The following is a 57,671-nucleotide window of genomic DNA, read 5'->3' as shown; positions in this document are numbered from 1 at the left end:
ATCTGTCAGCTCTCTTGGTTAGCCGCCCTTATCAGGCGTGCTCTGCATCCATCGAAGCCTCGCGGCTCACCAGCAAAGCCTGCATGACCGTTGCCGCGACGTGATCGGGATTGAACGGTTTGGCGATGACGTAGGCCGGTTCAGGACGTTCGCCGGTCAGCAGCTTTTCCGGGAAAGCCGTGATGAAGATGACAGGCACGTCGATTTTCTGCAGGATCTCGTCGACCGCATCGATCCCGCTCGACCCGTCAGCCAGGTTGATGTCGGCAAGGATCAGTTCGGGTTGGACTTGGTCAGCGGCTTCGACCGCCTCGCTCGCCGTGCGGGCGACCGCGGCGACGTCATTGCCCATGTCGACAAGCAGTTGTTTGAGGTGCAGCGCGATCAGCGCCTCGTCCTCGATCACCAGCACGCGTGAAGAAAGCATCGCACTGATCGCTTCTCGCGCTTCGGCAGTAAGGGCGCGCACTTCGCTTTCCTCGATGGCGAGAATGAATGCTGCGTCGTCCGCTTCGAAACCCTCGATCGTGGTCAGCAGCAATGCCTTGCGGGCCTTGTGCGGCAATGCGCCGATTACTGCGCTCGACAGGTCGATAGAACGCAGGGACGCGTCGGTCCAGAGCTTGTGAAACACGCGGTACAGTTCATTTCGCACCGGAAACTCGGTGCGAAACTCGTCGGGCGCGGCAATCATCGCCTGCAGCGTTTCGCGGACAGCGGCATCGCCAGCGGCCTGCGATCCGGTAAGCATTCGTGCGTAGCGGCGGAGGAACGGCAGCTCGCGCGCGACTTCATTCTCAAAGGTCATAATCAGTAAACTCCCTGATGGACCAAGATTGCCCGGTCGGATTTGTTCCCGCTTTTTATGGAACATTTTGCGTCGCGACCCACTTGCATGGGTATGACTATCGAGCAGCTTCATCAAAATGCTGCTCATCCAACCTGATTTTTGCGGTGCTCAAGGCACCGATCTGGAAAGACAAATGAGCTATGCAAGCACGATGACAAACGAGCGCAAACAACGGTCTACGTCATTTGACCCAATTGACGCGGCACTGCGTCAGATGTTCAACGAAGTGGAAAAAGAAGAGGTGCCGGATGAATTTTGCGACCTGATCGCAGAGTTCGCCAGCAAACAAACCCGGTCGAGGGAGAGCTGATGGCAGGCACCCTGGAACGATCTTCGCGACCCGACGGCTTCTCTCAGTTCCAAGAGGATATGGTCGCGCTGGTTCCTTCGTTGCGTGCCTTTGCGCGTGGCCTTTGTCGCAACCGCGATCTTGCGGACGATCTCGCGCAAGAAGCCATGGCTCGCGCATGGTCCGCGCGTGAAACCTATATTCCGGGGTCCAACTTCCGGGCATGGATGTTCACGATCCTGCGCAACGAATTCTACAATTCGCTCCGCAAGACAAAGCGCGAAATAGATCTCGAACCCGAACAGGCCGAGCGCTTACTCATTCAGCAGGCAACGCAAGAAAACGGCATCCACGTCGATGACGTCGAGCGCACCATGGCGCGCCTGCCAGCACATCAGGCAGAGGCCCTGTGGCTCGTTGCCGGGGCTGGAATGTCTTACGATGAGGCAGCGAGTATCATGGACACTAATGTCGGCACGGTCAAAAGCCGCGTCAGCCGAGCACGCGAGACGATGCGGGTGTTCATGGGCGATGTCGAAATGACTTCAGCGACCCAGAAGGCGCTGGCCCCCTGAGCGCAGAGTTCATTGAGTAGATCCCTGCAGCCATGCGATCGAAGACTTCAGCATAGCTGTGGTTCCCGCAAGGGTCCGAGTAAGTCGCGGAAGAGCGAGCGGCTTATCGAGCAACAAGCCAATTGCAGGCGCGACAGATCATATCGCCAAGGGCTTCGCCAGCATCCAAACCGCCATGCCGATCATGAACAGGTTTTCGGTCAGTGAGACGAACCCCAGCGGCACGTTGCTGTCGCCGCCGACACAGGCGCACTTAAGCTCGCGTTTATCGATATAGACTGCCTTGAACACGCTCACCGCACCGATTGTACCGATGAAAAGCGCGACGGGGATCGATACGAAGTTGAGGACCTGCGCGGTCATCAGCACTCCTGCTAATCCCTCAGCAAACGGATAGATATATCCGTATGGCACCCAGCGCTTTGCCAGGAGGTCATAGTTCAGGAACATGGTCGAGAAGCTCTCGACATCGCGCAGCTTCAGATAGGCAAGCGCACACATGGAAAAGCTGACGAACCATTCAGCTGACAGGATCGAGAGCGGCTCACTCGTCGCGACCCACGCAGCGCCGAGCGCCATCAACGCCATCATACCGAACAGCGCCGCGACCGGCTGGTAGGACGTTCCCTCATTCTGAACCGGGTTGCCGAAATGCGCTGCGAGGTCGGTGTAGCCGCCAATGCGCTCATCACCGATCCATGTCTGGGGGGTGGTCTTGACCCCGTGCTTGTCCTTGAAAGCGGCGGTTTCTTCACGCGTGGTGAGGTGGTGGTCGTCAACCTGGTAGCCGCGGCTCTCGAGCAACCACTTCGATTTGATACCGTAGGGGCACACATGGTCTTCCATGACCATGCGATAGAGCTTGGCTGTATTTGGCTGTTTCATATCCAGAAAAACGCTTACTTGCGCGTGCGTTCCAAAAGCTCGACCAGTTCCTCGAACTTCTCGCGCTGTTCGACTTCGTCACCGCTTGCGATGGCCTCGGCTACGCAGCACGCGGCGTGGTCCTTGAGCACCTGGCTTTCCACCTTGGCCAAGGCTGACTTGATCGCTGCGATCTGGTGCAGGATGTCCATGCAATAGCGGTCATCCTCGATCATCTGGGCCACACCGCGCACCTGTCCTGCGATGCGGTTCAACCTCTTGATCTTGTCCGTTCCGCTCATCGGATGAAATCCCGTTTGCATACCATAGGGGGGTATAGTATCCCGATCTCGAGATTGCAGCAACCCAAAAGCCAGAATGCCATTCAACACCTCACGCCGCGCGTTCATTTCGAGCACTGCCGCCCTTGCCGCGGCAACCTCACTCCCGATGCCTGCATGGGCGCGAGGCGGTGGTTTCGCGCACGCGAAAAACGGGTTCGGCGAACTTTCGGGAGAGGACATCAATCTCTCGATTGGCGATGCGCATTTCATGACGGGCGGGCGTTCGGGACATGCCTTTGCGGTCAATGGCACGGTTCCTGGCCCGCTCATCCGCTTGCGCGAAGGGCAGGACATTCGCCTCCACGTCACCAATAACCTTGCAGAGGATTCCTCGATCCACTGGCACGGCCTGCTGCTGCCCTTCCAGTTCGATGGCGTTCCCGGTGTCAGCTTTCCAGGCATCAAGCCGGGTGAGACATTCACCTATGAATTTCCTGTTAGGCAGAACGGCACATATTGGTGGCACTCGCATTCCGGGCTTCAGGAACAGGCTGGGCACTATGGCCCGATCATCATCGAAAGCGCCGATCCCGACCCGCGCTATGACCGCGATTATGTCGTGTTGCTGAGCGAGTTCACGCCGATCCACCCGCATGAGATCATGCGCAAGCTCAAGGTCGGCGAGCACTACTTCAACCGCCAGATGCAGACCGCGAGCGAGGGCGACATGTCTGGCGAAATGCGCCGCATGTGGAGCCAGATGCGCATGAACCCGCGCGACATCTCGGATGTGACAGGCTCGACCTATACCTATCTCATCAACGGCCACGGTCCGGCAGACGACCTTCAGCTCGAGTTTCGACCGGGCGAGAAAGTGCGACTGCGCGTTATCAATGGCAGCGCGATGAGTTTCTTCAATGTCCGTATCCCCGGCGTGCCGATGACGGTCATCCAGGCCGACGGGAAGGACGTCGACGAGGTCGAGGTGGACGAGTTCCAGATTGGTGTCGCGGAAACCTACGACGTGATCGTCGCGCCTTCGGACGGGAGCCACGCGATCGTGGCCGAGGCCATGGATCGAAGCGGCATGGGCGTTGCCAGCCTCACGAGCCACAAGGGCCACATCGCGACGCCTCCGGCCCTGCGCGAGACACCCACGCTGACCATGACCGATATGGGCATGATGGACCATTCCGCCCATGCCGCGATGGGTCACGATATGGGCGGTATGGATCACGACATGCGCGACACGTCAAAACTGCCCGATGACGTGAAGGTTGGCCCCGGTATCGACATGGTCGCACCCATGCCAACCGATCGCATGGACTTCCCCGGCCTTGGGCTCGACGACGTGCCGCACCGCGTGCTGCGTTACACCGATCTCAAGGCAAAGCGCATGAACCCGCACCGCGAGGTCGACCGCGAGATGGAAATCCATCTTACCGGGAACATGGAGCGCTACATGTGGAGCTTCGACGGCAAGAAGTTCACCAGCGTTACCGATGACCCGATCCGCTTTGGCTATGACGAACGCGTGCGCGTGAAGTTGGTCAACCAGACCATGATGGCGCACCCGATCCACCTTCACGGTCATTTCTTCGAAATGGTGAATGGCGCGGATCACATGCACCAGCCGCTCAAGCACACGATGGTCGTTCAGCCGGGCGGCACGGCGACCTTCGACCTCACCGCGAACGAGCCGGGCGACTGGGCCTTTCACTGCCACCTACTCTATCACATGCACGCTGGCATGATGCAGGTCGTGACCGTGCGCCCGTTTCCCGAAGGCACGCCGTCCTGATGCGTTTTGTTTTGCTTGCAAGCGCGGCGCTCTTCGCTGCTCCTGTTGCCGCGCAGGATCACTCCGCGCACGGGTCCCATGGGACTCATGAGCACGCAGCGCAGCCTGAGCCGACGACCGAAGTCGATCATTGCGCCATGGGGCATCTGCCGCCCGAGCAATGCCCTCCCGAGAAGAGCGAGGCGCAGCATGGCCACATCGACCATTCGCAGATGGACCACAGCCAGCACCAGCAAGAAACCGGTGCTGATGAAGGTGCGGCCGATCATTCCGATATGGACCACAGCGATATGGGACACGGAAGCATGGACCACGCTCAGATGGACCATTCCGCGATGGATCATTCGCAAATGGGGCACGGCCAGCACGGCGGCGCTTCGGTCGATAAAACCGCACCCGGCGCAGCGCCCGAAAGCGCCGTCCCCGAGCGCGCCTTCGACGGCCCGCGCCACGCCGCCGACGCGATTTGGGGAACCGATGCGATGGCTTCCAGCCGTCGCAACCTCGCCCGAGAAAATGGCGGCATGCGCACCGGCAGCGTGCTGATCGAGCGGCTCGAAGCGCGCATTGCTGCCGATGGCGGCGAGGATGGCTATGTCTGGGACGCGCAGGCATTCTATGGCGGCGATATCAACCGCTTTGTCCTTAAGACCGAGGGCGAAGGCGAATTTGGCGGCGAGCTCGAAGATGCGGAAATCCAGGCGCTCTACAGCCGCGCCATCGGCCCATTTTTCGACCTTCAGGCCGGTGTGCGCTTTGACCCAGAGCCCGATACGCGCGGCCATTTGGTCGTCGGCATTCAGGGCCTTGCGCCTTACATGTTTCACGTCGACGGGGCGCTGTTCCTTTCAGATCGCGGAGACCTGACAGCGCGCCTTGAGGGCGAATACGACCAGCGCATCACGCAGCGACTGATTATTCAGCCAAGACTCGAGGTAGAGCTTGCTGCTCAGGACAACCCCGAGCGCGGCATCGGCGCAGGGCTGACCAAGGTCGAGCCGGGCCTGCGGCTGCGCTACGAGATCGAGCGCGAGTTCGCGCCATATATCGGTGTCGAATACGAGGCGAAACTGGGCGAAACCGCTGACATTGCTCGCGCAGCCGGTGACGATCCTGACGGCTTCAAGGTGCTGATCGGCGTACGGGCCTGGTTTTAGAGCTCAGCTCCAGTCTGCTTCGCGCCCCATCAACCTCTATTCGCGGTATTTCACTTCGAAACCTGCATCGAAGAGCGGCTCGAGCCGATCCGAGGCCACGAAGGGGCCCGTCAAATCCCGCGATCAGGAAAAATTTTCGTTACAATGCAACCTTTTGGCGCGCTGTGCATATTTCTCTTTGCATCGTTCAATGACCCGCGGTGCCCCCGAACTTAGCCCCCGCCATCCTTAGAGATTGCGGGGGCATTTTTCGTCCTGGCTTCAGGTATCGTCCTGTGACCAACCCTGCCGGCTCGATCGCGCAATTGCGCGCAGCAAATACCTGTCTTTAAGCCCTTCGAATTATAAGCTAGCTTTACGAGACAGTTACCTTGGGGTCGGGGAATGGAAGTATCAGCGCAGGAGCGTTCGCTCGCGCCTTTTCGATATCATGATGACGTGATCGCGCATCTCAAGCGCGAAGAATCGCATGCATGGGAATGGTCCGCCTCAGAGGCCCAGACGAAGGAATTTGGCGAAATTCGCGACACCATGCTGCGCGATACATACCGGTTGGAGCCTGCGGGCCATCCGGAGGTGTTCGAGGCATGTCGCACGGCAATGGAACGGCTCGGGATCGAGGCGCCGGTCACGCTCTACCAGGCGAATGACGGCACTATGAATGCAAGCCTCGTCTATACGCCCGGCGAGATCCACATGATCTTCTTCGGCCCGATCCTTGAAAAGCTTAACGAGGCCGAACTGCTCGCGCTGCTTGGCCACGAATTGTCGCATTACCTGCTGTGGTCGATTGGTGAAGGCGAGCATTATCGCGCGAACCGCGTGTTCGAACACGCGCTGGCCTATCCGGACGCTAAGCCGTCGCACCGCGAGACGGCACGACTGCTCAGCCTTCACACCGAACTTTTCGCCGATCGCGGCGCAGCGATTGCGGCGGGTGCTTTCGAGCCATCGGTTGCGGTGCTGGTCAAGGTCATGACCGGTCTCACCAATGTCGATCCCGACGCCTACCTGCGTCAGGCGCAAGAGGTCGAAACGCGCGGCGGCAAGTCGCAAGGGCTCTCGCACCCAGAGGCGTATGTGCGCGCGCGCGCGCTTCAGTTGTGGTGGTCAGGCGATCCGGAGATGGAGCCATGGCTTGAAAAGCAGCTCCAGGGCCCGCTTTCGATCGAGGCGCTCGACCTGCTCGGCCAGAGCAAATTGACGGAAATGACCCGCGCATTCCTTGCCCGATTGATGGTCGATATCGAGGATGCGGGTGAGGAGATCACGACCCAGCTGCGCGCGTATTTTCCTGACTTCGGCAAGCGCGAAGAGACGCCGCTGGATCTCGCTGAAATCGGCGTCGAGCGGATCGATGACGCGACGCGCGACTACTTCGTCGCGCTCACTTTCGATATTGCGATGGCCGATCCCGACGCGACCGACGCGGTGATGTTGGCGGGGGCCAAGATCGCTTCAGAAATCGGGGCGAGCGAGCGCATGACCGGCGCGCTGCGGCGCGACCTTAAATGGACCAAGGCGCGCAGTGACAAGCTGGTTGCGCAGGCGGCGAAGACAGCATGAGCGAGACATTGGAACAGGCAGCACCGACCCGGCTTCTGGGCGCGGTTCTCGAGGATGCGCGCATGCTCTCGCAGGACGATGTCGTTCACGCGATGCTCGGCCTCATGCGGCAGGTCGCGCAGCTTCATGAACAGGGGCTAGTCGCAAGGATCGCGCTCGACAGCGTGGTGGAGCTCGAAGACGGCCAACTGGCACTCGCTGATACGACGGGCGAGGCTCCGAGCAGCAATCTGAAAGCCATCCACGACATCCAGCCGCAGGTCTCCAGCGCGCTCAAACTGGTCGGCAATTACCGCGTCACGCAGGACGAGGAACGCGGCACCAAGATCGATGATCTCTCGGTACTCGAGGGCGACGAAATCGATCTAAAGGCCCCGTCCTACATGACCGGGCTGCGAAGCTGGGAAATCGAGCTTGGCCATCACGACGAGATCACCGACGTCTTCCAGCTCGGCATGATCATGGCTTCGCTCGCCTGCGGGATCGACCCGAGGGAGTTTGAGGATCTCAAGCAGTTTTCGCTCAATCGCGACAACCTGTTTGCCATCGCGCCGCGCCTGCACCCGGTCATTGCCTCGCTGATCCTCGAAGCCACCGAACTGAACCGGCATTCGCGCGCGACCGATGTGGCCGAGCTTGCACGACGGCTCGACACGTGGCGCGACCAGCCCACGGGCATCGAGGTCGAGCGCGTCATGGCCGAGGCGCAAGGCGTGCCCGGACGCCGCGCGGCGGTGCTTTCGCATTTGCGCGATCGGCTGTTCGACCTCTCGCGCCGCAACCGCCTGATCCACTTCCGCGCCACGCAAAGCTCGATCAACCTGACCGAAGCCAGCATGCCGATGGTGATGCGGATCGAGAGCGTGCGGGCCGATTCGCTGTGCACGTGGAAGGGCAAGTTCACGCAGGACGTGCTGGGCGGGAAATCCGTGCCGCTCAATCGCTGGCTGCGTTTCGAAGACCAGCCGCAGATCCCCTCGCAGCTTGACCGGATCATGCAGGAAAACCGGCGCAACCGGAATGAATACGGCTTCTCCAGCCTGCGCCTGACGGTCGCGTTCCTGCACTGGCACAACCTCAAGGAAGCGCCCGAGGACCGCATCAGCTCGCCGCTTCTGTGGCTTCCGGTTGAAGTTAAAAAGCGCAAGGGCGTGCGCGATCAGTACGTGATGACCTGCCAGGACAGCATCGCGGAATTCAACCCGGCGCTGCGCCACATGCTGCGTCAGCTTTACGACATCGAACTGCCTGAAAGCGTCGATCTTTCCGAAACACCGATTGAGGCAGTGCACGAGGCGATCCGCACGCAGATCCATGAGAGTGAGCCCGGCGTGCGGCTGGAATTGCAGGAACGGCCCGAAATCCGCCTCATCATGCAGCGCGCCGTTGCGCGGGTGAACAAGTTCAACCGCCGCCGCTCGGGCCGCAAGGAGAGGATCAGCGCCAAAGCCGACTTCAACTATTCGCGCGACGATTATCGCCCGCTCGGCCTTGCCCTGTTTGAGAAGTTCGTGAAGCCCGATGCTCTCCCGCAGCGCATGGCGGCAGGCGGTGGCTATAAGGCCAAGCGCGAGTTGATGGTCGCCGAAACCGAAGCGCTGTCATACGGAAAGGCGAGCGGCGAGGGGCACAAGTTCTCGTGGTCGATCGACCTCACCGGCGTGACGCTTGCAAACTTCAACTACAAGAAGATGTCGCTGGTGCGCGATTACAACGCGCTGATCGAAGACCCTGAAACGCAGCCGGGCTTCGACCAGGTCTTCTCGATCGAACCGCGCCCCTTCGTCGAGGATGCGCCGCCGCCGATCCCGCCTGAGGAGCAGTGGAGTGTCGTGCCGAGCGATGCGACGCAGGAACAGGCGGTCGCCTTCGCGCGCACGGGGCGCAGCTACATAATCCAGGGGCCGCCGGGCACCGGCAAGTCGCAGACGATCACCAACCTGATCGCTGACTATGCGGGGCAGGGCAAACGGGTACTGTTCGTGTGCGAGAAGCGCGCGGCGCTCGACGTGGTGTATCACCGGCTGGGGCAGGCTGGCCTCGATGGGCTCGCCACGATCATCCACGATGCGCAGGACGACAAAAAGGACTTCATCGCCGATCTGCGCGACCATTACGAGCGCTGGGGGCGGACTTCGGATCAGCTCGAAGACGCGCGCGCTGCGCGTTCGCAAACAGTTGCTGCGTTGAAGGAGCATTTGCAGCAAATCGCTGCATTCGAGGCGGTCGTCGGGGCTGCGGATGAAGGCAATGGCGCTTCGCTGCGCGATCTTGTGCGCCGCGCTGCGATGCTGCCTGCGCCCGATGGATCGGTAGGGGCGGCGACGCGAGAGATGTTGCCCGACCTGTCGCAATGGGATGCCAGCCGAGCGATGATCGAGCGCGTGACCCGCGCGATGCACGAACTGGTTGGCGTCTCGCAGATCGCGGTGCATCCCTTTGCACGGCTGCGCGCCGACATCCTTCGTCAGGATCGCCCCTACGCCACGATCGAAGCCGCCATCGATAATGCCGAAAACCAGCTCCAGCGGCTCGACCCCCTGTTCGAGGATGCAGACATTCCGGTTTCCGGCGGCAGCGCCTTTGCCGAGGCGAGCGAGATTGTCGCGCTTGCCGAGAAGATGGCGGCGACCGGCCTTGCGAATTCGCCCGGCCTGCTCGACCCGCTTTCGGACGATACCAAGGCGCTGAAAGCCGATGTCAGCCGCATCGCCTCGCTCGAAGAGGCAGAGAGGGAGGCCGCTAAACAGTCAAGCGGGTGGAGCGATCCGCTCGATCCCGCCGATACCGCCGCCGCGCTTGATCTGGCGCGCTCGAAAGAAGGTTCCCTTTTCGCGTTCTTCAGCGGCGAGTGGCGCACGCTCAAGGCGACTGTCGCCTCGCGGTACGACTTCGCGTCGCACGCAGTGAAGCCCAAGATCACCGCCGTGCTAGAAACGCTGTCGCAGCTTCACGGCGCGCGTGAGGAGTTGGCGAGCGGACGCAAGGCGATTGAGGAGCGTCTCGGCACCGATGATCTTGCCGGCCTGCTCGCATTTCGAAACACGATCCTCGAAGGCACGCCTTCGAAGGCGACCGAGAAATTGCTCGCGCTTTCCTCGTCTCCCAACGGCGCATCGATACTTGCCCGCATGGCGCAGGCTGCCTCCGCCATGCGCTCGCTCAGCGAGACCGTCGAGAGCACGCTTGGTACTCTGGGTGACATTACGCTTGATGAGCTTGCCGAATTGCTGCGCGATCTGCGCGAAAATCTCGACGAGCTTCCCGACTGCCTCCCGCACCTGACAGAGCTGCACAGCGCGCCCGAAGCGGTGGCGCGAGCTCTCACCCAGCTGCCCCTGCCGCTTGGCGGGATCGAGGCGCTGATTGTCGATGAAGCGATTGCACAGAAAGAGCGCGGCAATCCGGAGATCCGCCGCTTTGACATCGACCGCATGATCGCTATCTCGCGCCGGGCCTCTGCCGCGCGCGAGGTGGTGCGCGACCAGAACTCGGCGGCGATCCGCGCGACGCTTCACCGCCAGTTCCGCGACAATGTGAAGATCTCCGAGACCTCGGTGACGCAGCTCGACAATGACGGGCGCGCGTTCAAGAAGGTCTACGCCAATGGCAGGCGCGAGCTCGAGCACGAGTTCGGCAAGACCATGCGCTACAAGTCGATCCGCGAACTGGCGAGCGGCGACACGGGCCGCGTGGTCAATGACCTGAAACCCGTCTGGCTGATGAGTCCGCTTTCGGTCTCTGACACACTCCCGCTCGAACCCGATTTGTTCGATGTCGTAATCTTCGACGAGGCGAGCCAGGTCCCGACCGAAGATGCCGTGCCCGCACTGTGCCGGTCGCAGCAGGTGGTGATTGTGGGCGACGAAATGCAGCTGCCGCCAACCAGCTTCTTCGCAACCTCGCAGAACGACGAGGACATGGAGATCGTCGCCGAAGAGGGCGGGGAACGCATTGCGATCGTTCTCGACGCCGACAGCTTGCTCAGCCAGGCGGCGCGGAACCTGCCAGCGACCTTGCTCGCATGGCATTATCGCAGCCGCTTCGAGGCGCTGATCAGCTTTTCGAACGCCGCGTTCTACGCAGGCGAACTCGTCACCATCCCCGACCGTTCATTGCGCAAGCGCGATGCGGCTGGCGCTCCGGTCAATTCCGAGGATGAGGGCGCGTGGAGCACAGGCGTCGACCGCCTGCTCGCCGCGCCGATCAGCGCGCACCGGATCGAGGATGGCGTCTACGACCGCCGCGCCAACCTGCCCGAAGCGCGCTATATCGCAGGGATCGTGCGCGAGCTTCTTATGCGCGAGACAGGGCAAACCATCGGCATCGTCGCCTTCTCCGAAGCGCAGCAATCGGAGATCGAGGACGCGCTCGAGAAGCTGGCGGCAGAGGACGAACCCTTCGCCGCCGCGCTCACCCGCGAAGTCGAGCGCGAGGATGACGGGCAATATACCGGCCTCTTCGTCAAGAACCTCGAAAACGTGCAAGGGGACGAGCGCGACATCATCCTGATGAGCGTGTGCTATGCGCCCGGTCCGAACGGGCGGATGGTGATGAATTTCGGACCCATCAACCAGCGCGGCGGGGAAAAGCGCCTCAACGTGATCTTCAGCCGCGCGAAACGGCACATGGCAATCGTCTCCACCATCGCGCCCGAGGCGATCACCAACATCCACAATGACGGCGCACGCGCGCTTCGCAGCTTCCTCGCCTTTGCCGAGGCGCAATCGGACGGCGCGCATGACAACGCGCAGGCCGTGCTTGCAACGCTCAACCCGGATGCGGCGCAAACCTTTGATGCCGAATTGCCCAATGATCCGGTGCGAAGCGCCATCGCGGCAGCTTTGCGCGCCAAGGGACACGAGGTTCACGAGCATGTCGGCGGGGCAAGCTTCCGCTGCGACCTCGCCATCGTCGATCCTGAGGGCGGGGGCTATGCGCTTGGCGTGTTGCTCGACCGCGAGACGACGTCGCCTGAGGCTATCGAGGAGCGATACGTTTTCCGGCCCGGCATCCTGCGCGCTTTTGGCTGGCGGGTGGTCGATGTGCCGGTGACCAGCTGGCTGCGCAATCGCGGCGCGGTGGTAGAGCGGATCGAGCGCGAGCTTGCCCGTTCAAGCTGGGAGCTTGCGGACCCCGATCCAATCGCGGGCACGACCATTACCCCGATAGCCACGCCCGAACCTGCTCCCGCCGAGGCCGCGCCCGAACAAGGCGAGGCTCAGCAGGACGAGGCTCAAGGCCAGGCAACCGGCATGACCGAATACCGCCTCGTCGCGGGCGCTTCGAACAAGTTCTGGCGCGTGGGCGTCGATGGGGCCGACCTGATCGTCGAATTCGGGCGGGTGGGGACCAAGGGCCAGCGCGTGATCAAGTCCTTCGCGGACGAAGACCGTGCGCGGCGCGAGGCGAACAAGCTCACGCTTGAGAAGACCCGCAAGGGCTACGAGGAGTTCGGCTGAACGCCTCGCCTTGCCCCGCCTCAGCTTTCGGCGTTGAGGTGCTTGAGCAGCGGTGCTTGAACGGTGCGGTGCTCGACCAGTTTCGAGAGGCGCAGCACCGGTGCATCGACATCGTCGCCCCCCATCGCGATCAGCGTCGCGATGGCGGCGTTGGCGATGATCTTCGAACGCATCGCGTCCTCGCCGGTCCAAAGATAAGTCGCTGCGCTCAGTGCGGTGAGTTCCAGCGCCTCGATCGCGCGCGCCCGGTTGGGCATCAGCGCCACCAGCCACAACGCTCCGCGCACGAATTCCTCGTTCTCGACGCTCAGCCGCATGAAGCTGGAAAGCGACTTGTAGGCGGTGCGGCCGTCGGCATGCTTGTAGCTTGGCTTGGGCATGTGAAGCACGCCGGTCGTCGCGGTCTTGTTCTTGTAGCTGTGATCGTCGGTCAGCACGAGATTGGTGCTCAGCGCGTAGTTGATCCCGTCCCTGCTGCCGCTGGCGACGCAGATCGCGATGGCCTTGCCAAGCGCTGCGACCTCGTCAGCGTGGCCTTGTGGCCAGTCGCCATGCGCTTCTTCGAGCAGGTCGATCGTGTAGGCAAAGCGGTCGCCATTGATGACCGAGGTGTAGTTCGCGCGGCCAAGCGCGGGCGAATGGAACAGCGCAAGCCAATCGTGCAGCTTCTCCTCCACCGTTTCGAGGCCGAGCGGCTTGCACAGCTCAAGCGCTTCCTTGAGCCAGGTTTTCGTCGCCTTGGTTGCGCGGCGCTGGGTGATAAGATGCTCGACCAAAGCGGTCCAGGCGGGGTTCTCAAGGTCGGCCAGCACATCGAGGCCGGGAATCTGGCCCATGCTCCAGTCATATCGCGAATGCGCAACCGCGCCCGCGATTGCGCCGGGGAGCGTGCGGTAGGCTTCCGTATCGGCCCAGCCATTGCGTCGGCCATTGTTGGCCTTGAGCTCTGCGACCGGTTGGGCGGAACTTTTCCAGTCGGTATAGCTCGGGCGCACGTCGCCGCAGGCGGGCCATTGCTCGTTGAAGGCCGCTTCGGTGCTCGCCCAATTGGCGCGTTTCGAGCCCTTGGTGGCGAGACGGATATCGTTCAGATTGGTCGCGACCTCAGCCAGCAGGTCGGCCCAGAACTGCGCGTTCGGACGGTCCTTGTCGGGGATCGCAAACTCGTTTTCCGCGCCCTCACAGCGCTCCATCAGGAACTCGGTCGCGCTCACCTCGACACCGGCGAGCTTCTCTAGCTTCTCGGCGCGCAGGATCATCTTCTTGGTGTCGGACTTGCGATAGGTCGAGCGCGCTTGCCGGATCTCGCTCGCCATCTCGGCGAGCGCCTCGCAATCGCCTGAGGACAGGTAAGCGCCCTGCTTGATCGCGCTGTTGATCAGTTTGAGCAGCTTGGAGACCTGCGTCTCGTAATAGTAGCGCTGGCGATAATCCTTGTTGCGGAGCAGGATCGTGAGCAGCGCGGCAAGATGCTCCTTGCGGACCTCGACTTCCTTGTTCCAGAGGCTTGAAAGGCCATGCTGCGCGATCAGCTGCGCTTCTGACGCGTCGCGCTGATATTCGCCGTAATGGCCTTGGCCCATGACGATATCGGCGAGCAGATCGCCGCGTTCTTCCGGGGTGAGGAGCTCAAGCGCCTGGTTGCAGCCGGATGCGGGATAGGATGGGTTGGTGACCAGCTCGCGCGCGTCGGCATAGAAGCGATCGAATGGCGAGCCACCACCACCGCCGCGCGATGGGCGATTGCCGAAAATCCGGCCGGACTTGGGCTTCTCCGGTTGAAGCGGGGCGAGACCCTTGCGACCAAAGGTCTTGCGACCGAACCCCATGAAACCCATTACAACCCCCTTCAAACCATCCATTCCAGTTCGAACCTCGCTGTAATTTGGTAGTGTTTACAAACGCTAAACCATGAAAGCCGGCGGTCTTGCCGCAGCATTGGACCGGCTCTCGAAATATCGCTAGCTCTTGGACCGTACTCGAACCGGACGGAGCCACACGTTGCACGAAAAACAGTATCTGGACGCGAACGAACTTCTCGAATTGTCGTTTGCACTCGCGAACCAGATCATCGCTTCGGGCTTCGTGCCAAGCCATATCGTCGGCATCTGGCGCGGCGGCGCGCCGATCGGGATCGCGGTGCAGGAATTGCTCGAAGCGCGCGGGTTCGAATGCGACCACATCGCGATCCGCACCTCGTCCTACACCGGCATCGGTGAGCAATCGCGCCACGTCAAAGTCTATGCGCTCGGCTACCTGATCGACACGCTCAATGCCGAGGATTCGCTCCTCATCGTCGACGACGTGTTCGACACCGGCCGCTCGGTCGAGGCATTCATCGAGGAGCTGGGCAAACGCTGCCGCCGCAACACGCCCGAGACGATCAAGATCGCGACCGTCTTTTACAAGCCGTCGAAAAACCAGACCGCCCTGACGCCCGATTACTATATGCGCGAGACCGAGGACTGGCTGATCTTCCCGCATGAGCTTAACGGGCTTTCGGACGAGGAAATCCGCGCAAACAAACCGTGCGCGAACGAGATACTCAAACTGAAAGGACAAGCCTGATGGACCGGGCCGCAACCAAGACCCGCGAGGCATTCATCGCCGCGGTGCCCAAGGCCGAACTGCATCTACATATCGAAGGCTCGCTTGAGCCGGAAATGATGTTCGAACTGGCGAAGCGCAACGGCGTCGATCTGCCTTATGCCAGCGTCGAGGAAGTGCGCGCCGCTTATCAGTTTTCGAACCTGCAGGAGTTTCTCGACCTCTATTACCTCGGCATGCAGGCACTGGTGGAGGAGCAGGATTTCTACGACCTCACCATCGCTTATCTCGAGCGTGTCCATCGCGACAATGTGCGCCATGTCGAGATCTTCTTCGACCCGCAGGGCCATACCGAGCGCGGCATTGCGTTCGAGACGGTCATCACCGGCATCCTTCGCGCACTCGACGAAGGCAAGGCACGGCTTGGCATCAGCTACAAGCTCATCATGTGCTTCCTGCGCCATTTGTCGGAGGAAGAGGCCTTTGCCACCTTGGAAGAGGCGATGCCGTGGCTTGAGCGGATCGAGGGTGTTGGGCTGGATTCGTCCGAAGTAGGCCATCCGCCGGAGAAATTCGCACGCGTCTTCGCCAAGTGCCGCGAGCTTGGTCTCAAGCTAGTCGCACATGCGGGCGAAGAAGGGCCGCCCGAATATGTCTGGCAGGCACTGGACGTGCTTGAAGTCGACCGGATCGACCATGGCAACCGCGCGCTGGAAGATACGGCATTGGTCGAGAGGATCGTGCGCGAAGGCCACACGCTGACCGTTTGCCCGCTCTCAAACCTCAAGCTCTGCGTAATCGACGACATCGCCAAGAGCCCGGTTCGCACCATGCTCGAAAGCCGGGTGAAAGCGACGGTAAACTCGGACGACCCGTCCTATTTCGGCGGCTACATCAACGACAATTACCGTGCGGTCGCCGAAGCTCTCGACCTTTCGATCGAGGACATCACGACGCTGGCGGCAAACTCGTTCGAGGGTTCGTTTCTGGAGGAATCGGAAAAGGCCGCGTTCGTCGAGCAGGTCCACCGCGCCGCGGCTGAGGCCGGCTGAAAGGCACACGTCTCAATTCTTAAATCCTTTGCGAGCTTGAGCGCGCTTCGCATGATTTGAGACGACCAGCGGCGTGAGGGATGTAGGGGGCGAGGGGCATGAACATTCCTGAACAGACAGCCGCCTGATGGAAGGCGCAGATCAACTGACCCTCAACTGGCGCAGCGTTGCGCTCGCCTGCGTGCTGGCGAGCATTCTCGTTGCGCAGTTTTACATCCTGTCACGCGGAATCGAACGGCGCGCCTCCGCCTGGTTCACCGCTTTCGCCGTCGCGATTGCGATCACGACGATCCCGATGATCATTGGCTTTGCGGGTGCTTATGACATCTGGCCGGGGCTCACCTTCCTGCCGACTGACCTCACCTTGCTGTTCGGTCCGTTGCTCCTGTTCCATGCGCGCCAGCTGCTCGATGGCGCTGCGCCGCGAGGGCAATATTGGCTGCTCGCACCCGGCGCGATCTATTGGCTTTACCAACTCTGGGCCTTCACCATGCTCGGCGATTACCGCGCCAAGTGGGCGTTCAACGATGCGGTGCATGAGCCTTTCGTCGTGCCGCTCGTGATGGTCACGGCAATCGCTCTTAGCGCATGGTCGCTGTGGGAGATCTTGCGTATGCGGCGCGGCTACAAGGCGTGGCTGGATGCGAACCGCTCGGACGGGGACGATTTCGAGCCGACATGGATAGGGCATTTCATCGTTCTCGGCGTGGTGGCTGCGGCGATCTGGGCCTTGGAAACCGCGCTCTACCTGTCGCTGGGCCTCTCCTATGTCGATGCATTCTGGTGGGACCTCGCCGTGCTCGCCGCGATTATGCTGCTCTCCCTTGAAGCGCTTACCCGGCTAACTCAGCCCTATCCCAAGATGCTCGCGCCCGATGCGGTTTCTATCGAGCAATTGGTGGAGAGCGCTAATACCGAAAGGGAACGTGACTGGCAGGCGGAGGGCGAGCGGCTGCGCGATCAGGTGATCGCCAATGGGTGGCACCTTGAATCCTCGCTCTCGCTGCAGACGCTTTCGCGGCGCTTCGGCATGAACCAGGCCTATGTCTCGCGCGCGCTCAATCAGGGGCTGGGGACGAGCTTCAGTCACTTCGTCAACGCGCTCAGGGTCGAGCATGCGCGCTCAATGATCCTTCGCGAAGAGGTCAACCTGCTCGATGTGGCGCTGTCCTCCGGCTTTGGGTCGAAGGCGAGCTTCAACCGCGCGTTCAAGGCGCATGCCGGGGTGACGCCGTCCGAATACAAGCGTCTCAATTCGTAAAAAGCTCAAGCAATGTGGTCTCTTGCAGCGCATCGCCTGCCAGCATGGCTAGGTGAAGGGGCGAAGGAGACTTGAATATGAAAACCCTCGCTTACCTGCCCCTGACTGCCCCCCTGACTGCCCCCCTGACTGTGATGGCCTCGCTCACTTTTGCGAGCCCGCTCGCCGCCAATGATGATCCTGCAAAGGAGTGGCTTACCACCGAGCAGATCGCGGCCGACCTCGCCATTGCCGAGGATGCCTATTCGCGTATCCATCCCGGCTACACCCGCTATGCGAGCGAAGCGGAGATGCGCGCACAGTGGCAGACGATCCTGGACGAAGCGCGCGGAAGTGGCGGCATGACTTCGGGCGATTTCTACCTCTCCGTGACGCTCGCGCTCACCAACATCCGCTGCGACCACACCAAGGCCGAATTGCCCGATGCCATGCGAGAGGGCCGCGCAGGACAGCCGCTCTACATGCCGTTTCGCTGGGAGCTCGTCGAAGCGCGCGGGGTGATCGAGATCGCTGGCGAGGGCACGGGCCTCGCGCGCGGCGATGAAATCCTCTCGATCGACGGCCGCGCTCTCGCCGATGTGGTCGATCAGGTCGCCAAGTACATTCCGGTCGATGGCTTCACCGAATGGGCCCGGCGCGGAGAGATCGCAGCGAGCACCGAGGTGATGGGCGGCGGGGTCGACCATTTCGGCGCGCTTCTATGGGACGTGCCCGCGACCGCGACGCTCGAAGTGCGCCGGGTGGATGGCACGCTTGAAACGGTCGAGGCACCGCGCATTGACTACGCCCAATGGCTCGCGATTGGCCGCGAGGCTGGGCGGGCGCGAAACTTCAAGGACGCGGTGCGGTTCGAGCGGGTGGGCGAAAACGCCGCGATCCTCTCGGTCGACACCTTCGTCAATTACCGCACGCCGGTCGACCCGCAGGAGCTTTACCAACCGCTGTTCAACGCGCTGCGCGATGAGGGGCGCGACACGCTGATCCTGGACCTGAGGCGCAATGGCGGGGGTTCGACCGATGCCTCGATCGGGCTCGTCGCGAACCTCGTGCCCGACGAGCGGCGCTTCATGCGTGAGTTTCGCGTGGCTACCATCGACCACTCGCCGTGGGAGGGGATGATCGGGACGTGGGACCAGACGGCGCTCAACCCCGACCCACGCGGCTTCATCGCGAATGCCGACGGCAGCTACACTTTGCGTGACGGGATCATGGAGGACACCGGGACGGTCAGCCCGACCGACATAGCGTTCGACGGCAAGCTCATCATCCTCACCAGCAGCAACAATTCTTCTGGAAGCACCAACATTCTGGCGCACCTCGCAGACCGCCCCAACACCGTGACGGTAGGCGAGAAAACGGGCGGCAGTGCGGAAGGACCGACGGCGGGCGTGATCTTCTTCCTGACCCTGCCAGAAAGCGACATGCGGTTGCGCATCCCGATGTTCCGCCAGTGGAACAACACCGCCAGTTTTGAGGAGGGCATGGGCGTCACCCCGCAGGTGAATGTCGCCATGACCTTCGATGCCTATCTCGAAGGCCGCGATCCGGCGCTTGAGAAGGCAATCGAGCTTGCAGGCTCAAGCCAGCGCACCGCGATGCGCTGATCTCAGGCGGAGGCGAATTCCGGCTGGTCGCTGCCTTGCGACTTGGCCGGGTTCTCCGCCACCCACTTGAGGTCGCCGACATAGCGCTGTGCGAGCTCGCCATCCTCGCCAATGGCGAACAGGTGAAGCCAGCGATTGTCGAACAGCGCGCGCACTTGCGGATGCGCTTTAAGGATGTCGTTCATGGCGCTGGTCGGCGCTTCGATGCAGACCGAGAGGCGCAGCGGTTCGTGGACGAGCTTCTCGCCGTCATGGACCGACTGCCACGCAAGACCGGCGCGCATGTTGCCGCCATTGCCTTCGAACACGCCGATGCCGCCGACGACATTGTGCAGGAGCTTGTTGCCCGCACCGAATGCCTGCGGAGCGACGGTCGAGCCGTAATATTGCAGGCTGATCCAGCTCGCGACCACGACCGGTGCGGTCATGATGAGTTCGAGCACCGAATAGCCGTTTTCCTTGTCATGGCGCCAATCGTAGTCGTGCAGGAAGGCGCGACCATCCAGCGCCTTGCCGCTGGTGCGATGGCGCGGGGCAGCGATGAAGGCCTTGCACCCGGCGAGCGCCCATTCCGGGCGAACCTCTGACCAGTCGCGTGCGCGCCGGGCAATGTCGCGCTGGCTTGAAGCGCCGGGGAGGCGGCGGCTGCGCTCGGTGCGCGAGAGCTCGCCCGCCATTGCCAGCCAGGTGCGCGCCTGCCGGATCGCTTCATCGGGCGCTGCGCCACCAAGGTCGCCGTCATAGATCGTGACTTCGTCCTTGGTCGTATCATGCAGGGCGGCAACGAAAATCGTATCTGCGGGCACTTCGATCCCGCGCTGCGCGAGGCCATCGCGCACAGCTCCGGTATTGAGCAGGCCAGCGAGCAATCGCGCATTGACCTCGCCCGAATAGCCGCCGCACGCCCCGCAATGAAGCGCGCTTGCATGCGGGTTGTTGGTGACGCTGGCACCGTGTCCCGCGATCAGCACGAGCGGCGCGAAATTGCCTGTCAGCGACATCGCCTTGAGGATCGTCTCGGCCGCATCGACCTGCTCGCTCAGCTCCATGCGCGTCGTCAGGCGCGGTGCGGGTTCGGGTGATTTGCCAGAAGTCTGAAGCCCGAACGTGTCGCGCAGCAGCTTTGCAGCGTAGAGCGGACCCGTCGCCTCGACGAAGGCGAAGGACGAAACCGCGGCCAGCTTGAAACGGCCCCATGCGCGTTTGGCGCGGGCGGTGAAGCGGGTGGAGCGGTCGCGGGTTTTGTCGCCCTCGCTGCCTGAGACGGACTGAACCGACGGGTTGAGCAGCACCGGCAGGCGGCGCTCGGCGACGTCGGAGGCAAAGCTGCGGTGCTCTGCGGCAAGCCCGAAGAAGCCGGCAAAACCCAATGTCTGGATCGCCGGATCGACGCTTTCGAGCGCGCGGCGGAAGACTTCGGAACGAACGTCGATGCAGAACGCAGCTTGCATGGCGGGGCGCTCCGTTGTGGGCGTGCGGCCTTCGCTTGCGAGCACTGCGCCAAGGTCGCGCTGGGCAGCACGCTCGGCGGCTTCCTGAAGGATCTCATCGACAATGTCGGCCCGGTCGGCGCGCGTGTCGCGGGCGTGGGCAGCGCGGGTCTCACGCCATTCGTCAGCGACCATACCGGCATATTGCAGGTAGAGCGTCTCTTCCCAGAGCAGACGGATCGCGAGCAGGTCCGAGATCACCTCGTCCGTCTTGCCTGCAAGTTCGGCCTGCCACAGCTTGTATCGCGCATATTGCGACCAGCCGCCCAGCGAGAACAGCAGCTGGTGGAAATAGGTCGCCATCTCCTCGTCCCTGAGGCCCAATGTCTCGACCGCGCGCGCGATCAGAACTTTGGGGTTCTGCGGCGCTTCGGCGACGATCCGGCCAAAGCCCGAAAGCCCCATGATCTCAGGCGTCAGATCATGTGTCGCATAGGTGCGCCACGCCGCCCAGGCCGAGCGGCCCGGAATGGCGGGCCAAAGCGCCTGGCCTTCATCGAAATAGCTCGACAGCCACGACCCGGTGCGATCCGCGCACACGCCCGCCCAGTCGGTGCCGCTCGCATCGGAAGCAAGGTCTGCGATGGTGGGGAGGGCTGTGGGCTTGTTGCTCTCGGTCTGCACTTCGAACTTGAGCGCTTCCATTGACGACGGCTTTGGCGAGTGCGGCGAAGCGGCGAGCGCGGCGGCGAGGTCGTCGCTGGTGATCTCACCCTCGGCGATCCTCTCTCGATACCAGGAACGCGGCATGGTGACCGGCACGCCGCCCACGCGGCGAAGGCGCGCGGCGGTCGCGGCGAGCGTCTCTTCGGTCTGGCCGAGGAACGGATTGACCGCGACGGTCGCCGACAGCGGCCATGCTGGCGGGATCTGGCGAACGGCATGCTCGATCGCGCCTTCGATGGCGACCGCGATCGCTGTGACTTCGAACTGGGTGGTTGGGAACTGGGTGTTCATGGTTATTATCCTTGTTCGAAGTCGCTCAGCGGGCCTTGCGGGTCGACCAGTTGCCGACGAGGCGGTCGAAGACGGCGTTGGCGTAAAGCCCGTTGGAAAGGTGGACGCGAAGGCCCGATGCCGCTGGGTGCAGCGCCCAGAGCGGGAACAGCGCCTGTGCAACCGCGACCACGCCGAAACTTGCCACTGCCAGCACGATCAGCGCCCATTCGAGCGGGCCGGGGGCGGGCGTTGCAGGGAGAGTGCCTTGCGTCAGCCATTCCGACACGCGTTGCAGCGTGAAATATCCCAGCGACGCGGCGAGCGAATAGATCACCGTCTTGCGGGTCAGCTCGCGCGGTGCCTTGTCGGCAAGACCCTGCGCGAACAGGTAAGCGACGCCGAAGACGAGGATCGCTCCCAGCGCGATGGCCTGCGGCGACTTGTCGCTGAGGCCGAACAGCGCGCCGATCGCGGCATAGATGCCGAGCGCCAGCGCGAAAGCGGTCATCACGTTGCGCATGCTGGGAACGGCGATGGGGCCGGGCTTGCGGATCGCGGCGACATTCTCGACCGCGCTTCCCGAGGAAAGGAAGGCGTGCGCCTTGTAGTAGGAGTGCGCGACGATGTGCAGCAGGGCGAGCGGGAATAGCGCGAGGCCGCATTGCATGATCATGAAGCCCATCTGCGCGATGGTCGACCATGCGAGCGAGTTCTTGACCGCCGGCTGGCCGAGCATCGCCAGACTGCCCAGCAAAGCGCTGAACCCGCCGATGACTACAAGGACCGCAAGCACATTGGGCGCAAGCAGCATGACGTCAGCAAAACGGATCAGCAGCACGCCTCCGCCATTGACGACGCCTGCGTGTAGCAGCGCGGAGACGGGAGTGGGCGTGTCGACCACTTCGGTCAGCCAGCCATGCGTGGGGAACTGCACCGATTTGAGGATCGCCGCGAGCGCCAGCAGGCTGGCCGCGACGAGCGTTGCCGTGGTCGCGCTGCCCGCGCGTGCTTCAGCGAGGATGGTGGCGATGTCGGTGGTGGCGTAGCCCTGCCAAAGCGCGAAGGCGGCTCCGATCAGCGCCGCGTCGCCAAGGCGAGCGACTATGAAGCGCTTGCGCGCGCCGCGCACCGCCTGAATGCGGTCGGGATAGAAAAGGAGCAGGCGCTGGAGCGTAAGGCTGATCGCGATGAAGGCGACCACCAGCTGGACGAGATTGCCCGCCAGCACGAACAGCAGAACCGCACAGAGCGTTGCTGCCATCCAGCCGATGAAAACACCCTGCCGCTCTTCCCCGTCGAGATAGTTCGCCGAATAGCGCAGAAGCACCCAGCCGATCGAACAGATCATGGCGAGCATCGTGACACTCACCGCATCAAGCCGCGCCGAAATGCCAAACCCTCCCGAACCGATAATCGCCGAGGTTGATGGGCCTGCCACAACGAGCTGAACGATCGAGGCAAGCGAGATCGCGATGGTGCCGAGCGCCGCGATCTCTGCGATGCGCAGGAGCGCTTTCGGACGGCGGCTTGGGCTCGCCCATGCGATCAGCGCGACAATCGCGAAAATGAGCGGCGCAGCCAGAGGAAGGAAGGGGTGGATCATTCGAGAGGCTCCGGGGGGTTAGGGCGAGCGAGAATTGCGACGAACTAGCGGGAACCCGGATTTAAGAAAAATACATTGTTTGTTACGAAACGTTCTGATTTAAAGAACGATAGATGAGCGACTTCAACTTCCACCACCTGCGCTATTTCCAGACCGTCGCGGTCATGGGGAACCTCACGCGCGCGGCGCAGAGCCTCAATGTCTCGCAAAGCGCGGTCTCGACGCAGATCAAGCTGCTGGAGGAACGCCTCGGTCAGCAATTGTTTGAGCGGCGCGGGCGATCCCTGCAATTGACCGAGGCAGGGCACATCGCACTCGACTATGCCAATTCGATCTTTGCGAGCGGCGATGAACTGGTGGCGACTTTGCAAGCCGCGGGGCGGCAGCGCCGTGCGCTTAGGGTCGGATCGCTCGCCACGCTCTCGCGCAATTTCCAGCTGGGCTTTCTTCGCCCGATCCTTGGCCGCAGCGATGTCGAGGTGATCCTGCGCTCGGGCAGTGCGGGCGAACTCTTCAACGCGCTCGCCGATCTGCAGCTCGATATCGTACTCACCAACCAGCCGCCCGACACGGACGCGCTCAGTCACTTTGTCGTCACCCGCATTGATGAGCAGCCGGTAGGCCTGATTGCGGTGCCGGAGTTGGTCGAGGAAGACCTCTCCATCGAAGAGCGACTGTCCAAAGCCCCCCTCATCCTGCCCACACCCGGAACCGCGCTTCGCATGGGGTTCGATTCCATGGCCGACCGTCTCGGTATCCGTCCCCAGATCGCTGCCGAAGTCGACGACATGGCCATGATGCGCCTGCTCGCGCGCGAGGGGGTCGGGATAGCGGTGATCCCGCCCATCGTCGTGCGCGATGAGCTTGCAAACGACATCCTTGTCGAATGTGCCGAGCTCCCCGGCTTCATGGAAAGCTTCTACGGCGTCACGGTCGAGCGCAAGTTCCCCAACCCGCTGCTCGAAGTTCTTCTTTAGGTCGGCCTTCCTCTAATCGCTTGAGCGAAGCCGCGTCATGCCATAGCGCTTGGCCTCGATGACCGATTTCCTCGTCCTTGCCACCATCCTGCTCGGCGTCGGCGTCATTGCCGTTCCGATCGCGACCCGGCTGGGGCTGGGTTCGGTGCTCGGCTACCTGATTGCAGGCATGGCGATCAGCCCGGTGCTCGGCGCGCTGGGAGTGGACGTCATCCAGCTTCAGCATTTCGCCGAATTCGGCGTGGTCATGATGCTGTTCCTGATCGGGCTTGAGCTTGAACCGCGCAAATTGTGGGAGATGCGCAGCCGCCTGATCGGCCTTGGCGGGGGACAGGTTCTGGTGACCACGCTGTTGATCGCCTCGACCGCGATCTTCATCGTCGGCGATCCGTGGCAGACGGGGCTTGCGATCGGCATGATCCTGGCGCTGTCTTCGACCGCGATCATCCTGCAGACGCTCGACGAGAAAGGTCTGATGAAGTCCGAAGGCGGCCAGTCGGCGTTCTCGGTCCTGCTGTTTCAGGACATCGCCGTTATCCCGATGCTGGCGATCCTGCCCCTGCTGGCGCTGCCCGATTTGGGCGGAGCAGAGCTGGCTGCCGATGTCGCCCATGCGGGCGGTGGCCATGCCGGTGAAGCGGGCGACCACGGTGGCGGCGCGGGTAGCTTGATGGACGGTATGCCCGCGTGGCAATCGGGCCTGATCACGCTTGGAGCCATCGCCTTCGTCGCGCTGGCGGGCAATTACCTGACGCGGCCCGTCTTCCGCTTCATCGCCTCTGCTGGCCTGCGCGAACTGTTCACCGCAACCGCGCTGCTCTTCGTGACCGGCATTGCGCTGTTGATGACCGTCGTGGGCCTTTCGCCTGCGCTCGGGACGTTCCTTGCCGGGGTTGTGCTGGCGAACAGCGAATACCGCCACGAGCTTGAAAGCGATATCGACCCGTTCAAGGGATTGCTGCTCGGCCTGTTCTTCATCACCGTGGGCGCAGGTATCAACTTCAGCCTGCTCGCGACCCAGTGGGGCGAAGTGCTGATGTGGACGGCGGTGCTGGTCGTGACCAAGCTCGCGGTGCTCTGGGTGCTCGGTGGCATCTTCAAGATCAGTGGCACGGCGCGCTGGCTGTTTGCTCTCTCGCTCGCGCAGGCGGGCGAGTTCGGGTTCGTCCTTTTGAGCTTTGCGGTCGGCAATTCGGTCATCCCTCAGGACACCGCAGACCTGCTCCTCTTGGTCGTCGCCATGTCGATGCTGATCACGCCGCTGCTTTTCATCCTTTACGACAAGGTGATCCTGCCGCGCTTCGACCGCGAGCGCGAGTTCGACGCGATCGAGGAGAGCCGCGACATCATCGTCGCAGGGCGCGGGCGCGTTGGCGGGATCGTCGACCGGATGCTGGAAACCGCCGGCTATCGTACCACCGTGATCGACTATTCCTCAAGCCAGATCGAACGGCTCGGCCGCTTCGGAATGCGCGTCTATTACGGGGATGCGACGCGGCCCGATCTGCTTGCCTCTGCGGGTATCGACAGCGCCAAGCTGCTCGTCGTTGCCATCGACGACAAGGAGGCGACCAACCGCCTCGTCTCCTACGTCCACAAGGCCTATCCCCACGTCCACATCATCGCGCGCGCTTATGACCGCAACCACGTCTTCGAACTCTGGTCGCTGGGCTGCCGGGACATTATCCGCGAAACCTATGACAGCTCGCTACGGATGGGCCGCTCTGCATACGAAGCACTCGGTCTGACGCGCGAAAAGGCGGAGGATCTGGTCCGCGTTTTCGAGGATATGGACCGCGAGATGATGGTCCCGATGGCCAATGTCTGGGACGCCGACACGCCTCCGTGGGAAAACGAGGAGATGATCGCGCTGGTCAAGAAGCTGCGCAGCGAGTGGGACCCGCTGCTGCGCGACCAGATGGACCAGATCATGGGCCGCGACGACCTGGACGAAGCTGCCGAATGAGCCCTGCCAAATGAAGGGCGCCAGATGAGGGTGGCGGTCGCCGGGGCGAGCGGGACGATTGGCCTCGCTGTGGTGCGTGAATGCATGGCGCGCGGGTATGCGGTTACGGCTCTGGTGCGCACCGAGGCGGCGGAAAAACTGCCTGAGCTTGAGGGTGCAGAGACCCGCGTGGTCGACCTGTCCGATCCTGCGGCGGTGGTGCTCGCCTTGGGCGAAGCCAAGCCTGCGAGCGTCATCTCCTGCATCGCCTCGCGCAGCGGATCGCCCAAGGATGCAAAGGCGGTCGATCTCGACGCCAATCTCAACCTGCTAGCGGCGGCTGGTGCCTGCGACGCTGAGCATTTCATCCTGCTCTCCGCCATCTGCGTGCAGCGCCCGCGTCTTGCTTTCCAACGCGCCAAGCTCGCCTTTGAGGCTGCGCTGGCCAAGGCCGATATCGCGCACACAATCATCCGCCCGACTGCGTTTTTCAAGTCGTTGTCCGGGCAGGTCGCGCGGGTGCGTGATGGCAAGCCGTTCCTGTTGTTCGGCGACGGAAAGCTCACTCGCTGCAAGCCGATTTCGGACGCCGATCTTGCGCGCTTCATCGTCGACAGCGTCGGCAATGCGGAGCGCTACGGCAAGGTGCTGCCCATCGGCGGTCCCGGCCCGGCGATCTCGCTGCGCGAACAGGGAGAGATGCTGTTCGAACTCGCGGGCAAGCCACCTCGCTTCCGCTCGATCTCGCCGCGCCTGTTCATGGCCGCGTCGCGGGTGCTATCGCTCGGTGCGCCGTTCTCGAAATGGTTCGCTGAGAAGGCCGAGTACGCCCGGATCGCCCATTACTACGCGACCCAGAGCATGCTGGTCCTCGACGAGGAAACGGGTGAGTACGATGCGGATGCCACGCCCGAATACGGTGAGGACACCTTGCGCGATCATTACCGCGCCATGCTGGCCACAGGTTCGTGAGTGCCCGCGTTTTCCTACTCGCACGCGGCTTGGTAAGCACCGGCGCGATGAAGACCTGTGCTCACCTCAAAACTGGAAAGTCACACCTCCTACAGGCGTTTTCGCGGCAACGCGCTGAAATCGCTATTATTTCGGGGGTGTGGCATTTTTCCAGAAGCGGCCTTTTGTGTAACATCCACCCCGCAAATCAGGTCGCAGCATGAGCGGAGCGAACATCGCCTTCACGCTCGCCAGTTGCATCGCCTTCATGGGGCTGGTCGGCTGGATCAGTTGGCTGAAAACGCGCGGCACGGCAGAGACGAAAGACGGCTACTTCCTCGCCGGTCGCGGGCTGGGCGCGACCTTCATCGCGGGCTCGTTGCTGCTCACCAATCTCTCGGCAGAACAGCTGATCGGGCTCAACGGTTCGGCTTATGGCTACAATATGTCGAGCATGGGCTGGGAGGTGACGGCAGCGGTCGCGACCATCGCGATGGCGCTCATCTTCCTGCCCAAGTACCTCGCAGGTGCCTTCACCACCTTGCCCCAGTTCCTAGGTGACCGCTTTGACCCGATGGTGAGGCGCATGTCGGTGGTGCTGTTCATGCTCGGCTATGGCCTCGTGACGATCCCCAGCGTGCTCTATTCAGGCAGCCTTGCGGTGATTGCCTTCTTTGACGTTCCCGCACTGACGGGCCTTGGCGACTTCGAGGCGCTGGTGGTCACGGTCATCGCCATCGGAGGCATCGGGGCGGTCTACGCAATCTTCGGCGGGCTTCGCGCGGTGGCGGTGTCGGATACGCTCAACGGCGTGGGATTGCTCATCATCGGGATCGCGGTGCCGGTCTTCGGCCTGATTGCGCTCGGCAATGGCGACTTTGGCGCAGGGCTGGCGACGCTCGGCAGCGAGCATACCGAAAAGCTCAACGCCATCGGAGATGCCGACGCGCCGACGCCGTTCGGCACGCTCTTCACCGGCATGATCTTCGCCAACCTGTTCTACTGGTGCACCAACCAATACGTCATCCAGCGCACGCTCGGAGCGCAGTCGCTGGCCGAGGGGCAGAAGGGGGTGCTGCTATCGGGCTTCTTCAAGATCATGGTGCCGTTCCTGATGATGATCCCCGGCGTCATCGCCTTCCACATGTATGGCCCCGGCCTGGGCACGATCGACGAGGCATACCCGCGCCTCATCCGCGACGTGCTGCCATTGTGGATGTCGGGCTTCTTCCTCGCCGTGCTGCTGGGCGCGGTGTTCTCGTCCTTCAACTCGCTGCTCAACAGCGCGGCAACGCTGTTCAGCCTCGACGTCTATGGCCCTGCGAGGGAAAGCGTGAACGGCGCGCCGCCGAGCGATGCCGAACTGGTGCAGGTCGCCAAGATCGCGAGCGTGGTGATCGCGCTCTTCAGCTTCGTGGTCGCGCCGCTCCTGTGGTTCTCGCCAGAAGGGCTCTGGCAGATCATTCGCATCTTCACCGGCTTCTACAACATCCCGACCGTGGTGATCGTCATAGTTGGCCTCTTCACCGCCCGCGTACCTGCGCTGGGGGCCAAGATCGTGATCGTGTTCCATGTCATCGCGTACGGCCTGCTGCGGTTCGCGCTGGACGACGTGGTGACGATCCACTTCCTCCACCAATATGCGATCCTGTTCGTGATCGAGGTCGGCATCATGCTCTCCTGCGGCTGGCTCGCGCCTCGCAAGAACGCGTGGAAGTTCACCCGTAACGAGCAGGTCGACCTCACCCCATGGCCTCATGCAAAGCCGCTTGCGGTGACGCTGTTCAGCTGCGTGGTCGCGACCTACCTGCTGTTCTCACCGCTCGGAGCGGCCACGCCGGGAGGGCCGGGCTTAACCTTCGTGATGCTGCTGGGAGCGCTGATTGCGGGCAATCTCGCGTTATGGGCGTTAAGCTTACGACGGCCCGGTAGCAAAGCGGGACAGGGTGCCTGATCGGGCGTGCGGCCTGATTGCGGGCACGTGGGGTACAGGTAGACTGATGGCGGGGGCGAGACTCGGACTGGAGTTCGTCAATGACATCAACAGCAAAGCGGCTGCGCAAGCATCGCTACACAGCACCTGTGCTTGCCCGCTTCGGGACCGTGCGAAACCTGACGGGGGGAAGCTTTACCCGCGCAAGGGACGGGGCGATCCAGCGCTCGCGCTTCTAGCGCGGCGATCAGGCGACGCACTCAAGCAACAAGGCTTGCGAGCACCCGGCGCTTGCCCTCGAACGGGCGGCGTCCGTGCATGACGAGGAAGTTGTCGACCAGCGCGACGTCGCCCGCCTGCCACGCAAGGTCGTGTGTCAGCTCATCGGCAATGGCGATGGCCGGGGCCATGTCCTCGCTCGTGATCGGCGATCCATCGCCGAACGTGATCGTACGGTTCGGATCGTTGCGGCTGTCGGCCCAGCCCCGGAAGGCGGCGATCAGCTGGTTGAAGAACGTCCTGCGCCCATCGGCAAGCTCGCGCACCGCCTCGAGGCGCGGCGTGGTCGCGCGAAGGCTCCCGTCGTCGCGCCACTGCCAATCATAGCCAAGTTGCCTGAGCCGCGCTTCGGCTCCGTCGCGGTCAGCAACGCTCAACGTGCTGCGCCAGCTGCGTCCCTGACCGGAACCCGCATCGTCGTCGCCCGGCATGACATTGGTGTAGCGCACGCCCTCGGCCTCGACCCGCGCGACGAACGCCGGCGCGTCGCTGGCAAGCCGTTCGAGCACCCAGTCCGAGCGGCAAAGCGGCGTCGCGCCGCCTGCTTGCGGAGCGATCTCGCAGTAGAAGAAGAGCTTTGCCGGATAGAGCGGGGTCTGCGCCATCTCGTGATGGAGGAAGATCTCGGTCGTCGGCGGCGCTTCGTTGGCGGTGAAGACGCGCGGCGTCACATTGGTACGCACAGCGTTGGAGAGCGAGTCCTCGTAGGTGAAGCCCAGCTCGCCATAGCCCTCGACCACGGCATCGAAGGCCTGTGGATCGGGCACGTCGAAGCCGCGGAACAGCAACGCTCCCGCATCCGCAAGTGCTGCATCCACCGCGCCCTTGTTCGCCGAAATGAAGGCGGCCAAGTCGCCGCCGCCCGGAATAATGCCGGGAAACTCGCTGGTCTGGTTCTCAGTCATAGATCGGGTGAAACGTGTTGAAGGCGGCTTCTGTGAAGACGCCGGGGTCGTTGAAACGGCGATCCTGGTTGAGCGCGCTGATCGCGGCCATCTCGACGGACGAAAGCTCGAAGTCGAAGATGTCGAGATTCTCGCGCATCCGTTCGGGCTTGGAGGTCTTGGGTATCACCGCGGTGCCGCGCTGGACGCCCCAGCGCAGCAGCACTTGCGCGGGCGTCTTACCGTGAGCCTGGGCTGCCACCATCACCGGCGCTGCGCCAAGCAGGCTCTCGCCCTCATCCGCCATGCCGAGCTCGAAATAGCTCTGCGCGCCAAGCGGAGAGAAGGCGGTGACATCGATTCCGTAGCCCTTCGCGCAGCGGATGAGCTTCTCCTGCGTCAGATAGGGATGCGCCTCGATCTGGAGCATCGCGGGTTTGATGCGGGCATAGGTCATCAGGTCGTGCACCAGCGCGGAGTTGTAGTTGCAAACCCCGATCTGCTTCACGAGCCCCTTGTCAACGAGCGCTTCCATCGCGGCCCACGTCTCGTGGAGCGGAACCTTGGCAGGCATCATGACGGGTTCGGCAGCGTCAGGATCGTGGAGCCACTCAGGCGGGTAGCGGGTCTCGATCGGCACGTACTCAAGCGCGATCGGGAAGTGGATGAGGTAGAGGTCGAGCGTATCGAGCTTAAGGTCGGCAAGCGTCTTGCGACACGCTTCCTCGACATGCTCGGGCGCGTGGAAGGTGTTCCAGAGCTTCGACGTGATCCAGAGCTCGTCGCGGGCGACGAGACCGTCCGTCATCGCCTGGGCCAGACCTTGGCCTGTCTCGGCCTCGTTGGCGTAATCGGCGGCGCTGTCGAAGTGGCGGTAGCCTGCCTTTACGGCTTCGACGACGCTTGCTGCAGTGTCTTCGCGGGGGATCTTCCAGAGGCCGAAGCCAACCGGAGGCATGGATTGGGGCATGTCCTAACTCTCGTCTTCGAAATGGATCTCGACCGGAAGGCCGGTGGCAATGCTCTGCTGCGCGGCGGCTCCCATCACGACAGAGCGATAGCCGTCGCGTGCGGAGACAAGCGGCGCGCTACCGCTCACCAAAGCCTCGTGAAAGTCGCGCTGCTGGTAGTAGGTCGCACCGTGGTGATCGCCAGCGGCAAGCGCATCGGGCGGGGTGGCGATGTGCTGGGAGAAAGGCCCCGACTTGTCGCGCGGAGACCAGGTGACAAAGCCGCCGGGAAGCTTGACCTCGAGCTTACCCGTCGGGCCGACTGCGCTGATCTGCTCCTGCTCCTCAGACCCCTCGGCAAACATGCACAGGTCGAGCACTGCGCGCGCTCCGCCTGCGAAGTCGACCAGCACGAAGGCGTTATCGATGATGTCGGGCACTTCACCGTCATAGCGCTCGTCCAGATGGTTCACGTCCTGCGCGCCGCTCGCATAGATGCGTACCGGCTCGTCGCGAAGGATATGGCGCATGAGGTCGAAGAAGTGGCAGCACTTCTCGACCAGCGTGCCGCCGGTGTTGCGGTTAAAGCGGTTCCAGTCGCCGACCTTGACGAGGAAGGGAAAGCGGTGCTCGCGGATCGCGAGCATCTTGATGTCGCCTGCTTGCCCTTCATGGACGCGGCGGATGAAATCGGTGACCGGCGGCATGTAGCGGTATTCAAGCCCGACCCAGAACAGGTTGGGATAATCGCGCGCCTTCTCGAAGAGGACCAGCGCCTCGTCGATGGCGGTGCACATTGGCTTTTCCATGAGCACCGCAAGCCCCGCGTCCATCACAGGGCGAACTACGTCAAAGTGCGTGAAGTTGGGCGAGGCGATGATGACGGCATCTGGCCTCGCCTCGGCAAGCATGGTCGCAGTGTCGCTGAACAGCGAAACATCCTGACCAAGCGTCTTCGCATGGGAAAGCGCGGCATTGCGCGACCCTTCGTCAGGATCGGCGATCGCGACCAGATCGGCGCCCGGCACCAGAGCAAGGTTCGCCATATGCTCGCGGCCCATCATGCCGCAGCCAATGATCGCGTATCGTCTGCTCTCACCCATGGCCGGTGCTCTTGTGCGCGTCGCAAAGGATTGGCAAGCTAGGAAATGCAGGCCGAAGAAGGATTTGACGCAATCACACGGCGCGCGCAATGACTGCATTTACACATATCTAAATATCTTTATATGATAGTCGGGTCATGGCGATCGATACCATCTTCAAGGCCCTTGCCGATCCGACGCGGCTGCGCATTGCGCGGCTGTTGTCGACTATGGAGCTTGCCGTCGGTGAGTTGGCGCAGGTGCTGGGGCAAAGCCAGCCGCGCGTTTCGCGCCATGTTGGCATCCTTTGCGATGCTGGTCTTGCCGAGAGACGTCGTGAGGGCAGCTGGGTGTTCCTGCGATCGACCGGCAGCGGTGACGATGCGGATGCGACCCTAGCTGCGCTGGACCGATTGCTCGCTACGGCAGAGCAGGAGAACCCTGAATTCGCCGCGCAGTGCGATGATGACAGGCGCAAGCTGGCCGCCATCCGCAAGTCGCGCGAAAGCAATGCCGAGGACTACTTCGCGCGCCATGCTGGCGAGTGGGATGAATTGCGCGCGCTTCATACGCCCGATGCGCAGGTCGAGCAGCAGCTTTCGGCGGCCCTTGGCGATGTGCCGCTCGGCGTTGTTCTTGATATTGGAACGGGCACCGGGCGCATGGCGGAGCTGTTCTCAGACGATGCCGAGAGGGTTGTGGCCCTCGACAAGAATGTTGAGATGCTGCGCGTTGCAAGAGCAAAGCTTCAACATCTCCCGGCGGCGCAAATCGAACTCGTGCAAGGCGACTTCACCGCACTCGATTTTGGAGCACAGAGTTTTGATACGGTGCTGCTCCACCAGGTGCTGCACTTTGCGCAGGACCCTGCCTTGCCGCTCGCCGAAGCAGCACGGGTGACCCGGCCCGGCGGACGGATTGCGATTGTCGACTTTGCAGCGCACGATCACGAAGAGCTGCGAAGCCGCTACCAACATGCGCGTCTTGGCTTCAGTGACCGGCAGATGGCAAGGTTGCTTCGCGATGCGGGTTTCTCGCCCAAGGCACCGATCGCGCTCGAAGGTGGCGAACTCGTGGTTAAAATCTGGATCGGCACCCGCCGCAAGCTTCCCGCCGTAACTCACGATCAAAAGACCGATCCTTCCCTCAAAGAAGCAAACTCATGACCCCGACACTCAATCAGCTTCACGAGGCCAAGACAGCGCTTGATGCGCCGCTCTTTTCCGACCTCCCCGGCGATATCGACATCAGCTTCGAATTCTTCCCACCCAAGACCGAGAAGATGGGCGAGACGTTGTGGAGCTCGGTGGCGACCCTCTCGCCGCTTGGTCCGCGTTTTGTGTCGGTCACGTACGGCGCGGGTGGATCGACGCGTGAGCGCACGCACGAACAGGTGGTGCGCATCCAGAACGAAGCGGGCATTCCCGCAGCCGCGCACCTCACCTGCGTCAACGCGACCAAGGAAGAGGTGAACGAAGTCGCCCGCCACTACTGGGAAGAGGGCATCCGCCACATCGTCGCGCTGCGCGGCGATCCACCTGACGGTGCGTCCGCTTACACCCCGCATCCCGGTGGGTATGAGAACGCCGCTGACCTCATCGCCGGGCTAAAGAAGGTCGCCGACTTCGAAATCTCGGTCGCTGCTTACCCGGAAGTCCACCCGGATTCGCCCGATGCGCAGGCCGATATCGAGAACCTCAAAGCCAAATTTGGCGCAGGCGCTGACCGTGCGATCACTCAGTTCTTCTTCGATCCCGAATGCTTCTTCCGCTTCCGCGATGAAGTTGCCGCCGCCGGCATCGAAGCCGAGGTGGTCCCGGGCATTATGCCGGTCATGAGCTTCGCTGCGGTCCAGCGGATGAGCGCGATGTGCGGGACGGCTATCCCCTCGTGGATGGAAGGATTGTTCGACGGGCTCGACGAACGCCCGGCGGCTCGCCAGCTGGTCAGCGCAACCATCGCAGCTGAACTCTGCCGCAAGCTTTATGCAGGCGGCGTTCGACAGTTTCACTTCTACACGCTCAACCGGGCAGAGCTTAGCTACGCGATCTGCCACATGCTCGGAAAGCGTCCTGCAGGAGAAGCCGCATGAACGCGCGCGATAGGCTGAATGAAGCCGCGAAAGAGCGGGTGCTGATCTTCGATGGCGCGTTCGGAACGCAGATACAGGAGCGCAAGCTCACCGAAGAAGACTACGCAGGCGACCTTGGCCTGAAAGCCGATCAGAAGGGTAACAACGATATCCTCGCCCTGACGCGGCCTGACGTGATCAAAGACATCACGCGCAGCTACCTTGATGCAGGCTCGGACGTGGTTTCCACCAACACCTTCTCCGCAAACAGCATCAGCCAGGCCGATTATGCTGCCGAAGACCAGGTCGCTGCGATCAACATTGCAAGCGGCAAGATCGCCCGCGAGCTTGCCGATGAGTATGAGGCCAAGGATGGACGGCCCCGCTTTGTCGCAGGCGCAATAGGCCCGACCAACAAGACCCTCTCGCTCAGCCCCGACGTCGAAGATCCCGGCTTTCGCGAGATTGACTTCGACGAATTGACCGCCGTCTATAAGGAGCAGGCCGCTGCTCTCGTCGAGGGCGGGGTGGACTTTATCTTGATCGAGACGGTGTTCGACACGCTCAACGCCAAGGCAGGGATCATGGCGGTCAAGCAGCTCGAGCAGGAACTCGGCCGCGAAGTGCCGCTGATGATTTCGATGACGCTTACCGATCTGTCTGGCCGCAATCTCTCAGGCCACACTGTCGAGGCGTTCTGGTACGCGGTGCGGCATGCCAAGCCGGTAACGATCGGCCTTAATTGCAGCTTTGGCGCAGACCAGCTGCGTCCGCACATTCAGGCACTTTCCGGCATCGCCGATACCTTGCTGATGGCCTATCCCAATGCCGGCCTTCCCAATGAACTTGGCGAATATGACGAGATCCCTGATACGACAGCGGGGCTGGTGAAGCTTTGGGCGCAGAACGGGCAGGCCAACATCCTTGGCGGATGCTGCGGTTCTTCGCCTGCCCATATCAAGGCGATTGCCGAGGCGGTCGAAGGCCTGCCCCCGCGCGCGGTCCCCACTCCGGAAACCGCCATGCGCCTCTCCGGCCTCGAAGCATTCGTGGTGGCTGCCTGACAATGACCAACCCAAATTCCAGCGCCCGCTTCATCAATATCGGCGAGCGCACCAATGTCACCGGCTCGGCGCGCTTCAAAAAGCTAATCATGGCGGACGATTACGCCACCGCCGTCGAGGTCGCTCGCCAGCAGGTCGAGAACGGCGCGCAGGTGATCGACGTCAACATGGACGAAGGCCTGCTCGACGCCGAAAAGGCGATGACGACCTTCCTCAAGCTGATCGCCGCCGAACCTGACATCGCCCGCGTACCGGTCATGATCGATAGTTCGAAGTGGGATGTGATCGAGGCCGGGCTCAAATGCGTTTCGGGCAAACCGATCGTGAACTCGATCAGCATGAAGGAAGGCGAGGAGCCGTTCCTCGATCAGGCACGCAAATGCATGGCCTATGGCGCGGCAGTCGTGGTCATGGCCTTCGACGAGGTCGGACAGGCCGATACCAAGAACCGCAAGGTCGAGATTTGCAAGCGTGCTTACGACCTTCTGACCGGGATCGGCTTCCCGCCCGAAGACATCATCTTCGACCCCAATATTTTCGCGGTGGCGACCGGCATCGAGGAGCACGACCGCTACGGACTCGACTTCATTGAGGCGGTGCGTGAGATCAAGGCGCAGTGCCCGCATGCGAAGACCAGCGGCGGGCTCTCTAACCTCTCCTTCAGCTTCCGCGGCAACGAGACCGTGCGGCGCGCGATGCACTCGGTGTTTCTTTACCATGCGATCCCGGCAGGGCTCGACATGGCGATCGTCAATGCGGGCCAGCTTGACGTCTACGACACGATCGACCCGGCGCTACGCGATGCTTGCGAGGACGTAATCCTGATGCGCCGCGAGGATGCGACCGAACGTCTCATCGACCTCGCAGAAAGCTACAAGGGCAAGAGCGTAGCCGATGAAAAGGCGGCGGAAGAATGGCGCGGCTGGGAAGTGGAACGCCGTCTAGAACACGCTCTCGTCAAGGGCATCGATGCCTACGTGGTCGAAGACACCGAGGAGGCCCGCGCCGCGCTCGAGGCATCAGGTGGCCGCCCGATCGAGGTGATCGAAGGCCCGCTGATGGACGGGATGAACGTCGTTGGCGACCTTTTCGGTTCAGGCAAGATGTTCCTGCCTCAGGTGGTCAAGTCCGCGCGTGTGATGAAGAAGGCCGTGGCTCACCTCATCCCCTTCATCGAGGCGGAGAAGGAGGAGGGCTCGAAGGCCAAGGGCACTATCATCATGGCGACCGTAAAGGGCGACGTGCACGATATCGGCAAGAACATCGTCGGCGTGGTTCTTCAATGCAACGGCTACGAGGTGGTCGATCTCGGGGTGATGGTGCCTTGGCAGGACATCCTCAAATCAGCGAACGACAACAATGCCGACATGATTGGGCTGTCGGGGCTGATCACGCCTTCGCTCGACGAAATGGTGACCGTTGCCGAGGAAATGCAGCGCGCCGAAATGACCATGCCGCTGCTGATCGGTGGGGCGACCACGAGTAAGGTGCACACCGCGCTCAAGATCGACCCGAACTACGAAGGTCCCGTGATCCACGTCCTCGATGCAAGCCGCGCGGTCGGGGTTGCATCGAAGCTGCTCTCCGACACCCTGCGCGATGATTACGTCACCGAGGTAGCGGACGAGTATACGCATGTGCGCGATGCGCGCGAGGGCAAGGCGGAGAAGCAGCTGCTCCCTCTCGCAGAGGCGCGCGCAAACTATTACGATGCCTACCTGTCGGACAAGCCTGCGCCGCCGCTCAAACCGGGCGTTCATGTCTTCGACGACTGGTCGCTCGAACATTTGCGCGATTACATCGACTGGACGCCGTTCTTCCGCGCATGGGAGTTGCATGGAACCTATCCCAGGATCCTCGACGACGAAGTGGTCGGCGAAAGCGCTCGCAGCCTCAAGGCCGACGCGGATGCCATGCTCGACCGTATCATCGAGGAGAAATGGCTGACCGCGCGCGGTGTATGCGGTTTTTGGCCTTGCGCGCGCGACGGGGACGATGTGACCATCCATCGCGTTCAGCGCGAAGAGCATGTGCGTCTCCCGTTCCTGCGCCAGCAGATCAAGAAGAGCCGCGACCGCGCCAATATGTGCCTTGCCGATTTCATAGACCCGGACGGCGACTGGATCGGCGGCTTTGCGGTCGGCATTCACGGCATCGAGCCGCATTCTGCGCGCTTTCAGGCAGACAAGGACGACTACTCCGACATCCTTCTCAAGGCTTTGGCCGATCGGTTTGCCGAAGCCTTTGCCGAGGCGCTGCACGAGCATGTCCGCAAGGATCTGTGGGGCTATGCACCCGATGAGCAATTCACGAACGAAGCGCTCATCAAGGAGCAGTATCGCGGAATTCGCCCGGCACCGGGTTATCCCGCTTGTCCGGACCATTCGCTCAAGCCGACCCTTTTCGATCTGCTCGAGGCGGAGAAAAATGTCGGCCTCTCACTTACTGAGAGTTTCGCCATGTGGCCCACGGCCGCGGTCAGTGGATTCTACTTTGGCCATCCTGAAGCCCAGTACTTCGGCGTCGCTAAGATAGGCCGCGATCAACTGACGGAATATGCCGAGCGCAGAGGCGTCGACCTTGCCACCGCAGAGCGCTGGCTTCGCCCCAATCTTTAACGGGATCGGGTGCGCGCCACGCGCTCAACAGGTCACGCGTTAACTATTTCACGTCTTTGCAAGGCGTTACGAATTCTCGTGCCAATTAGGTACAGAACCCTAACTGAGCGGTCGGCAAACCGCTGGTTTGCTGGCCATTTCAGCACGATAATGTATTAAACGCCTCGACTTTGGGGGCGACTCACCGTACTAACCCGTACGAGAGTCTTAATTTTTGGTTAGGGCTGTCCGTTAGGACAGAGGGGAAAGACAATGCTACGCATAGTAGCGGTGACACTGGCGCTAGCCGGTTCCGCGATTGCAAGTCCGGCATTTGCGCAGGATCTTGTGCATCAGCCGATCAGCCCGACTTTCGGGGGTAACCCATTCAACTCAGCACACATTCTGGGCACCGCGAACGCTCAGAATGACACGACCAACCCTGATGCGGTTGATCGCAATGACCAGTCGAGCATCTTTGCCCGCCAGCTTGAATCGCGGCTGCTTTCGGCGCTTTCTTCGCAGATTGTCGACGCGATTTTCGGTGACAATCCGCAAGAGCAGGGCACGATCACCTTTGGCGGTCAGACCATCGAATTCTTCCGCGGCCTCGACGAGGTGACGCTGATTATCCGCAACGACGATACGGGCGAAGAGACCCGCATCGTGATCCCTCTGTTTATTGAGGTGAATTGATGCGTTCGTTTGCGAAAATCGGCGTGCTCGCAGCGCTGGCGCTTGGTCTTGGTGGATGTATGTCCATCGGTGAAGACGGGCGCGATTTCCTTCCTGAGACCACAAGTCTCGCTTACTTCCCAAAGAAAACCCAGACGCAAGGTTTGCTGAACCAACTGCCTGCGCCGCAGCGCCAGGTGGCTATCGCTGTTTACGGGTTTACCGACCAGACTGGCCAGTTCCGACCGACCACAACCGGGCAAACGCTATCCCGTGCGGTGACTCAAGGCGCGGGCTCGATCCTGGTCAAGGCGCTTCAGGACGCTGGCAACCGTCAATGGTTCACGGTGGTCGAGCGTGAGCGTCTCGATAACCTTCTTAAAGAGCGCCAGATCATCGGCGAGATGCGTCGCCGCTATCTTGGCGAAGAGCAGGTCGATCCGAGCGCGCTTCCGGCGCTTCTGTTTGCGGGCGTGCTGCTCGAAGGCGGGATTATTGGTTACGACACCAACACCGTCACCGGCGGTGCTGGCGCGGCGTTCCTGGGCATAGGTGCGCGCACCGAATATCGCCAGGACACCGTAACCGTTTACCTGCGCGCCGTGTCGGTGCGCACCGGCGAAGTGCTCACCAACGTTCAGGCCTCCAAGACGATCGCCAGCCAGGCAATCGGTGCGAGCGCCTATCGCTTTGTCGCCTTCCGCGAACTGCTGGAAGCCGAAGCGGGCATCACTTCGAACGAGCCTGACCAGGTCGCCTTGCAGCAGGCGATCGAGAAGGCGGTCTATGGCCTCGTTCTCGAAGGCGTTGATCTGGGACTGTGGCGCTTTGCCGACATGGCAAGCGCCGAAGCCCTGATGAGCACCTATCGCGCTGAGCGCGACGGGATTTACGACGCGGGCGACGTGCAGGACGCCGTCGAACGCGCCGGTTCGCTGACCGCTCTGACGGTCGTGGACAGTGGAGAGGATGACGAAGAAGGCTCGTGATTTAAGCGGGCAACGAAGTCGAGGCGTGCGCAGTCAGTGATTTGAGTGGCGCGCCAACTGGGTCGCATTTGAAAGGAGCCGGGGTGAACCCTCCAGCTCCGTTGAATGAAGCATGAGGTTCTCGCGTTTCGGTGGCAATGGCCGGAGCGCGGGCAAGCAATGACCTCAGACCCAAAACCGGGGGGAATGAAATGAAGAAAACTATTCTTGGCAGCGCGTCTATCTTTGCGCTTGCCCTAACAGCGCCGGCCATGGCGCAAAGCGATCCGCTGGACCGGCCCACGCCGCCATCGTCGCCGACACCCGCACCAGCAACGACTGATTGTCCTCCGGGGGCAAACAACTGTTCGCTCGTCGAGCAGGATGGGACGGGCCTCGTGGTTGAGGTCGATCAGACGGGTAGTGACAACGTTTCGGATATCGACCAGATCAACGGATCATTCGGTGACGGAACGATTGTCGGTGTTGACGTCGATCAGACCGGCACGAACGCTCAATCTTATGTCCTTCAGGATGGGACTGGCCTATCGCCTAACCGCGTATCACGTGCAAATGTCAGCCAAGCGGGTGACGGAGCAGAATCTACCATCCTTCAAGACGGTACGACGAATTTCACCGCAAACGTCACGCAGGATGGTGAAAACGACTCATTCGTTCTGCAGACCGACGGTTTTCTTGCCGGTGGTACTCAGGCGACCATCGATCAGGGCGGCGGCGATCTGAATACTGCTGTCACGGTTCAACTGGGCGGCAACTCGGGACGTGCGACGACCACCCAGACGGGCAATCGCAACAACGCCGAGACTTTTCAGGGCGACACGACCAACAGGTTTGGTTTGCGCTCGACCATCAATCAGACCGGTGACGATAACGATGCATTCGTGAGTCAGAACACGGACGCAGGCGCTTCCGTTTTTCCTAACATTTCGAATGTTCGGATCGACCAGTCGGGTAACGATAATGCTGCATCGATTGTGCAAACCGGCGATCGCGGCGGCCAGGCCAACAACACCTACAATGTCGACCTGGACCAGAACGGCAATGACAACGTCTCAAGGGTGGTGCAGGTGAACGGCTCGAGCGCCACGCCCAGCACGATCCTCGTCACTCAGAATGATGATGGCAACGACAGCTTCGTTGACCAGAGTTCTGGAGAAGGGACAGTAAACGTAACTCAGAACTCGACCGACACATCTGGAATGGTCAGCGGCACTGATCGCTTCAACGTGCTCGACAGTGCGCCAGACGGTTCGAATGATGTCTTTGACTCGGTACGAGCTAACTTCTCTAACGTCGTTCAGTCGGGCGACGGGATCACCGATGCGACCGTGTCTCAGACAGGGTTCGGCAATCGTTCGGACCTGAGGCAGGACAATCCGACTGCCGCAACAACAGCTATTGCAACCGCAACTCAGGAAGCGACGCTGCAAAACTCGGATATTCAGCAGCTTAGCTTTGGATTTATTCAGGTAAGGCAGGGCATCACCGATCCGACCAGCAGCAACAACGACTCGCTGGTCATTCAGGCCGATGACGCCAGCACTGTCTTTGTCGAGCAGCTGAACTCGAACAACATTTCTCAGGTCGAGCAAGCCCTCGGCGGCGGCGGCAATTTTGCCAGTGTGTTCCAGCGCGGTCTCGGCGGTTTCTCAGGCGTCGAGCAAACGGGGAACGGCAACTTTGCCGAGCTGACCCAAGGTGATCTGAGCGAGGACTCGGTGTCGCTCATCGTCCAGAACGGCGACACGAACATCGCGGATGTTGATCAAACCGGTGTCGGCGATTTCTCGTCGGTCTCACAGACCGGAATTGGAAACACCGCTACCGTCAATCAGGGACCTTGATGAAGACATTTGAAAGCCGCGCTCGCACGAGCGCGGCTTTCGCAGTTTGAATTACGGGCCGCGAGGTCCGGGACAACTAGATGGAGCGAAAAGCTCCGCACGTCGCGTCCAAAAAGCTGAAGTAAGAACAAAGGACATAAACGATGAAGAAGCTAGCAATGACGGGGGCATCAATCCTTGCCCTGAGCATGGCCGGAACTGCGATGGCGCAGTCCGTCTCGGCACCTGCCGATCCGCGTACGCCCGATCCGGCGCCGGTTATCGAGGACTGCCCTCCGGGTGCCAATAACTGCTCGATCATCGAGCAGAGCGGCGCGAACAACACCGCGACGCTGACCCAGACCGGTGACGGCAACACGTCGAATATCGAGCAAGATGGTAGCGGGGCCACCGGCAACGCAGCCACCGTGACCCAGTCGGGCAACAATAACGACTCCGACATCGACCAGATCAATGGCTCAGCACGCGGCATCGCTACCGTCACTCAGTCGGGTGACAATGCAGCGTCCACCATCGTCCAAGACAGCGTGGTGCTTGATAACTTCCCGACCCGTGCGACGGTTCAGCAGACCGGTGACGGTGCATCGTCGGTAATCTTCCAGCTCGGCACTCGCAATTCGAGCGTCAGCGTCGTCCAGGACGGCGACAACGACTCCTATGTCGAACAGAGCGTCAACGGCTTCGAGCCGACCGCGACGGTCCGTCAATCGGGTGGCACCGGAAACAATGCGTTCGCAATCCAGGAAGGTGACCGCGTAGATCTTGGTAACGGCAACACCAACGGCAACGGCATCACCCAGAACGGCAACGACAACTTCTCGGATGTCTTCCAACTTGCTGGCAGCCGTTTCGTGACGGCTCAGACCGATCAGGAAGGTGATCGCAACGACTCGATCATCATCCAGAGCAATAACGGCAATGTTGATGCGCGCGTCGACCAGCTTGGCGACGACAACATTTCGTCGATCGTCCAGACCGGTGTCGCTGGCAACGGCATTTTCAACGGCGTGAATGTCGACATCATCCAGAGCGGGAGCGACAACCTCTCGCGCGTCGAACAGAACAACGTGACCACTGGCGCGGATGCGAGCGGCATTCTCGTTGAGCAAAACGAAGACGGCAACGACAGCTTCATCTCGCAATCGTCGGGAACGGGTCGTGCGCAGGTGACGCAAACCTCGACCGACACCTCGGGAATGGTCCTCGGCACTGATGGTCTCGCCATTCTCGACACGACTGATCCACTGAACCCGGTGTTCAACTCGGTTCGTGCGAACTATTCGAACATTGTCCAGGATGGCGCTGAGCGTACCGAAATCACCGTCGATCAGACCGGCTTTGGCAACCGTTCGGATGCACGTCAGACCAACAACAACGCTGGCGGGGACGCGATTGCGTTCGTCACGCAGAACGGTACTGGCAACAATTCCGACATCGACCAGGACGACGCTTCGATGGCGACAGTCCGTCAGGGCGTTACTGGCACAAGTACGGACAACATCTCGTATGTGTTCCAACTGGGCGCTGGCGACATCGCTTTTGTTGACCAGATCGGTGAGAGTAACTTCTCGCAGATCAACCAGAATGGTGCAGGCGGCGGCAACGACGCCAATGTCAATCAGGACGGTGTGTTCAGCGAATCCGGTATCGAACAGACCGGTACGCTCAACGATGCAAACGTGTTCCAGCAGGCGACTTCTGACACGAGCATCTCGGTGATCTTCCAGGATGGCACGTCGAACACCGCTACCGTGACACAGGCGGGCACGGGCGACTTCTCGACCGTCAGCCAGACCGGCACCAGCAACACCGCTACCGTCAATCAGGGCCCTGTGGTCCCTTAATTGGCATGAACATTCTGATGGGGGCGCCTCGGCGTCCCCTTCGGAAAAAAGCTCAGAGCCCCGCGCTCAAAAAGACCGAACGAATTTGGTTTCAACCTGACTCCGTGAGGAAATAGTATGAAAAAGGTAATTCTCGCAGGTGCATCGATCGCCGCACTGACATTCGCCGCCCCGGCCATGGCTCAGAATGCGGGCAATGGTCCTGTTCCGGCGGCTGACGTTCCGGCCGGTTGCCCGGCTGGCGTCAACAATTGCTCGCTCGTAGAGCAGACCGGTGAAGAGAACGATGCAACGGTTGATCAGACCGGCACCGGCAATGTTGCGGATGTAAGCCAGACGGGCACATTCGCTGCTCCCGGCAATCTTGTGACGGTCGATCAAACCGGGACCGAAAACTTCGCTTTCGTTACCCAGGACACGAGCGCGACCAACACTGCTCGAGTTGCGGCAATTGTGGTGCAGGACGGGGTCAATTCACTTGCTGACATCGATCAGGTTGGCAACGAAGCCGGTGGAAGTGCCACCATCGGGCAGAATGCACTCACAGATTTCAGCTTCGCGACCATCGAGCAGACTGGCGCTGTGGGTGGCGGAGCAAACACTGCGACCATTGTCCAGACCGATGGTTTCCTCAATGACGCAGCGATCGTTCAAGGGCGCACGACCGTGTTTACCGATACGATCCGCGGCATCGCACCTGGCACCATTACGGACTCCGACGGCGGCATTGCCACGATCGATCAGATCGGTGACCTGAACTTCGGTTCAGTCGTTCAGGGCGGCACCGATCAGTTTGCGGACATCGACCAGGACAGCAGCGGCGGCGCCACTTTCGGCAACTTCGCTCTCGTAGTTCAGGGTTCGGGTGCACTCAGCGCCGACAACGACGCGCTGGTCAACCAGGACGGTGACGATAACTTCAGCGAGATCTACCAGAATGATCAGGCTGCAGGCGGCAACAACCTTGCAGATGTCGACCAGTTCGGCACCGACGGAAATTTCAGCCGCATCACTCAGAACGGAAGCGACCACCAGGCTTTCGTCACCCAGTATGACGGCAGCTCGTCCTTCGTAACCCAAAGCGGTACCGGCTCGATCGCTACCGTCACGCAGGGCACCCCCTGATAGGCTGTTGAGTTAGGCATGCCGGGCGGGCGGGGGGCTCGTCCGGCATCCCATCAGAGAATGCCAAGGTGTAGTATGACAAAGCGTTCCATCCGATCCACGACGGCAGCAGCGGTACCGCTTCTGCTCGGTGCTGCATTTGTGGCGGTCCCGCTTTCGGCGCAGACCTTCACGCCTGTCGAGACGCCATCGACGAGCAACTTCAACGTCTTTGTCGAACAGATCGGAGAGCGCCACGAAGCGACGATTGAGCAGTCGTCCAACACTCAGACCGCGGAAGTCCGACAAGAAGGCAGCGACAACGAAGCCACGCTTGAGCAGAACGACAATGGCTCGCACATCGCCGTGCTTGGACAGGACGGCGCGGGTAATACGGCCGAAGTGGCTCAGTCGGGCGATGGCGAGGCGGTTGCCAACCTCATTCAGCAGGGCGACAACAACACGATTCTGCTTTCACAGACAGATAACGGCCTGCTGGGAACCGCAGCCGAAATCGCTCAGTCAGGCAATGACAACATGATCGGCCTTGTCCAGGATGGCTCGGACAATCAGGCGCGACTTGTGCAGAATGGAAATAACAATACAATGACCGCATCCCAGCTCAATTCGGGTAACCGGCTTGAGTGGGTGCAGGATGGCTCTGGCCTGTCGGATATGACCGTTGAACAGACGGGCGGCCAGACAATGTTTATCCTGCAAACCAACGGAGGATAGCCCTGACGAACTCGTGTGCCCGGCCTGTCACTTGTCTGGCCCTTTTTGGGCTCGCTCTTGCTATGCCCGGACATGCGCTCGCTCAGGCAAATCCCAACGATGTTCCGCGCGATGAAAGCGCGTTTGTAAATCAGGCTCCCGAACGATCCTCACAGGTTGAGCCTGTGGCACAGCCAGTCCAGCAGATTGGCTCGCCAGTTTACTTCCCGGACCAGATCACCCCGCAATCCGTCGCCGAAGCGCGGGCTCGAGCCGCGCAGGAAGAAGAGTTTGCGCGTCAACGCGCGGCCGCAGCGCAAGGCGAACTCGCGCAGGTATCCAGGGGCGAAGGCGCCCGCGACGTGGATCAGCTGTCCGATGGGCAGTCCGCAGAAGCTCTCGCACAATTGAGCCCGGCAGAACGGCAGGTCCTTCTCGAGGCGGTCGAGGGCACGGATATTTGCGAACAAGCCAACAATATCGAGGCGATCCGCGCGCTTTGCGAAGATCGCATTGAAACGCGCTCAGCCGAATTCGGGCAACGCCGCACTGCCTCTGCCGAAGATACGCTTTTGGGTGGACGTTTCGACAGCGACCGCATCGCGACGCTCGAATCGGCAATCTCGCGGCTCGCTCAAAATACGGGACGTGCACAGAATTTCTCAGACCAAGCCGTTGCATCGGTTGCGCTCAGCCAACAAACGCTGAGCGATGCGCAAGCGACCGCAGCAGAAGGCGATGGCGTCGACGGTCTCTCGCCAGAAACCCAGGCTGTGGTGAACGCAATTGTCACGCAGCTGGGCGGCAATTGAGGCTAGGCTTGATGCGCAATCCGCAAATCCGATTGCTCGCGCTTCTGCCCTTGCTGGCTGTCGGTAGCGTTGCAGGAGCGAAGAGCATGGGAGACCAGGACAGGGCGCTGACGCTTGAGGTGGCGGAACAGGCGGGCAGCGTAGAAATCGAGCTCATCGCCGATTCCGCAACCAGTCAGAAGGTCGACTACAAGCTCAAGCTCACAGGTTCCTCGACCGCTCGCCATGCTGGAAGCACCAGCGTCAATGCCGGCGAGAGGCATGTGCTTTCAAGGCTGAAAACGAGCTTCGCCGAAAGCTGGTGTGCGACCGTTGACGTGACCGAGGCGAACGGAGAGCAATACACGCTTACCGCCGGGGCCTGCGCGCAAGGTTGAAACCCTGATTGCGCACTTTGTGCATAATTATTTGCCCAATGATCAATCCGGCGATTGACGCTTCTTTTCGCATCCGCAACATAGAGCGCGCCTGCCGGGAGTGATTCCGGCGTCTTTCGCGGGAGAGACTGGTCCCGGCTAAGCCCGGATCCGGCGCCGAAGGAGCAACCGCCCCGGAAACTCTCAGGCAAATGGACCGCGAAAAGGCATAGGCACTCTGGAAAGCGCTGCGGACCGCATTGGTTCGTCGCCACCGAAGGGGAATGCTGCGCACTATTGGCCGCGGCTAAGCTCTCAGGTTTACCCGACAGAGGGGGCAGGAACTCGCTTCAATTCGGAGCGTTTGATTGCCTGTTCGGGGACCTGATTTGAGCGAAGAAGAATTGCCTGAGGAAATCCCGTTGGGGACCTTGCCTCTTGATGCGTGGCATCGCGAACGCGGCGCACGCATGGTGCCCTTTGCGGGCTATGAGATGCCGATCCAGTATGAAGGCATCGTCGCCGAGCATGAATGGACGCGAAACAGCGCGAGCCTGTTCGACGTCTCGCATATGGGTCAGCTTGCTCTCAAGTCTCCGCAGGATGATCCCACGCTAGCCGCGCGCGAACTCGAAAAGCTGCTGCCCGGCGCGATCACCAACTTGAAGCCCGGCAAGATGCGCTACTCGTTTCTCCTGACCGAAGCGGGCGGGATCATTGATGACCTGATGGTGACCAACACCGGCCCGCACCTCGCGCTCGTGGTCAATGGGGCTTGCAAGTGGGACGACATCGCTCACCTTCGCGAACATCTTGATGACGACGTAACGCTCACTCACTTCGATGATTTTGCTCTGCTTGCCTTGCAAGGACCGAAGGCCGGAGCTGTGCTTGAGGAGCTGGTCCCCGGGACCGGCGCACTGACCTTTATGACCGCTGGCCTCTTCGAATGGGACGGTGGCCACATCTGGGTCAGCCGCGCTGGCTATACCGGCGAAGACGGTTTCGAGATCGCTGTCCACGAAGACAAGGTTGCTGCCCTTGCTGACGCGCTCGTGGCCGATGAGCGGGTCAAGCCCGCCGGTCTCGGCGCGCGTGACAGCCTTCGCCTTGAAGCCGGTCTTCCGCTCTATGGCCACGATCTGACCACCGACACCGATCCGGTCACTGCAGATCTGACATTCGCGCTGTCGAAGAAGCGCCGCGAGATCGGCGGGTATGCCGGGCACATGGCGGTCGCAGGGCGGCTTGCCGACCTCGAGGCTGGCACGCTCGCCCAGCGCCGCGTGGGCCTGAAACTTGACGGACGTCTGCCGGCACGTGAGGGCGCCGTAGTCTTCCACGGCGACCAGAAAGTCGGAATCGTCACCAGCGGCGGTTTTTCACCGACGCTTGGCCATCCTATCGCCATGGCTTTCGTCGACGCGGTGCTCGCCGCGCCCGGCACCGAATTGGAATGCGAAGTTCGCAACCGCCGCCTTCCGGCATCCGTAACACCAATGCCGTTTGTCCCGCATCGCTACTTCAGGGGAAACTGACCTATGCCGCGCTATTTTACCGATGAACACGAATGGATCGATGTCGAGGGCGAGAGCGCCACGGTTGGCATCACCGACTACGCTCAGGAACAGCTGGGCGATATCGTCTTTGTCGAATTGCCCGACGTCGGCACGATGCTCGACAAGGGCGGCGATGCGGCAGTGGTCGAGAGCGTCAAGGCGGCGAGTGATGTCTACGCTCCGATATCGGGCGAAGTGACCGAGACCAACGGCGCCCTCGAAGAAGACCCTGCGCTCGTCAATTCATCGCCCGAAGAGGAAGGCTGGTTCTTTCGCATGACGATCGGCGACAATTCCGAGCTCGAAGGCCTGATGGATGAAAAGGGCTACAAGGCTTTCGTAGACAGCCTGTGACCGTGTGACCCGAGCCGTTAGGCTCACCTGAGGAATTCCCCCCATGCGCTACCTCCCGCTCACTGACACCGACCGCACCGAAATGCTCGCCAAGATTGGCGCGGATTCGATCGACGACCTTTTCGTAGACGTGCCCGAAGTGGCCCGGCTTGACGGTCCGATCCGCGATCTGCCGATGCATGCAAGCGAGATGGCGGTCGAACGCCACATGAAGGCGCGCGCGGCCAAGAACCTTGCGGCGGGCGATGCGCCTTTCTTCCTCGGGGCAGGCGCGTATCGTCACCATATACCGGCCAGCGTCGATCACATCATTCAGCGCGGCGAGTTCCTGACGGCCTACACACCTTATCAGCCCGAAATCGCGCAGGGCACGCTGCAGATGCTGTTCGAGTTTCAGAGCCAGGTGGCTCGGCTCTACGGCTGCGCTGTAGCCAATGCCTCGCTTTATGACGGTTCGACTGCGTGCTGGGAGGCTGTTGCGATGGCGACCCGCGTCACCCGCAAGAAGCGCGCGGTTCTTTCGGGCGCACTGCATCCGCACTATTCCGAAGTCGTGCGCACCATGGCGCACTTCACGGGCGATGTGATCGCCGACAGTGCCCCGGCGATCCAGCCCGAGCCCGACCTTGATGGCCTTACCGCGCGGATCGACGAAGACACCGCCTGCGTGGTCGTCCAGTACCCTGATATTCTAGGCCGGATCAGCGATCTGACGCCTGTCGCCGAAGCAGCCCATGCGGTGGGCGCGCTGCTGGTTGTGGTTAACACCGAGCCCGTAGCTCTTGGCGCGATCAAGGCTCCGGGCGAAATGGGTGCTGACATCGTCGTGGGCGAGGGCCAGTCGATCGGCGTCGGACTGCAGTTTGGCGGACCCTACCTCGGTCTCTTCGCCGTCCGCGATCCCAATCATGTGCGCCAGATGCCCGGACGCCTGTGCGGTGAAACGACCGATGCAGAAGGCAAGCGCGGCTTCGTTCTGACCTTGTCCACCCGTGAGCAGCATATCCGGCGCGAAAAGGCGACTTCGAACATCTGCACCAACAGCGGATTGTGCGCGCTCGCATTCAGTGTTCACATGACATTGCTTGGCGAAAAGGGGCTGCGCGAACTCGCTGCCGAGAACCACCGCCTTGCTTGCCTTGCGGCTGACCGCTTGGAGAAGGTGCCCGGCGTCAAGCTGCTGAACAATGCGTTCTTCAATGAATTCACGCTCATGCTCGATGGCAAGCCTGCACGCGAGATTGTGCGTGATCTGGCCGATCGTGGCGTCCTTGGCGGCGTTTCGCTTGGGAGGCTCTATCCGGGTGTCGAGGCGCTTGAACACGCGCTGCTGGTCGCAGTGACCGAAACCACAACCGAAGAAGACATCGAGACGCTCGCCCGAGAGCTCGAAGCCAGCGTGAAGGAGGTCGCACAATGAACGCGCCTAACAAATCTGGCTGGAAGCCCGAAATGACCGTCGCTGAAGATGGCCTGCACAACGGTCCCGAAACCACGACCGGCAATCGCGCGCTGATGCTCGAAGAACCGCTGATCTTCGAGATCGGACACACCGAAACGACCGGCGTCGATCTGCCCGAGATCGATCCCGAAGCGCCCTCGCGTCTCGGCTCGCTCACGCGTTCCGAGCCAATCGGTCTCGTCGGCCTTACCGAGCCTGAAACGGTGCGTCATTACACGCGCCTCAGCCGTCAAAATTACGGGATCGACCTCGGCTTCTTTCCGCTCGGCAGCTGCACGATGAAGCACAATCCGCGCCTGAACGAGAAAATGGCGCGGCTGCCCGGCTACGCCGATATTCACCCGCTCGCACCGCAGAACAGCGTGCAGGGCGCGCTGGAAGTGATCTACGAGTTGGGCGACTGGCTAAAGACCCTCACCGGGATGCCTGCCGTGGCGATGAGCCCGAAGGCGGGCGCTCACGGCGAATTGTGCGGCATCCTTGCCATCCGCGCTGCACATGAGGCACGAGGCGACGCTCGCGAAGTTGTGCTGGTTCCTGAGAGCGCTCATGGCACCAACCCTGCCACGGCGGCGTTCGCTGGCTACCGCGTTGAAGATATCCCCGCGACCGAAGAGGGCCGCGTTGACGTAGCCAAGCTCAAGGAGCGCCTGGGGCCGGACGTCGCGGCGGTGATGATCACCAATCCCAATACTTGCGGCCTGTTCGAAAAGGACTTCAGAGAGATCGCCGATGCGGTCCACGAAGCAGGTGGATACGTCTATTGCGATGGCGCGAACTTCAACGCGATTGTCGGGCGCGTGCGTCCGGGCGATCTCGGCGTCGATGCGATGCACATTAACCTGCACAAGACTTTCTCGACCCCGCATGGCGGCGGTGGACCAGGCTCAGGTCCGGTCGTATTCTCGGAGGCGCTGGAACCCTTCGCGCCCTTGCCATTCGTCCGCAAGCACGAAGACGGCACCTATGAGCTTGTCGAAGAGGAAGCGCGCGAGGAATCGCGCGGGCAGACTTTTGGCCGGATGACCGCATTTCACGGTCAGATGGGCATGTTCACCCGCGCTCTCACCTACATGCTCAGCCACGGCGCAGACGGTCTCAAGCAAGTTGCCGAGGATGCCGTGCTCAATGCCAACTACATTCTGCGCAATCTAGAGGGCTCGCTCTACGCACCGTTTGCGGATAGCGGCCCGTGCATGCACGAGGCACTGTTCGGTGACAAAGGCTTCGAAAACGGCCTCACCACACTCGATCTTGCAAAGGGCCTGATCGACGAGGGTTACCATCCGATGACGGTCTATTTCCCGCTTGTGGTTCATGGCGCGATGCTGATCGAGCCGACCGAAACGGAAAGCAAGGCCGCGATCGATCAGTTCATCACCGCTATCCGCAGCGTTGCTGAGCGTGCGAAGGCCGGCGATGAAACATTGAAGCAGGCGCCCTATTATGCGCCGCGTCGCCGGCTCGATGAGACGGCAGCCGCGCGTAAGCCGAAGCTTTCTTGGCAAGAGCCCGAGGGCTGATCAGGAATCAGAGCCGGAGCTGGGCGAGGGCGGGATTTCTGCGCCCTCGTCAGGTTCAAGCGTAATCCGGATCTGCTGCATGTTAAGGATAGCGACGTAAAAGCCGATCACCGCAAGCGAGCTGGAACCCAACACCGCGAAGGCCGCGCCTTTGGCGCCGTTCCAGTCGATTGCCACGTCTAGCAGCAATAGCGCTAGAATAGTCGGGACCGCGCGCACCACGAATGCCGTGCCCGCACGTCCCGCCGACACGAGCAGCGATTCGAGGCTCGCACCGACCAGCTCAACCGCGCCGGCAATCGCCAGAATGACCATAGCCCAATAGAACCCGTTGAATTCCCCGCCTGCTAGCAGATCAAGGCCCCAACGGCCAAAGAACAGCGCAACAAGCACCGCCAGCACACCGCCGATCAGAGCGATGTTTGCCATTCGCCGAGCCATATATAGCGCGTCATCCTTCGCATGAACAAGCTCTGGCAGGATCGCTTTCGAGATAGTCTTGGCAAGTTCAACCAGCGCTTGACCCAGCTGGCTCGCCACGCGGAATCCCCCGAGCAGTGCGGCACCGCCAAAGGTTCCGACCAACAGGATGATCACCTGCTTGCCAGCGATGGTGAGGCTGCCCGACATGTTGGTAGACCACACGAAACGCCAGGCGTCCTTGTGCTTGGCAGGAATGCGGGTGAAGCTGTACGCGCTAAGGTCGATCCGCTCGGCCCGGGCCGCCGCGACCCATAGCGCAACGGCGACGGCCACCTCCGATACAGCGTAAGCTAGAATGAAGCCGGTGACTGTCGGCATGAAAAGCCATGCAAGGACAGCGCCGCTTGCCCTGATAATCGGCTGCACCGCTTCTGCTGCGGTTGCAGTCGCGTATTTGAACCGCAGCCTCAACAGCCCGGTTGGTGTGGTGCGGATCGAGAGCAGCGACACGACACAATAGCCGAACGTAAGCCACAGCAGCTCTTGTGGGAGCGGAAGCCACAAGGGTGCGCTCCAGACCAGCAGGGCGGCGAAAACCGTCCCCATGATCACTGAGAGTGTGTCGAGCGCGATAGCGAAGCCGGTCGCCTCGCTCGCCCCTTCGCCATTGGCTCCCCAGCGCACGATAAACTGCCAGGTCTGGAAATTCGCGAGCCCGGTTACCGCCTGCCCCAACGCGACGATTGCCGCGAAATAGCCGAAACCCTCGAGCCCCAGCGTCCGCGTCGCCAAGGCGAGGTAGACGAGGCTCAGGACCGCATTGATGCCGCGCCCACCGAGCAGCCAGCCCATATTGGTGAAAAGACGCTTCATCTGCGCATCATCCGGCGCTTAGGCCGCTTCTTGCTCCCCGCGCTTTCGCAAAAGACGCTCTGTCACGTCAAAGGTGCGCTGGTTGTCGACGTCGATGGCGTACTGCCCATTCGAAAGCTCGACTGGCACAAGCTTTACCCCGAAGCGGCCCGATGCCTGCTCGAAAAGCTTCTCTTTCGAACCGGTGCCAAGGCGGAACCGGATAAGGTTCATGAGGCCAAACGCCTTGATGATGCGGCTCGGGAATTTCACGAATTGACCGCCGCCGCGCATGATCTCGGCCGCGCTCAGTGCCTTCTCGCTGCCCAGCCAATAGAGGTTGCAGTTGGAGAATCCTCCGTCGCGGAACTGGTAGAACTTTTTCTGCCCCTCCGGGTCGGCCGCGATGACGTCTTCCTTTCGCGCGAGTCCCGCTGCGGCACCCGCCTCTTTGGCGAGGCACTTGGTGATGAACTCGCTGTAGCCTTCTGGCGTCACGAGGCAGTTGTCTGCGGTCGTGATGAGCATCGGGAAGGTCACGTCTTCCGCGCCGGAAATTACGCTGTCGACGATGTTGAACTTGCCTTCGGCGAACTTGAGGCGCCCCTCATCCAGCAGCGCAGCGATGGTCGGGAGCGCTGCAATTTCATCGGGTTCGTGCGCGACGATGCGAATGTCGCCAATCAGCTCGCACGCAGCAACCTGCTGGACCACGCGCTCAACCATCGGAACGCCGAGCACCGGCACGACCGCTTTTTGCGAAACGCCTGCATTGGCCGCGAGCGGGTCGAGGCGGCCCGAACGCTTGCCAGCCATGATGAGCGCGGTGATTTTGTTTTCCTGTGTCATGGCCGCGCCTTTAGCGCCATTCGGACTTGTGCGCAAAGCAAGGAAAGCGTTCGTTTGTGCAACTTTTTGTCGCGTGGCAAAGGGGCGGCCATGCGCATCATCTTCTCACGCAAGGGGTTCGATTCCAGCGCCGGGGGCGGTCCGTCACCGATTGTCGGAGGCAGGCCGGTCAGCTTGCCCATCCCGGCAGGAGCTGCGAGCAAGACGACTTATGGCGATCTTGGGCTTGCCTCGCTGGCAAAAACGGCAAGCCGCGGGAAACTGGGCGCAAGTGACCTGTGCCACCACGATCCGATGTTTCTGGCAGATGGAACCTGTGTCTTCGGGCAATGCGGCGCAGCGCAAACGCATCTTGAGCGCCAGGGCGTCACTTTGGGCGATGTTTTCGTGTTTTTCGGACTGTTTGCAGATGAGCAGACGCGTGAACCTCACCACAGGATTTTTGGCTACCTTCGGGTTGCGGAAGTTGTTCCCCTGACCCAACAGGTTCCTGACGAGCTCACCGACATAGCTCACCCGCACGCATTGGCGCTCCATCATCGCAACGATGTAATCTGGCGCGGTGAGGGGAGGCAGGCGAACATTGCAAGTGATGCGCTGCGCCTGACGGTGCCGGACGGTCCGCCAAGCCTCTGGCACCGACCCGAGTGGCTTAAGCGTGGCGGCTTATCCTATCACGACCGAGCAGATCGGTGGCTGCGTGGCGGCAGGCTAAAAAGCGTTGCACGCGGTCAGGAATTCGTCGCCGATATTGGTCGCCGTAAGGCGCCGCGCGAATGGCTTGAGAGCGTGATCGAAGAGATCAATAGGTCTTGATGATCGCCGAGAAATCGAGGGCTTCGTTGCCTGCCCCGAGAAAATCCTCGTAGAGCGCAGCCGCGCGCGAGCCAAGCGGGACAGCTGCATCGGCAGTCTCTGCAGCCTCCATCGCGAGCCGCAGGTCCTTGACCATCAAAGGGGTTGCAAAGCCGCCTTTGTAGTCGTTGTCCGCGGGGCTTTCGACGCCCACGCCGGGCAGCGGCGTGTAAGCATTGAGCGACCAGTTGTAGCCGGAGGATTGCGAGCTGATCTCGTAGAATTTCTGCGGATCAAGGCCGAGTTTTTCAGCCATCTTCATTGCCTCGGACGTGCCGATCATCGTGATAGCAAGCAGCATGTTGTTGCAAATCTTGGCGGTCTGGCCCGCTCCCACGCTGCCTGCGTGGATAACTGCCTTGCCCATGGCCGAAAGGATCGGCTCTGCGGCTTCGAATGCATGATGTTCGCCTCCGACCATGAAGGTCAGGGTTCCGCCATTGGCCGCTGCAATACCGCCAGAGACGGGCGCGTCGACCATCTTGTAGCCCTCGGCATGAGCGGCATCAGCCACTTCTCGCGCGGTGGCAACGTCGATAGTGGAACAGTCGATCAGGGTCGCAGCGTGGGGCGCATGACCGATTACGTCGTTGAGGTAGACGCTTTTGACGATCGCACCATTGGGCAGCATCGAGACGACCGCGTCGACACCTTCAACTGCCTCGCGCGCGCTGGTGAAGGTTTCGCAACCAGCGTCCTTCGCCGCGCCTAGTGCGTCTTCGCTGAGGTCAAAGGCTCGCACGTGGTGGCCAGCCTTCACAAGGTTCGCGGCCATCCCGCCGCCCATATTGCCGAGGCCGATGAATGCGATCGTCATGTCTCTCTCCCGCTGGTTTGGGCTTAGCGCCCTTTCCAGTTTCCTTCGCGCTTTTCGATGAAAGCTGCCATGCCTTCTGCCTTATCCTCGCTTGCGGTGAGGATCTGGAAGATGCGGCGCTCCATGATCAGGCCCTGGTCGAGCGTCGTTTCAAACGCGGCATTCACCATCTCTTTGTTCGCGATGGCTGCCATAGGCGGCATGCTGGCGATTGTTGCTGCCGTCTTGAGCGTCTCGGCGAGCAAATCAGCCTGAGACACCACGCGCACGACGAGGTTTGCACGCTCTGCTTCCTCCGCGCTCATCATGCGGCCGGTCAGGCACATTTCCATGGACTTGGACTTGCCGATTGCGCGGGTAAGACGCTGTGAGCCGCCCATGCCCGGAGCAACTCCGAGCTTGATTTCGGGCTGTCCGAACTTGGCGTTGTCCGAAGCGATGATGAAGTCTGCCATCATCGCAAGCTCGCACCCGCCGCCAAGTGCAAACCCGTTGACCGCGGCAATCCAAGGCTTGCGAGTCTTCTTTACGATTTCGGAGGTCCACGGCGAGAAGAAGTCGTCGAGATAGAAGTCGGAAGCGGGCTTTTCTGACATTTCCTTGATGTCAGCGCCTGCTGCAAATGCTTTGTCGCCCGAGCCAGTGATAACGGCACAAAGCTGGCTATCGTCCGCCTGATAACCGGCAAAGGCGCACATAAGCTCATCAAGCACCTTGGAATTGAGCGCGTTGAGTGCCTTGGGACGATCGAGCGTGATCAGCGTGACGCCCTTGGTGCCATGGGCGTTAGTCTCAATCTGGATCGTTTCGTAGCCTTGGGTCTCAGTCATTAGAGGGGTTTCCATTCTTCATCAGCCGGAAGCGGAGCGAAAATGCTGTCGATCAGTTCCTCGCTCGTATCCTCAGGTGTGGCGGGATCCCACTTGGGGTCGTGTGTCTTGTCGACGATCACCGCGCGCACGCCCTCGGCAAAATCCGGGCGCACCAGAACGCGGCTGCCGATGCGATATTCCATCGCCATGTTGTCGGCAAAATCAGTGAGTGTCGCACTGGTTGCAAGCTGGCGAAGCGCGACCTTGCAGGTCTGCGGACTCTTGGTGCCAAGCGTGTCGCGTTCTTTTTGCGCCCAGTCATCGCCGTCTTCGATCGCAGCTTCGAGGCTCGCCAGAATGTCCTCATAGGTGTCGCTGGCGAAGTGCTTGGCGATCTTGAGCGCGTTTTTCTCGATCCGAGCCTCGGGAGGAGTGCCGACAGGTTCGGACAAGATACCAGAGATGCGGCCCGGACGCTCAACAATGCGGGCCTTGATGTCTTCGAGCATGTCGCTGGGCACGTAATGCGTGGCGAGCCCGGTCCACAGCGTTTCTGCGCCGTCCAGCCTTGCTCCGGTCAGTGCGAGAAACTGGCCCAAGCGGCCGCCCAGGCGCGAGAGGTACCAACCGCCGCCAACATCGGGAAACAGACCAATACCTGTTTCCGGCATGGCAAAACGCGTGTTCTCGGTCGCGACACGGAATTTGCAGGGAAGTGCGATACCGACGCCGCCGCCCATCGTGATCCCATCCATGAAAGCGACGATCGGCTTTTCGTAGGTGAACATTTGATGGTTCAATTGGTATTCGTCGTGGAAGAACTTTCGACCACTGACGCCGCCATCATTCAGGGCGGATTCGCGCAGCAGATTGATGTCACCGCCTGCGCAAAAGCCTCGCCCTTCGTGATGGTCGAGGATAACGGCTTCAATCGCGTCATCCTTTGCCCACTCAGACAGAGCCGCGCTCATCGCGTGGCACATATCGAGAGTGAGCGCATGAAGCGCCTTGGGTCGGTTCAAAGAGATGTGGCCGATTGGGCCGTTGGTGTGGATGAGGACGTCGTCGGTCATCATGTGTCTTTCGGTTCTATCAGGTCCCAGCGATTTCCAAACGGATCGCTAAAGACAACCACCTTGCCATAGGGTTCTTCGCGCGGCTGTTCGAGGAAATTTACCTCTGCGCGCGAGAAATGCTCGTAAGTCTTTGTGAAGTTGTCGGTTTCGAGGAAGAAGGCAACTCTCCCTCCGGCTTGATTCCCGATCGCCGCGAGCTGGTCGTCGCCCGATGCCTTGGCGAGAAGCAGCCGAGCGCCTCGGCTCGGAGTGACGACAACCCAGCGCTTTCCATGGCCCAGATCGGTATCCTGAGCCAGCTCGAAGCCGAGCCGGCCACAATAGAACGCTATGCCGGCATCATATTGCGGGACGACGAGAGTGACCGTCGCTAGGCTTAGCGTGGTCACTGACGCAGCAGGTCACGGCCCACGACCATTCGCATGATCTGGTTGGTGCCCTCAAGGATCGAGTGCACGCGCAGGTCGCGCCAGAAACGCTCGATAGGGTAGTCCTGAAGGTAGCCGTAGCCCCCATGCAGTTGCAGCGCGCGGTCGACCACGGACGAACCGTTGTCGGTCGCGAGCCGCTTTGCCATAGCGGAGAAGCGAGTCTTGTCGGGCGCGTTTTCCGTGACCTTCGCTGCTGCGAGGTAGAGAAGCGCGCGGGCCGCCTCGAGATCGGTCGCCATGTCG

At 61.4% G+C, this 57,671-nt stretch carries 49 protein-coding genes and 1 riboswitch (2 of these 50 cut by a window edge); of the genes, 32 read left to right on the top strand and 17 right to left on the bottom strand.

Going from position 1 to position 57,671, the window contains the following annotated elements:
- A protein-coding gene (locus tag NAP1_RS10390; protein ID WP_007165247.1) for a sensor histidine kinase crosses the window boundary here: on the bottom strand, positions 1–2 show a 2-nt sliver of it. It extends 1,066 nt beyond the left edge of the window; just 2 of its 1,068 coding nucleotides fall inside the window; only part of the start codon is in view: it crosses the left edge, with 2 bases visible at positions 1–2; its stop codon lies beyond the left edge, outside the window.
- A gap of 29 nt (positions 3–31) precedes the next feature.
- The gene (locus NAP1_RS10385; protein WP_007165246.1) at positions 32–808 is read right to left on the bottom strand and encodes a response regulator; all 777 of its coding nucleotides are present in this window, start codon (positions 806–808) and stop codon (positions 32–34) included.
- 118 nt (positions 809–926) lie between these two features.
- On the opposite strand from NAP1_RS10385, the gene NAP1_RS10380 reads away from it, so the two are divergent.
- Entirely contained in the window at positions 927–1,160 is a 234-nt protein-coding gene (locus NAP1_RS10380; RefSeq protein WP_007165245.1) for a NepR family anti-sigma factor, read from the top strand.
- Entirely contained in the window at positions 1,160–1,714 is a 555-nt protein-coding gene (locus NAP1_RS10375; RefSeq protein WP_007165244.1) for a sigma-70 family RNA polymerase sigma factor, read from the top strand. The genes NAP1_RS10380 and NAP1_RS10375 overlap by 1 nt, the downstream gene beginning before the upstream one ends.
- A 138-nt stretch (positions 1,715–1,852) precedes the next feature.
- Here NAP1_RS10375 and NAP1_RS10370 read toward each other — a convergent pair whose 3' ends face one another.
- Both NAP1_RS10370 and NAP1_RS10365 read right to left on the bottom strand, forming a co-directional pair.
- Positions 1,853–2,599, bottom strand: a complete 747-nt coding sequence (locus tag NAP1_RS10370) for a glutaredoxin family protein (protein WP_007165243.1) — start codon at positions 2,597–2,599, stop codon at positions 1,853–1,855.
- A 14-nt stretch (positions 2,600–2,613) separates the two neighbouring features.
- Complete coding sequence (locus NAP1_RS10365; protein ID WP_040464408.1) at positions 2,614–2,880, bottom strand: metal-sensitive transcriptional regulator; 267 nt, start codon at positions 2,878–2,880, stop codon at positions 2,614–2,616.
- 76 nt (positions 2,881–2,956) lie between these two features.
- Between NAP1_RS10365 and NAP1_RS10360 the strand changes: the two genes are divergently transcribed.
- The 4 genes from NAP1_RS10360 to NAP1_RS10345 all read left to right on the top strand — a co-directional run bounded on the left by NAP1_RS10360 (position 2,957) and on the right by NAP1_RS10345 (position 12,848).
- On the top strand, positions 2,957–4,663 hold the full coding sequence (locus tag NAP1_RS10360; RefSeq protein WP_007165241.1) for a copper resistance system multicopper oxidase: 1,707 nt from the start codon (positions 2,957–2,959) through the stop codon (positions 4,661–4,663).
- A complete protein-coding gene (locus tag NAP1_RS10355) occupies positions 4,663–5,820 on the top strand; it encodes a copper resistance protein B (RefSeq protein WP_007165240.1) in 1,158 nt (385 codons plus the stop codon). The genes NAP1_RS10360 and NAP1_RS10355 overlap by 1 nt, the downstream gene beginning before the upstream one ends.
- A 384-nt stretch (positions 5,821–6,204) precedes the next feature.
- Positions 6,205–7,386 carry a M48 family metalloprotease gene (locus NAP1_RS10350; RefSeq protein WP_007165238.1) on the top strand — a complete coding sequence of 394 codons (1,182 nt, stop codon included), beginning with the start codon at positions 6,205–6,207 and terminating at the stop codon, positions 7,384–7,386.
- Positions 7,383–12,848: an AAA domain-containing protein gene (locus NAP1_RS10345; RefSeq protein WP_007165237.1), complete on the top strand. Its 5,466-nt coding sequence runs from the start codon at positions 7,383–7,385 to the stop codon at positions 12,846–12,848. Before NAP1_RS10350 ends, NAP1_RS10345 begins: the two co-directional genes overlap by 4 nt.
- Positions 12,849–12,868: 20 nt before the next feature.
- Here NAP1_RS10345 and NAP1_RS10340 read toward each other — a convergent pair whose 3' ends face one another.
- A complete protein-coding gene (locus tag NAP1_RS10340; protein WP_007165236.1) occupies positions 12,869–14,686 on the bottom strand; it encodes a hypothetical protein in 1,818 nt (605 codons plus the stop codon).
- 163 nt (positions 14,687–14,849) lie between these two features.
- On the opposite strand from NAP1_RS10340, the gene NAP1_RS10335 reads away from it, so the two are divergent.
- The 4 genes from NAP1_RS10335 (at position 14,850) to NAP1_RS10320 (ending at position 19,312) form a co-directional block, all read left to right on the top strand.
- The gene (locus tag NAP1_RS10335; protein WP_007165235.1) at positions 14,850–15,416 is read left to right on the top strand and encodes a phosphoribosyltransferase; all 567 of its coding nucleotides are present in this window, start codon (positions 14,850–14,852) and stop codon (positions 15,414–15,416) included.
- Positions 15,416–16,447 carry an adenosine deaminase gene (locus NAP1_RS10330; RefSeq protein WP_007165234.1) on the top strand — a complete coding sequence of 344 codons (1,032 nt, stop codon included), beginning with the start codon at positions 15,416–15,418 and terminating at the stop codon, positions 16,445–16,447. Before NAP1_RS10335 ends, NAP1_RS10330 begins: the two co-directional genes overlap by 1 nt.
- A gap of 127 nt (positions 16,448–16,574) precedes the next feature.
- A complete protein-coding gene (locus tag NAP1_RS10325) occupies positions 16,575–17,708 on the top strand; it encodes an AraC family transcriptional regulator (RefSeq protein ID WP_007165233.1) in 1,134 nt (377 codons plus the stop codon).
- 77 nt (positions 17,709–17,785) lie between these two features.
- Positions 17,786–19,312, top strand: coding sequence for a S41 family peptidase (locus NAP1_RS10320; protein WP_040464405.1), 1,527 nt, complete (start codon positions 17,786–17,788; stop codon positions 19,310–19,312).
- Positions 19,313–19,314: 2 nt separating this feature from the next.
- Here the strand turns inward: NAP1_RS10320 and NAP1_RS10315 are convergent, their stop codons facing one another.
- Entirely contained in the window at positions 19,315–21,759 is a 2,445-nt protein-coding gene (locus NAP1_RS10315; RefSeq protein WP_007165231.1) for a YbcC family protein, read from the bottom strand.
- Positions 21,760–21,784: 25 nt separating this feature from the next.
- Positions 21,785–23,344, bottom strand: a complete 1,560-nt coding sequence (locus NAP1_RS10310; RefSeq protein WP_007165230.1) for a proton-conducting transporter membrane subunit — start codon at positions 23,342–23,344, stop codon at positions 21,785–21,787.
- A gap of 113 nt (positions 23,345–23,457) precedes the next feature.
- On the opposite strand from NAP1_RS10310, the gene NAP1_RS10305 reads away from it, so the two are divergent.
- The 5 genes from NAP1_RS10305 (at position 23,458) to NAP1_RS16485 (ending at position 29,389) form a co-directional block, all read left to right on the top strand.
- Positions 23,458–24,321 (top strand): LysR family transcriptional regulator, encoded by an 864-nt coding sequence (locus NAP1_RS10305; RefSeq protein WP_007165229.1) that lies wholly within the window; start codon positions 23,458–23,460, stop codon positions 24,319–24,321.
- Positions 24,322–24,379: 58 nt separating this feature from the next.
- The gene (locus NAP1_RS10300; protein ID WP_007165228.1) at positions 24,380–26,287 is read left to right on the top strand and encodes a cation:proton antiporter; all 1,908 of its coding nucleotides are present in this window, start codon (positions 24,380–24,382) and stop codon (positions 26,285–26,287) included.
- A 24-nt stretch (positions 26,288–26,311) separates the two neighbouring features.
- Positions 26,312–27,238, top strand: a complete 927-nt coding sequence (locus tag NAP1_RS10295) for an NAD(P)H-binding protein (protein WP_007165227.1) — start codon at positions 26,312–26,314, stop codon at positions 27,236–27,238.
- Between the two features lie 199 nt (positions 27,239–27,437).
- Positions 27,438–29,171, top strand: a complete 1,734-nt coding sequence (locus NAP1_RS10290) for a solute:sodium symporter family transporter (RefSeq protein WP_007165226.1) — start codon at positions 27,438–27,440, stop codon at positions 29,169–29,171.
- A gap of 80 nt (positions 29,172–29,251) precedes the next feature.
- On the top strand, positions 29,252–29,389 hold the full coding sequence (locus NAP1_RS16485; RefSeq protein ID WP_156777248.1) for a hypothetical protein: 138 nt from the start codon (positions 29,252–29,254) through the stop codon (positions 29,387–29,389).
- 21 nt (positions 29,390–29,410) lie between these two features.
- On the opposite strand, the gene NAP1_RS10285 is transcribed toward NAP1_RS16485, so the two are convergent.
- The 3 genes from NAP1_RS10285 to NAP1_RS10275 are packed head-to-tail and all read right to left on the bottom strand — an operon-like array spanning position 29,411 to position 32,366.
- On the bottom strand, positions 29,411–30,334 hold the full coding sequence (locus NAP1_RS10285; protein WP_007165225.1) for a TauD/TfdA family dioxygenase: 924 nt from the start codon (positions 30,332–30,334) through the stop codon (positions 29,411–29,413).
- Entirely contained in the window at positions 30,327–31,283 is a 957-nt protein-coding gene (locus tag NAP1_RS10280; protein ID WP_040464403.1) for an aldo/keto reductase, read from the bottom strand. The genes NAP1_RS10285 and NAP1_RS10280 overlap by 8 nt, the downstream gene beginning before the upstream one ends.
- Before the next feature lie 3 nt (positions 31,284–31,286).
- Positions 31,287–32,366, bottom strand: coding sequence for a Gfo/Idh/MocA family protein (locus tag NAP1_RS10275; protein ID WP_007165223.1), 1,080 nt, complete (start codon positions 32,364–32,366; stop codon positions 31,287–31,289).
- A gap of 137 nt (positions 32,367–32,503) precedes the next feature.
- On the opposite strand from NAP1_RS10275, the gene NAP1_RS10270 reads away from it, so the two are divergent.
- The 16 genes from NAP1_RS10270 to gcvPB all read left to right on the top strand — a co-directional run bounded on the left by NAP1_RS10270 (position 32,504) and on the right by gcvPB (position 51,313).
- Positions 32,504–33,511: a metalloregulator ArsR/SmtB family transcription factor gene (locus NAP1_RS10270; protein WP_007165222.1), complete on the top strand. Its 1,008-nt coding sequence runs from the start codon at positions 32,504–32,506 to the stop codon at positions 33,509–33,511.
- The gene (gene metF / locus NAP1_RS10265; RefSeq protein ID WP_007165221.1) at positions 33,508–34,437 is read left to right on the top strand and encodes a methylenetetrahydrofolate reductase; all 930 of its coding nucleotides are present in this window, start codon (positions 33,508–33,510) and stop codon (positions 34,435–34,437) included. The genes NAP1_RS10270 and metF overlap by 4 nt, the downstream gene beginning before the upstream one ends.
- The gene (locus tag NAP1_RS10260) at positions 34,434–35,480 is read left to right on the top strand and encodes a homocysteine S-methyltransferase family protein (RefSeq protein ID WP_007165220.1); all 1,047 of its coding nucleotides are present in this window, start codon (positions 34,434–34,436) and stop codon (positions 35,478–35,480) included. The genes metF and NAP1_RS10260 overlap by 4 nt, the downstream gene beginning before the upstream one ends.
- 2 nt (positions 35,481–35,482) lie before the next feature.
- Positions 35,483–38,098, top strand: coding sequence for a methionine synthase (metH, locus tag NAP1_RS10255; protein WP_007165219.1), 2,616 nt, complete (start codon positions 35,483–35,485; stop codon positions 38,096–38,098).
- 252 nt (positions 38,099–38,350) lie between these two features.
- On the top strand, positions 38,351–38,773 hold the full coding sequence (locus NAP1_RS10250; RefSeq protein WP_040464401.1) for a curli assembly protein CsgF: 423 nt from the start codon (positions 38,351–38,353) through the stop codon (positions 38,771–38,773).
- Entirely contained in the window at positions 38,773–39,741 is a 969-nt protein-coding gene (locus tag NAP1_RS10245; protein WP_007165217.1) for a CsgG/HfaB family protein, read from the top strand. Before NAP1_RS10250 ends, NAP1_RS10245 begins: the two co-directional genes overlap by 1 nt.
- A 191-nt stretch (positions 39,742–39,932) precedes the next feature.
- On the top strand, positions 39,933–41,585 hold the full coding sequence (locus NAP1_RS10240) for a hypothetical protein (RefSeq protein WP_007165216.1): 1,653 nt from the start codon (positions 39,933–39,935) through the stop codon (positions 41,583–41,585).
- A 143-nt stretch (positions 41,586–41,728) separates the two neighbouring features.
- The gene (locus NAP1_RS10235; protein ID WP_007165215.1) at positions 41,729–43,429 is read left to right on the top strand and encodes a Curlin-associated protein; all 1,701 of its coding nucleotides are present in this window, start codon (positions 41,729–41,731) and stop codon (positions 43,427–43,429) included.
- 117 nt (positions 43,430–43,546) lie between these two features.
- A complete protein-coding gene (locus tag NAP1_RS10230; protein ID WP_007165214.1) occupies positions 43,547–44,554 on the top strand; it encodes a hypothetical protein in 1,008 nt (335 codons plus the stop codon).
- 75 nt (positions 44,555–44,629) lie between these two features.
- Positions 44,630–45,268: a hypothetical protein gene (locus NAP1_RS10225; protein ID WP_007165213.1), complete on the top strand. Its 639-nt coding sequence runs from the start codon at positions 44,630–44,632 to the stop codon at positions 45,266–45,268.
- A gap of 62 nt (positions 45,269–45,330) precedes the next feature.
- Positions 45,331–46,059, top strand: a complete 729-nt coding sequence (locus NAP1_RS10220; RefSeq protein ID WP_007165212.1) for a hypothetical protein — start codon at positions 45,331–45,333, stop codon at positions 46,057–46,059.
- Positions 46,060–46,070: 11 nt separating this feature from the next.
- Positions 46,071–46,436 (top strand): curli-like amyloid fiber formation chaperone CsgH, encoded by a 366-nt coding sequence (gene csgH, locus NAP1_RS10215; RefSeq protein WP_007165211.1) that lies wholly within the window; start codon positions 46,071–46,073, stop codon positions 46,434–46,436.
- Positions 46,437–46,545: 109 nt separating this feature from the next.
- A riboswitch (glycine riboswitch) is annotated at positions 46,546–46,645 on the top strand.
- A gap of 159 nt (positions 46,646–46,804) precedes the next feature.
- The gene (gene gcvT, locus NAP1_RS10210) at positions 46,805–47,953 is read left to right on the top strand and encodes a glycine cleavage system aminomethyltransferase GcvT (RefSeq protein ID WP_007165210.1); all 1,149 of its coding nucleotides are present in this window, start codon (positions 46,805–46,807) and stop codon (positions 47,951–47,953) included.
- A 3-nt stretch (positions 47,954–47,956) separates the two neighbouring features.
- Positions 47,957–48,328 (top strand): glycine cleavage system protein GcvH, encoded by a 372-nt coding sequence (gcvH, locus tag NAP1_RS10205; RefSeq protein ID WP_007165209.1) that lies wholly within the window; start codon positions 47,957–47,959, stop codon positions 48,326–48,328.
- A gap of 43 nt (positions 48,329–48,371) precedes the next feature.
- Positions 48,372–49,748 (top strand): aminomethyl-transferring glycine dehydrogenase subunit GcvPA, encoded by a 1,377-nt coding sequence (gene gcvPA / locus NAP1_RS10200; RefSeq protein ID WP_007165208.1) that lies wholly within the window; start codon positions 48,372–48,374, stop codon positions 49,746–49,748.
- Positions 49,745–51,313, top strand: a complete 1,569-nt coding sequence (gene gcvPB / locus NAP1_RS10195) for an aminomethyl-transferring glycine dehydrogenase subunit GcvPB (protein WP_007165207.1) — start codon at positions 49,745–49,747, stop codon at positions 51,311–51,313. The genes gcvPA and gcvPB overlap by 4 nt, the downstream gene beginning before the upstream one ends.
- Here the strand turns inward: gcvPB and NAP1_RS10190 are convergent, their stop codons facing one another.
- Both NAP1_RS10190 and NAP1_RS10185 read right to left on the bottom strand, forming a co-directional pair.
- Positions 51,314–52,609, bottom strand: a complete 1,296-nt coding sequence (locus tag NAP1_RS10190; protein ID WP_007165206.1) for a lipopolysaccharide biosynthesis protein — start codon at positions 52,607–52,609, stop codon at positions 51,314–51,316.
- An 18-nt stretch (positions 52,610–52,627) separates the two neighbouring features.
- The gene (locus NAP1_RS10185; RefSeq protein ID WP_007165205.1) at positions 52,628–53,437 is read right to left on the bottom strand and encodes an NTP transferase domain-containing protein; all 810 of its coding nucleotides are present in this window, start codon (positions 53,435–53,437) and stop codon (positions 52,628–52,630) included.
- 90 nt (positions 53,438–53,527) lie between these two features.
- On the opposite strand from NAP1_RS10185, the gene NAP1_RS10180 reads away from it, so the two are divergent.
- Entirely contained in the window at positions 53,528–54,253 is a 726-nt protein-coding gene (locus tag NAP1_RS10180; protein ID WP_007165204.1) for a hypothetical protein, read from the top strand.
- Here the strand turns inward: NAP1_RS10180 and mmsB are convergent.
- The 5 genes in view from mmsB to NAP1_RS10155 are tightly spaced (each overlapping or abutting the next) and all read right to left on the bottom strand, a layout consistent with a single transcriptional unit that may run on beyond the window.
- Entirely contained in the window at positions 54,240–55,148 is a 909-nt protein-coding gene (gene mmsB / locus NAP1_RS10175) for a 3-hydroxyisobutyrate dehydrogenase (RefSeq protein WP_156777245.1), read from the bottom strand. The two genes, NAP1_RS10180 and mmsB, sit on opposite strands and share 14 nt — an antisense overlap.
- Entirely contained in the window at positions 55,133–55,939 is an 807-nt protein-coding gene (locus tag NAP1_RS10170) for an enoyl-CoA hydratase-related protein (RefSeq protein ID WP_007165202.1), read from the bottom strand. Before NAP1_RS10170 ends, mmsB begins: the two co-directional genes overlap by 16 nt.
- Positions 55,939–56,994 (bottom strand): enoyl-CoA hydratase/isomerase family protein, encoded by a 1,056-nt coding sequence (locus NAP1_RS10165; RefSeq protein WP_040464923.1) that lies wholly within the window; start codon positions 56,992–56,994, stop codon positions 55,939–55,941. The genes NAP1_RS10170 and NAP1_RS10165 overlap by 1 nt, the downstream gene beginning before the upstream one ends.
- Entirely contained in the window at positions 56,994–57,386 is a 393-nt protein-coding gene (locus tag NAP1_RS10160) for a VOC family protein (protein WP_007165200.1), read from the bottom strand. The genes NAP1_RS10165 and NAP1_RS10160 overlap by 1 nt, the downstream gene beginning before the upstream one ends.
- Positions 57,383–57,671, bottom strand: the 3' end of a protein-coding gene (locus NAP1_RS10155; protein ID WP_007165199.1) for an acyl-CoA dehydrogenase family protein. The gene runs 857 nt beyond the window's last position; the window shows 289 of its 1,146 coding nt (coding positions 858–1,146); the start codon falls outside the window, past its right edge; its stop codon occupies positions 57,383–57,385. Before NAP1_RS10155 ends, NAP1_RS10160 begins: the two co-directional genes overlap by 4 nt.

This window comes from Erythrobacter sp. NAP1, from assembly GCF_000152865.1.
Lineage (GTDB): Bacteria > Pseudomonadota > Alphaproteobacteria > Sphingomonadales > Sphingomonadaceae > Erythrobacter.
The sequence above is the reverse complement of the archived record's forward strand: the minus strand, read 5'-3'. Positions and strand labels throughout refer to the sequence as shown.

Coding starts and splice junctions, on each gene's coding strand:
- NAP1_RS10170 (WP_007165202.1), bottom strand. CDS start 55,939: ATGACTGAGACCCAAGGCTACGAAACGATCCAGATTGAGACTAACGCC.
- NAP1_RS10325 (WP_007165233.1), top strand. CDS start 16,575: ATGGAAGGCGCAGATCAACTGACCCTCAACTGGCGCAGCGTTGCGCTC.
- NAP1_RS10225 (WP_007165213.1), top strand. CDS start 44,630: ATGACAAAGCGTTCCATCCGATCCACGACGGCAGCAGCGGTACCGCTT.
- NAP1_RS10300 (WP_007165228.1), top strand. CDS start 24,380: ATGACCGATTTCCTCGTCCTTGCCACCATCCTGCTCGGCGTCGGCGTC.
- NAP1_RS10280 (WP_040464403.1), bottom strand. CDS start 31,283: ATGCCCCAATCCATGCCTCCGGTTGGCTTCGGCCTCTGGAAGATCCCC.
- NAP1_RS10235 (WP_007165215.1), top strand. CDS start 41,729: ATGAAGAAGCTAGCAATGACGGGGGCATCAATCCTTGCCCTGAGCATG.
- NAP1_RS10260 (WP_007165220.1), top strand. CDS start 34,434: ATGAACGCGCGCGATAGGCTGAATGAAGCCGCGAAAGAGCGGGTGCTG.
- NAP1_RS10350 (WP_007165238.1), top strand. CDS start 6,205: ATGGAAGTATCAGCGCAGGAGCGTTCGCTCGCGCCTTTTCGATATCAT.
- metF (WP_007165221.1), top strand. CDS start 33,508: ATGACCCCGACACTCAATCAGCTTCACGAGGCCAAGACAGCGCTTGAT.
- NAP1_RS10355 (WP_007165240.1), top strand. CDS start 4,663: ATGCGTTTTGTTTTGCTTGCAAGCGCGGCGCTCTTCGCTGCTCCTGTT.
- csgH (WP_007165211.1), top strand. CDS start 46,071: ATGCGCAATCCGCAAATCCGATTGCTCGCGCTTCTGCCCTTGCTGGCT.
- NAP1_RS10380 (WP_007165245.1), top strand. CDS start 927: ATGCTGCTCATCCAACCTGATTTTTGCGGTGCTCAAGGCACCGATCTG.
- NAP1_RS10305 (WP_007165229.1), top strand. CDS start 23,458: ATGAGCGACTTCAACTTCCACCACCTGCGCTATTTCCAGACCGTCGCG.
- NAP1_RS10275 (WP_007165223.1), bottom strand. CDS start 32,366: ATGGGTGAGAGCAGACGATACGCGATCATTGGCTGCGGCATGATGGGC.
- NAP1_RS10375 (WP_007165244.1), top strand. CDS start 1,160: ATGGCAGGCACCCTGGAACGATCTTCGCGACCCGACGGCTTCTCTCAG.
- gcvPA (WP_007165208.1), top strand. CDS start 48,372: ATGCGCTACCTCCCGCTCACTGACACCGACCGCACCGAAATGCTCGCC.
- NAP1_RS10190 (WP_007165206.1), bottom strand. CDS start 52,609: ATGAAGCGTCTTTTCACCAATATGGGCTGGCTGCTCGGTGGGCGCGGC.
- NAP1_RS10370 (WP_007165243.1), bottom strand. CDS start 2,599: ATGAAACAGCCAAATACAGCCAAGCTCTATCGCATGGTCATGGAAGAC.
- NAP1_RS10345 (WP_007165237.1), top strand. CDS start 7,383: ATGAGCGAGACATTGGAACAGGCAGCACCGACCCGGCTTCTGGGCGCG.
- NAP1_RS10185 (WP_007165205.1), bottom strand. CDS start 53,437: ATGACACAGGAAAACAAAATCACCGCGCTCATCATGGCTGGCAAGCGT.
- NAP1_RS10220 (WP_007165212.1), top strand. CDS start 45,331: ATGCCCGGACATGCGCTCGCTCAGGCAAATCCCAACGATGTTCCGCGC.
- gcvH (WP_007165209.1), top strand. CDS start 47,957: ATGCCGCGCTATTTTACCGATGAACACGAATGGATCGATGTCGAGGGC.
- NAP1_RS10385 (WP_007165246.1), bottom strand. CDS start 808: ATGACCTTTGAGAATGAAGTCGCGCGCGAGCTGCCGTTCCTCCGCCGC.
- NAP1_RS10365 (WP_040464408.1), bottom strand. CDS start 2,880: ATGAGCGGAACGGACAAGATCAAGAGGTTGAACCGCATCGCAGGACAG.
- NAP1_RS10315 (WP_007165231.1), bottom strand. CDS start 21,759: ATGAACACCCAGTTCCCAACCACCCAGTTCGAAGTCACAGCGATCGCG.
- NAP1_RS10165 (WP_040464923.1), bottom strand. CDS start 56,994: ATGACCGACGACGTCCTCATCCACACCAACGGCCCAATCGGCCACATC.
- NAP1_RS10230 (WP_007165214.1), top strand. CDS start 43,547: ATGAAAAAGGTAATTCTCGCAGGTGCATCGATCGCCGCACTGACATTC.
- NAP1_RS16485 (WP_156777248.1), top strand. CDS start 29,252: ATGACATCAACAGCAAAGCGGCTGCGCAAGCATCGCTACACAGCACCT.
- NAP1_RS10360 (WP_007165241.1), top strand. CDS start 2,957: ATGCCATTCAACACCTCACGCCGCGCGTTCATTTCGAGCACTGCCGCC.
- NAP1_RS10240 (WP_007165216.1), top strand. CDS start 39,933: ATGAAGAAAACTATTCTTGGCAGCGCGTCTATCTTTGCGCTTGCCCTA.
- NAP1_RS10250 (WP_040464401.1), top strand. CDS start 38,351: ATGCTACGCATAGTAGCGGTGACACTGGCGCTAGCCGGTTCCGCGATT.
- NAP1_RS10180 (WP_007165204.1), top strand. CDS start 53,528: ATGCGCATCATCTTCTCACGCAAGGGGTTCGATTCCAGCGCCGGGGGC.
- NAP1_RS10285 (WP_007165225.1), bottom strand. CDS start 30,334: ATGACTGAGAACCAGACCAGCGAGTTTCCCGGCATTATTCCGGGCGGC.
- NAP1_RS10340 (WP_007165236.1), bottom strand. CDS start 14,686: ATGGGTTTCATGGGGTTCGGTCGCAAGACCTTTGGTCGCAAGGGTCTC.
- NAP1_RS10330 (WP_007165234.1), top strand. CDS start 15,416: ATGGACCGGGCCGCAACCAAGACCCGCGAGGCATTCATCGCCGCGGTG.
- gcvPB (WP_007165207.1), top strand. CDS start 49,745: ATGAACGCGCCTAACAAATCTGGCTGGAAGCCCGAAATGACCGTCGCT.
- NAP1_RS10295 (WP_007165227.1), top strand. CDS start 26,312: ATGAGGGTGGCGGTCGCCGGGGCGAGCGGGACGATTGGCCTCGCTGTG.
- NAP1_RS10310 (WP_007165230.1), bottom strand. CDS start 23,344: ATGATCCACCCCTTCCTTCCTCTGGCTGCGCCGCTCATTTTCGCGATT.
- metH (WP_007165219.1), top strand. CDS start 35,483: ATGACCAACCCAAATTCCAGCGCCCGCTTCATCAATATCGGCGAGCGC.
- NAP1_RS10270 (WP_007165222.1), top strand. CDS start 32,504: ATGGCGATCGATACCATCTTCAAGGCCCTTGCCGATCCGACGCGGCTG.
- NAP1_RS10290 (WP_007165226.1), top strand. CDS start 27,438: ATGAGCGGAGCGAACATCGCCTTCACGCTCGCCAGTTGCATCGCCTTC.
- NAP1_RS10320 (WP_040464405.1), top strand. CDS start 17,786: ATGAAAACCCTCGCTTACCTGCCCCTGACTGCCCCCCTGACTGCCCCC.
- NAP1_RS10245 (WP_007165217.1), top strand. CDS start 38,773: ATGCGTTCGTTTGCGAAAATCGGCGTGCTCGCAGCGCTGGCGCTTGGT.